The sequence below is a fragment of the Citrobacter sp. Cpo091 genome, from assembly GCF_030332645.1.
GTDB lineage: Bacteria > Pseudomonadota > Gammaproteobacteria > Enterobacterales > Enterobacteriaceae > Citrobacter > Citrobacter portucalensis.
Genome location: NZ_JAOWHL010000039.1, coordinates 29,004 through 86,674, shown reverse-complemented (window position 1 = coordinate 86,674; position 57,671 = coordinate 29,004). Strand labels below are relative to the sequence as shown.

Annotated in this window: 56 protein-coding genes (1 of these 56 only partly in view); 39 read left to right on the top strand and 17 right to left on the bottom strand. The window is 52.4% G+C overall.

Features of this window, described 5'->3' with window-relative positions:
• Window positions 1–103, top strand: the final stretch of a protein-coding gene (gene fhuD / locus OGY04_RS16875; RefSeq protein ID WP_286585676.1) for a Fe(3+)-hydroxamate ABC transporter substrate-binding protein FhuD. The gene continues 788 nt to the left of window position 1, outside the view; 103 of the gene's 891 nt are visible here — the last part of the coding sequence; the start codon falls outside the window, past its left edge; the stop codon is at window positions 101–103.
• A gap of 14 nt (window positions 104–117) precedes the next feature.
• Window positions 118–2,157 (top strand): Fe(3+)-hydroxamate ABC transporter permease FhuB, encoded by a 2,040-nt coding sequence (fhuB, locus tag OGY04_RS16870; protein ID WP_286585830.1) that lies wholly within the window; start codon window positions 118–120, stop codon window positions 2,155–2,157.
• A 64-nt stretch (window positions 2,158–2,221) separates the two neighbouring features.
• Here the strand turns inward: fhuB and OGY04_RS16865 are convergent, their stop codons facing one another.
• Window positions 2,222–2,389, bottom strand: coding sequence for a hypothetical protein (locus OGY04_RS16865; RefSeq protein WP_219987447.1), 168 nt, complete (start codon window positions 2,387–2,389; stop codon window positions 2,222–2,224).
• 639 nt (window positions 2,390–3,028) lie between these two features.
• Here OGY04_RS16865 and stfA point away from each other — a divergent pair.
• From stfA to stfH, 7 genes are all read left to right on the top strand, one after another.
• Window positions 3,029–3,589, top strand: a complete 561-nt coding sequence (gene stfA / locus OGY04_RS16860) for a fimbrial major subunit StfA (RefSeq protein WP_186413712.1) — start codon at window positions 3,029–3,031, stop codon at window positions 3,587–3,589.
• 83 nt (window positions 3,590–3,672) lie between these two features.
• The gene (locus tag OGY04_RS16855; RefSeq protein WP_286585674.1) at window positions 3,673–6,330 is read left to right on the top strand and encodes an outer membrane usher protein; all 2,658 of its coding nucleotides are present in this window, start codon (window positions 3,673–3,675) and stop codon (window positions 6,328–6,330) included.
• 17 nt (window positions 6,331–6,347) lie between these two features.
• Window positions 6,348–7,100 (top strand): fimbrial chaperone StfD, encoded by a 753-nt coding sequence (gene stfD / locus OGY04_RS16850; protein WP_208744682.1) that lies wholly within the window; start codon window positions 6,348–6,350, stop codon window positions 7,098–7,100.
• An 18-nt stretch (window positions 7,101–7,118) separates the two neighbouring features.
• On the top strand, window positions 7,119–7,631 hold the full coding sequence (locus tag OGY04_RS16845) for a fimbrial protein (protein ID WP_208744681.1): 513 nt from the start codon (window positions 7,119–7,121) through the stop codon (window positions 7,629–7,631).
• Window positions 7,628–8,104 carry a fimbrial minor subunit StfF gene (gene stfF / locus OGY04_RS16840; protein WP_186413708.1) on the top strand — a complete coding sequence of 159 codons (477 nt, stop codon included), beginning with the start codon at window positions 7,628–7,630 and terminating at the stop codon, window positions 8,102–8,104. Before OGY04_RS16845 ends, stfF begins: the two co-directional genes overlap by 4 nt.
• Window positions 8,104–8,634: a fimbrial protein gene (locus tag OGY04_RS16835; protein WP_208744680.1), complete on the top strand. Its 531-nt coding sequence runs from the start codon at window positions 8,104–8,106 to the stop codon at window positions 8,632–8,634. Before stfF ends, OGY04_RS16835 begins: the two co-directional genes overlap by 1 nt.
• Window positions 8,634–9,479, top strand: coding sequence for a fimbrial adhesin StfH (gene stfH, locus OGY04_RS16830; RefSeq protein ID WP_071446638.1), 846 nt, complete (start codon window positions 8,634–8,636; stop codon window positions 9,477–9,479). The genes OGY04_RS16835 and stfH overlap by 1 nt, the downstream gene beginning before the upstream one ends.
• 96 nt (window positions 9,480–9,575) lie before the next feature.
• Here stfH and hemL read toward each other — a convergent pair whose 3' ends face one another.
• Window positions 9,576–10,856 carry a glutamate-1-semialdehyde 2,1-aminomutase gene (gene hemL / locus OGY04_RS16825; RefSeq protein WP_286585671.1) on the bottom strand — a complete coding sequence of 427 codons (1,281 nt, stop codon included), beginning with the start codon at window positions 10,854–10,856 and terminating at the stop codon, window positions 9,576–9,578.
• Window positions 10,857–11,024: 168 nt separating this feature from the next.
• Between hemL and clcA the strand changes: the two genes are divergently transcribed.
• From clcA to erpA, 3 genes are read left to right on the top strand one after another with little or no spacing between them, the layout of a single operon-like run.
• Entirely contained in the window at window positions 11,025–12,446 is a 1,422-nt protein-coding gene (gene clcA, locus OGY04_RS16820) for a H(+)/Cl(-) exchange transporter ClcA (RefSeq protein ID WP_008786259.1), read from the top strand.
• 23 nt (window positions 12,447–12,469) lie between these two features.
• Window positions 12,470–12,535, top strand: a complete 66-nt coding sequence (yadW, locus tag OGY04_RS16815) for a small protein YadW (protein WP_122973801.1) — start codon at window positions 12,470–12,472, stop codon at window positions 12,533–12,535.
• Entirely contained in the window at window positions 12,528–12,872 is a 345-nt protein-coding gene (gene erpA / locus OGY04_RS16810; RefSeq protein WP_008786260.1) for an iron-sulfur cluster insertion protein ErpA, read from the top strand. Before yadW ends, erpA begins: the two co-directional genes overlap by 8 nt.
• Before the next feature lie 119 nt (window positions 12,873–12,991).
• Here erpA and OGY04_RS16805 read toward each other — a convergent pair whose 3' ends face one another.
• Genes OGY04_RS16805 through mtnN form a run of 3 tightly spaced genes read right to left on the bottom strand, consistent with a single transcriptional unit; the run spans window position 12,992 to window position 15,144 of the window.
• A complete protein-coding gene (locus OGY04_RS16805) occupies window positions 12,992–13,615 on the bottom strand; it encodes a TRIC cation channel family protein (RefSeq protein WP_003829199.1) in 624 nt (207 codons plus the stop codon).
• Window positions 13,616–13,652: 37 nt separating this feature from the next.
• Window positions 13,653–14,453, bottom strand: a complete 801-nt coding sequence (btuF, locus tag OGY04_RS16800; RefSeq protein WP_003829197.1) for a vitamin B12 ABC transporter substrate-binding protein BtuF — start codon at window positions 14,451–14,453, stop codon at window positions 13,653–13,655.
• Entirely contained in the window at window positions 14,446–15,144 is a 699-nt protein-coding gene (mtnN, locus tag OGY04_RS16795; RefSeq protein ID WP_079934974.1) for a 5'-methylthioadenosine/S-adenosylhomocysteine nucleosidase, read from the bottom strand. Before mtnN ends, btuF begins: the two co-directional genes overlap by 8 nt.
• An 83-nt stretch (window positions 15,145–15,227) precedes the next feature.
• Between mtnN and dgt the strand changes: the two genes are divergently transcribed.
• The 3 genes from dgt (at window position 15,228) to cdaR (ending at window position 19,614) form a co-directional block, all read left to right on the top strand.
• Complete coding sequence (dgt, locus tag OGY04_RS16790; protein WP_060682723.1) at window positions 15,228–16,745, top strand: dGTPase; 1,518 nt, start codon at window positions 15,228–15,230, stop codon at window positions 16,743–16,745.
• Window positions 16,746–16,874: 129 nt separating this feature from the next.
• Window positions 16,875–18,308 carry a serine endoprotease DegP gene (gene degP, locus OGY04_RS16785; RefSeq protein WP_003829191.1) on the top strand — a complete coding sequence of 478 codons (1,434 nt, stop codon included), beginning with the start codon at window positions 16,875–16,877 and terminating at the stop codon, window positions 18,306–18,308.
• A gap of 148 nt (window positions 18,309–18,456) precedes the next feature.
• The gene (cdaR, locus tag OGY04_RS16780) at window positions 18,457–19,614 is read left to right on the top strand and encodes a DNA-binding transcriptional regulator CdaR (protein ID WP_003018564.1); all 1,158 of its coding nucleotides are present in this window, start codon (window positions 18,457–18,459) and stop codon (window positions 19,612–19,614) included.
• 87 nt (window positions 19,615–19,701) lie between these two features.
• Here cdaR and OGY04_RS16775 read toward each other — a convergent pair whose 3' ends face one another.
• The 4 genes from OGY04_RS16775 to map all read right to left on the bottom strand — a co-directional run bounded on the left by OGY04_RS16775 (window position 19,702) and on the right by map (window position 24,634).
• Window positions 19,702–20,088, bottom strand: a complete 387-nt coding sequence (locus OGY04_RS16775; RefSeq protein ID WP_005132126.1) for a DUF3461 family protein — start codon at window positions 20,086–20,088, stop codon at window positions 19,702–19,704.
• A 109-nt stretch (window positions 20,089–20,197) separates the two neighbouring features.
• Complete coding sequence (dapD, locus tag OGY04_RS16770) at window positions 20,198–21,022, bottom strand: 2,3,4,5-tetrahydropyridine-2,6-dicarboxylate N-succinyltransferase (protein WP_003829186.1); 825 nt, start codon at window positions 21,020–21,022, stop codon at window positions 20,198–20,200.
• A 31-nt stretch (window positions 21,023–21,053) separates the two neighbouring features.
• Entirely contained in the window at window positions 21,054–23,726 is a 2,673-nt protein-coding gene (gene glnD, locus OGY04_RS16765; protein WP_003829184.1) for a bifunctional uridylyltransferase/uridylyl-removing protein GlnD, read from the bottom strand.
• Between the two features lie 113 nt (window positions 23,727–23,839).
• Complete coding sequence (gene map, locus OGY04_RS16760; protein WP_003829182.1) at window positions 23,840–24,634, bottom strand: type I methionyl aminopeptidase; 795 nt, start codon at window positions 24,632–24,634, stop codon at window positions 23,840–23,842.
• 449 nt (window positions 24,635–25,083) lie between these two features.
• Between map and rpsB the strand changes: the two genes are divergently transcribed.
• The 20 genes from rpsB to tilS all read left to right on the top strand — a co-directional run bounded on the left by rpsB (window position 25,084) and on the right by tilS (window position 48,759).
• The gene (gene rpsB / locus OGY04_RS16755) at window positions 25,084–25,809 is read left to right on the top strand and encodes a 30S ribosomal protein S2 (RefSeq protein ID WP_003018553.1); all 726 of its coding nucleotides are present in this window, start codon (window positions 25,084–25,086) and stop codon (window positions 25,807–25,809) included.
• A gap of 264 nt (window positions 25,810–26,073) precedes the next feature.
• Window positions 26,074–26,925 (top strand): translation elongation factor Ts, encoded by an 852-nt coding sequence (gene tsf / locus OGY04_RS16750; RefSeq protein ID WP_003018551.1) that lies wholly within the window; start codon window positions 26,074–26,076, stop codon window positions 26,923–26,925.
• A gap of 145 nt (window positions 26,926–27,070) precedes the next feature.
• Window positions 27,071–27,796 (top strand): UMP kinase, encoded by a 726-nt coding sequence (pyrH, locus tag OGY04_RS16745; RefSeq protein ID WP_003018549.1) that lies wholly within the window; start codon window positions 27,071–27,073, stop codon window positions 27,794–27,796.
• 139 nt (window positions 27,797–27,935) lie between these two features.
• Window positions 27,936–28,493, top strand: a complete 558-nt coding sequence (gene frr, locus OGY04_RS16740; protein WP_003018547.1) for a ribosome recycling factor — start codon at window positions 27,936–27,938, stop codon at window positions 28,491–28,493.
• 183 nt (window positions 28,494–28,676) lie between these two features.
• The gene (gene ispC / locus OGY04_RS16735; RefSeq protein ID WP_003829176.1) at window positions 28,677–29,873 is read left to right on the top strand and encodes a 1-deoxy-D-xylulose-5-phosphate reductoisomerase; all 1,197 of its coding nucleotides are present in this window, start codon (window positions 28,677–28,679) and stop codon (window positions 29,871–29,873) included.
• Between the two features lie 187 nt (window positions 29,874–30,060).
• Complete coding sequence (ispU, locus tag OGY04_RS16730) at window positions 30,061–30,819, top strand: (2E,6E)-farnesyl-diphosphate-specific ditrans,polycis-undecaprenyl-diphosphate synthase (protein ID WP_008786266.1); 759 nt, start codon at window positions 30,061–30,063, stop codon at window positions 30,817–30,819.
• 12 nt (window positions 30,820–30,831) lie between these two features.
• Window positions 30,832–31,689 (top strand): phosphatidate cytidylyltransferase, encoded by an 858-nt coding sequence (cdsA, locus tag OGY04_RS16725; protein WP_111466091.1) that lies wholly within the window; start codon window positions 30,832–30,834, stop codon window positions 31,687–31,689.
• A gap of 11 nt (window positions 31,690–31,700) precedes the next feature.
• Complete coding sequence (gene rseP, locus OGY04_RS16720) at window positions 31,701–33,053, top strand: sigma E protease regulator RseP (protein WP_003829173.1); 1,353 nt, start codon at window positions 31,701–31,703, stop codon at window positions 33,051–33,053.
• Window positions 33,054–33,082: 29 nt separating this feature from the next.
• Entirely contained in the window at window positions 33,083–35,500 is a 2,418-nt protein-coding gene (gene bamA, locus OGY04_RS16715; protein WP_111466090.1) for an outer membrane protein assembly factor BamA, read from the top strand.
• 122 nt (window positions 35,501–35,622) lie between these two features.
• On the top strand, window positions 35,623–36,108 hold the full coding sequence (gene skp, locus OGY04_RS16710; protein ID WP_016151765.1) for a molecular chaperone Skp: 486 nt from the start codon (window positions 35,623–35,625) through the stop codon (window positions 36,106–36,108).
• Window positions 36,109–36,111: 3 nt separating this feature from the next.
• Window positions 36,112–37,137: a UDP-3-O-(3-hydroxymyristoyl)glucosamine N-acyltransferase gene (gene lpxD / locus OGY04_RS16705; RefSeq protein WP_003018531.1), complete on the top strand. Its 1,026-nt coding sequence runs from the start codon at window positions 36,112–36,114 to the stop codon at window positions 37,135–37,137.
• A gap of 103 nt (window positions 37,138–37,240) precedes the next feature.
• Entirely contained in the window at window positions 37,241–37,696 is a 456-nt protein-coding gene (gene fabZ, locus OGY04_RS16700; RefSeq protein ID WP_003018528.1) for a 3-hydroxyacyl-ACP dehydratase FabZ, read from the top strand.
• 3 nt (window positions 37,697–37,699) lie between these two features.
• Window positions 37,700–38,488, top strand: coding sequence for an acyl-ACP--UDP-N-acetylglucosamine O-acyltransferase (gene lpxA, locus OGY04_RS16695; protein WP_003018525.1), 789 nt, complete (start codon window positions 37,700–37,702; stop codon window positions 38,486–38,488).
• Window positions 38,488–39,636, top strand: coding sequence for a lipid-A-disaccharide synthase (gene lpxB / locus OGY04_RS16690; protein ID WP_003829168.1), 1,149 nt, complete (start codon window positions 38,488–38,490; stop codon window positions 39,634–39,636). The genes lpxA and lpxB overlap by 1 nt, the downstream gene beginning before the upstream one ends.
• Window positions 39,633–40,229, top strand: a complete 597-nt coding sequence (gene rnhB / locus OGY04_RS16685) for a ribonuclease HII (protein WP_003018518.1) — start codon at window positions 39,633–39,635, stop codon at window positions 40,227–40,229. The genes lpxB and rnhB overlap by 4 nt, the downstream gene beginning before the upstream one ends.
• 24 nt (window positions 40,230–40,253) lie before the next feature.
• Window positions 40,254–43,736, top strand: a complete 3,483-nt coding sequence (dnaE, locus tag OGY04_RS16680) for a DNA polymerase III subunit alpha (protein ID WP_008786271.1) — start codon at window positions 40,254–40,256, stop codon at window positions 43,734–43,736.
• 12 nt (window positions 43,737–43,748) lie between these two features.
• Window positions 43,749–44,708, top strand: coding sequence for an acetyl-CoA carboxylase carboxyl transferase subunit alpha (gene accA / locus OGY04_RS16675; protein WP_003829164.1), 960 nt, complete (start codon window positions 43,749–43,751; stop codon window positions 44,706–44,708).
• A gap of 99 nt (window positions 44,709–44,807) precedes the next feature.
• Window positions 44,808–46,946 (top strand): lysine decarboxylase LdcC, encoded by a 2,139-nt coding sequence (gene ldcC, locus OGY04_RS16670; protein ID WP_048236098.1) that lies wholly within the window; start codon window positions 44,808–44,810, stop codon window positions 46,944–46,946.
• 66 nt (window positions 46,947–47,012) lie between these two features.
• On the top strand, window positions 47,013–47,402 hold the full coding sequence (locus OGY04_RS16665; protein WP_003829160.1) for a VOC family protein: 390 nt from the start codon (window positions 47,013–47,015) through the stop codon (window positions 47,400–47,402).
• 61 nt (window positions 47,403–47,463) lie between these two features.
• A complete protein-coding gene (gene tilS, locus OGY04_RS16660) occupies window positions 47,464–48,759 on the top strand; it encodes a tRNA lysidine(34) synthetase TilS (RefSeq protein ID WP_032942411.1) in 1,296 nt (431 codons plus the stop codon).
• A gap of 42 nt (window positions 48,760–48,801) precedes the next feature.
• Here the strand turns inward: tilS and rof are convergent, their stop codons facing one another.
• Both rof and OGY04_RS16650 read right to left on the bottom strand, forming a co-directional pair.
• Window positions 48,802–49,062 (bottom strand): Rho-binding antiterminator, encoded by a 261-nt coding sequence (gene rof / locus OGY04_RS16655; protein WP_003018503.1) that lies wholly within the window; start codon window positions 49,060–49,062, stop codon window positions 48,802–48,804.
• A complete protein-coding gene (locus OGY04_RS16650; RefSeq protein WP_003018499.1) occupies window positions 49,049–49,249 on the bottom strand; it encodes a YaeP family protein in 201 nt (66 codons plus the stop codon). Before OGY04_RS16650 ends, rof begins: the two co-directional genes overlap by 14 nt.
• Window positions 49,250–49,437: 188 nt before the next feature.
• Here OGY04_RS16650 and OGY04_RS16645 point away from each other — a divergent pair, with 188 nt between their 5' ends.
• Genes OGY04_RS16645 through nlpE form a run of 3 tightly spaced genes read left to right on the top strand, consistent with a single transcriptional unit; the run spans window position 49,438 to window position 51,131 of the window.
• Window positions 49,438–49,983 (top strand): YaeQ family protein, encoded by a 546-nt coding sequence (locus OGY04_RS16645; RefSeq protein WP_071446635.1) that lies wholly within the window; start codon window positions 49,438–49,440, stop codon window positions 49,981–49,983.
• On the top strand, window positions 49,980–50,402 hold the full coding sequence (arfB, locus tag OGY04_RS16640; RefSeq protein WP_032942412.1) for an alternative ribosome rescue aminoacyl-tRNA hydrolase ArfB: 423 nt from the start codon (window positions 49,980–49,982) through the stop codon (window positions 50,400–50,402). The genes OGY04_RS16645 and arfB overlap by 4 nt, the downstream gene beginning before the upstream one ends.
• Before the next feature lie 30 nt (window positions 50,403–50,432).
• The gene (gene nlpE / locus OGY04_RS16635) at window positions 50,433–51,131 is read left to right on the top strand and encodes an envelope stress response activation lipoprotein NlpE (RefSeq protein WP_085951559.1); all 699 of its coding nucleotides are present in this window, start codon (window positions 50,433–50,435) and stop codon (window positions 51,129–51,131) included.
• A 44-nt stretch (window positions 51,132–51,175) separates the two neighbouring features.
• Here nlpE and proS read toward each other — a convergent pair whose 3' ends face one another.
• The 6 genes from proS to metN all read right to left on the bottom strand — a co-directional run bounded on the left by proS (window position 51,176) and on the right by metN (window position 56,770).
• Window positions 51,176–52,894 (bottom strand): proline--tRNA ligase, encoded by a 1,719-nt coding sequence (gene proS / locus OGY04_RS16630; RefSeq protein ID WP_003829149.1) that lies wholly within the window; start codon window positions 52,892–52,894, stop codon window positions 51,176–51,178.
• A gap of 113 nt (window positions 52,895–53,007) precedes the next feature.
• Entirely contained in the window at window positions 53,008–53,715 is a 708-nt protein-coding gene (gene tsaA, locus OGY04_RS16625) for a tRNA (N6-threonylcarbamoyladenosine(37)-N6)-methyltransferase TrmO (RefSeq protein WP_275383505.1), read from the bottom strand.
• Window positions 53,712–54,116 carry an envelope stress sensor lipoprotein RcsF gene (gene rcsF / locus OGY04_RS16620; RefSeq protein ID WP_003018477.1) on the bottom strand — a complete coding sequence of 135 codons (405 nt, stop codon included), beginning with the start codon at window positions 54,114–54,116 and terminating at the stop codon, window positions 53,712–53,714. The genes tsaA and rcsF overlap by 4 nt, the downstream gene beginning before the upstream one ends.
• A gap of 116 nt (window positions 54,117–54,232) precedes the next feature.
• Window positions 54,233–55,048, bottom strand: a complete 816-nt coding sequence (metQ, locus tag OGY04_RS16615; RefSeq protein WP_003829145.1) for a methionine ABC transporter substrate-binding lipoprotein MetQ — start codon at window positions 55,046–55,048, stop codon at window positions 54,233–54,235.
• A 44-nt stretch (window positions 55,049–55,092) separates the two neighbouring features.
• Entirely contained in the window at window positions 55,093–55,746 is a 654-nt protein-coding gene (locus OGY04_RS16610; protein ID WP_003018471.1) for a methionine ABC transporter permease MetI, read from the bottom strand.
• Window positions 55,739–56,770: a methionine ABC transporter ATP-binding protein MetN gene (gene metN / locus OGY04_RS16605; RefSeq protein ID WP_003829140.1), complete on the bottom strand. Its 1,032-nt coding sequence runs from the start codon at window positions 56,768–56,770 to the stop codon at window positions 55,739–55,741. The genes OGY04_RS16610 and metN overlap by 8 nt, the downstream gene beginning before the upstream one ends.
• A 189-nt stretch (window positions 56,771–56,959) precedes the next feature.
• Here metN and gmhB point away from each other — a divergent pair, with 189 nt between their 5' ends.
• Window positions 56,960–57,526, top strand: a complete 567-nt coding sequence (gene gmhB / locus OGY04_RS16600; RefSeq protein WP_003829138.1) for a D-glycero-beta-D-manno-heptose 1,7-bisphosphate 7-phosphatase — start codon at window positions 56,960–56,962, stop codon at window positions 57,524–57,526.
• Window positions 57,527–57,671 lie beyond the last annotated feature (145 nt).

Sequence of the window (57,671 nt, the reverse complement as noted above, 5' to 3'; positions counted from 1 at the left end):
CGGACGTTTTCAACGTGTGCCTGCCGTTTGGTTTTATGGCGCAACGCTATCGGCCATGCATTTTGCCCGTATTCTGGATAATGCGTTGGGAGGCAAAGCGTGAGCAGGAAACTTGAAATGCCGGATGGCGGTGCGAAAAACGCCTTATCCGACTTACGGTTTGGGCGCTTTGTCGGCCGGATAAGGCGAAGCCGCCATCCGGCGTTGCTGTTGTTGGTGCTGTTTGTTGCTGCCTGCTGGCTGACATGGGTTAACTTCTCCGTTGCGCTACCGCGCAGTCAGTGGCAACAGGCTATCTGGTCACCGGATATCGACGTCATTGAGCAGATGGTTTTTCACTATAGCCTGCTGCCGAGGCTGGCGATTTCGCTATTGGTCGGCGCCGGGCTGGGTCTGGTCGGCGTGTTGTTTCAGCAGGTGTTGCGTAACCCGCTGGCGGAGCCAACCACGCTGGGCGTTGCGACCGGTGCGCAGTTGGGCATTACGGTTACCACGCTGTGGGCTATTCCTGGTGCGCTGACCACGCAATTTGCGGCGCTGGCGGGAGCATGTGTCGTTGGGGTGCTGGTGTTTGGCGTTGCCTGGGGCAAGCGTCTTTCTCCGGTGACGTTAATCCTTGCCGGGCTGGTGGTCAGCCTGTACTGCGGGGCGATTAACCAGTTGATGGTTATCTTCCATCACGATCAGCTGCAAAGCATGTTTTTATGGAGCAGCGGCACGTTAACGCAAACCGACTGGAGCGGCGTACAGCGTCTGTGGCCGCAGCTGTTGGGCGGTGTGATGCTGACTCTGTTGTTATTACGCCCAATGACGCTGATGGGACTGGATGACGGCGTGGCGCGCAACCTCGGTCTGGCGCTGTCGCTGGCACGTCTGGCGGCGTTATCGCTGGCCATTGTCATCAGCGCCTTACTGGTTAACGCGGTTGGGATTATCGGCTTTATTGGCCTGTTTGCACCGCTGCTGGCGAAAATGCTCGGTGCGCGTCGTTTGCTGGCACGTCTGGTACTGGCCCCGCTGATTGGTGCGTTGATCCTCTGGCTCTCCGACCAAATCATTCTGTGGCTGACCCGCGTATGGATGGAAGTCTCCACCGGTTCAGTGACGGCGTTGATTGGCGCACCGTTGCTACTGTGGTTGTTGCCGCGCTTGAGGAGTATGAGCGCCCCGGATATGAACGCCAGTAATCGCATCGCCGCTGAGCGTCAGAATGTGCTGATGTTTGCGCTGGCAGGTGGCGTTATCTTGCTGCTAACCCTCGTGGTGGCGCTGTCGTTTGGCCGCGACGCACATGGCTGGACATGGGCCAGCGGCGCGATGCTGGATGAGCTGATGCCCTGGCGCTGGCCTCGCATTCTGGCGGCCCTGATTGCCGGGGTGATGCTGGCGGTAGCGGGCTGTATTATTCAACGTCTGACGGGCAACCCGATGGCCAGCCCGGAAGTGCTGGGCATTAGCTCCGGTGCGGCATTTGGCGTGGTGCTCATGCTGTTTTTGGTCCCCGGAAATGCTTTTGGCTGGCTGCTGCCTGCCGGAAGCCTCGGGGCCGCGGCTACTCTGCTTATCATTATGATTGCCGCCGGGCGCGGTGGTTTTTCACCGCATCGTATGCTGTTGGCCGGCATGGCGCTCAGTACGGCCTTTACTATGCTGCTGATGATGCTGCAGGCCAGCGGCGATCCGCGCATGGCGGGCGTGTTGACCTGGATTTCCGGCTCAACCTATAACGCGAGCGGAGAGCAGGTACTGCGTACCGGGATTGTGATGGTGATTCTGCTGGCGATGACGCCGCTGTGCCGCCGTTGGCTAACAATTTTACCGCTCGGCGGCGATACGGCGCGGGCTGTAGGTATGGCTATCACGCCATCACGCGTGGGGTTACTGCTGCTGGCGGCAGGGCTGACGGCGACAGCCACCATGACTATTGGACCGTTGAGCTTTGTCGGGCTGATGGCTCCGCATATTGCCCGTATGATGGGTTTTCGTCGGGCGATGCCGCATATGCTGATTTCGGCGCTGGCGGGTGGCGTGTTGCTGGTCTTTGCTGACTGGTGCGGCAGGATGGTGCTGTTTCCGTATCAGATCCCGGCGGGATTATTGTCGACGTTTATTGGTGCCCCGTACTTTATCTATCTGCTGAGAAAGCAGAGCCGCTGAGGCTGACCCCTTTCATGTAGGCCGGATAAGACGCTTTGCGTCGACATCCGGCAATAAAAAAGGTTCATCGCATTTTACCGGGGAACGCTGCTTTGATTTTCAGGAAGAAGCAGGTGTTATCTCTGTATCGATAAGTCATTGCTATTTCAGTAGCGCGCCGCTGCTGCCCCCTGAACAGGGTGACTAATTTCAGCATATCCAGGCTCGAAACGTTGATGATAAATTGCGACATGAACTATCCAATAATAAAAATTATCGGATTCGGGCATTATGCTTTTTAAATATTAAGGTGTAGATGTCGCATTTTTGATACTTCTCGTAAATCAATTTTTATTTAATAATAAGTTTTCATTATAGAATTTTGATAATAAAATATTATTTTTTCTATTAAAGTAATAAAAACAATTCTATTAAAATAAATTAATTGCCACGAGTAAACAAAAAAAATGTAACTTAGCATTTTTTGTTTTTTTTTATGGAATTTATACCCAAAATAAATGTTATGCGTCATTAATATACATTCAGTACTGTGATTCAGATCTTTTTTTATTCATTTTGACATGTTTATTGTTTTTTTGCTCTTCCATTCTGCTTGCTTTGTTTGTTTTTTGAACAGTAAAAAAATAATTGTTATTTAATTCTGATAATCCTTTAAATAAAAAACACTTGTCTTTGGGCTTTTAATGGAAAATACTTCGCTGAGCTTAATTGATGTTATTTATTAACGTGTTGTTTGCTTCTTTTGAATGTTGCGTCGGAAATTTTATAACTCGTCATATAATATATATCTACTAATATAAACATGGGGTGTTGAGTATAACTTCATGTGAATAGCGTAAAAATACTCACCAACTTTTAATAAGGATGAAAAATGAATACAGCTGTAAAAGCTGCGGTTACTGCCGCACTGGTTATGGGGGTTTCCAGCTTTGCCAATGCTGCGGGCAGTAATACTGGTACGGTTACTTTTACCGGTACGATTGAAGATTCTCCGTGTTCAATCGTTGTCGGTGATGAACACCAGACCGTCAACCTGGGTCATATCGGTACCGGTTCTCTGATGGGCGGTAAAGAATCTTCAAAAGTCGATTTCCATATTGGTCTGGAAAACTGCGCGTTCACCACTGAGAAAGAAGCATCTACCGTTTTCTCTGCGATCGGTAACGAATCCAGCGCTAATCCGGGCAACGTTGCGTTGATGCGTATCGGCGGCGGCGAAATGGCGGGTTCCAGCATTGTCATCGGTAACCACCTGGGTTCCGCGATCAAACTGGGCGACGCTTACAGCGAAAACTTGACGATGAATGGCAGCGTAGCCGCAGCGAAACAGACTTTGAACTTCAAAGCCTGGGTGAAAGGCGATTCAGCGGCACCTTCTATTGAGACCGGCGAATTTAGCAGTACTGTAAACTTCACGATCAGCTATCTGTAAGTGAAATGCCATCCTGCGGCAATCTGCCGCAGGATAATGATTAAAATAAAAATGGATTATATTTTTCAGGGATAGATTGTCTGATGGCTCACTATAAAAAATTTCGTCTGAGCACGCTTGCGTCTGTGGTGGGTATTATTCTGGCTGTTGGCCCGGATAATAGTTATGCGGAAGCGCCCATTCAATTTAATACCCGGTTTCTTGATGTTAAAGATGACGCTAGTTTGGATCTTTCCCGTTTTTCCCGTAAGGGCTACATTATGCCGGGGAGTTATAATCTCCAGGTGCTGGTCAATCAGAGTCAAATTGCCCAGGATAATATTATTACGTATTCCGTTGATAATGGCGATCCTGACAATACTTATCCCTGTTTATCACCTGAACTGGTGTCGCTGCTGGGGTTAAAACCCGAAATAGCGGAAAAAATGAGTTGGATAAATGCTGGGCAGTGTTTGCAAATGGGACAACTGGAAGGGATGGAAACCCAAACTGATTTAAGCCAGTCAACGCTGACGGTGATTATTCCGCAGGCGTATCTGGAATACAGCGATGAAGAGTGGGACCCGCCTTCCCGCTGGGACGAGGGGATACCCGGCGTGTTATTTGACTACAATATTAACAGCCAGTGGCGACATGCTGAACATGATGACGGCGATGAATATGACATCAGCGGCAATGGTACGGTGGGTGCCAACCTCGGCGCGTGGCGTCTGCGCGCGGACTGGCAGTCTAATTACCGTCACGAAAATGACAGCGAAGATGAAGACAACTTTGGCTCTAGCTCAGAACAGAATTGGGACTGGAACCGTTATTACGCCTACAGGGCTATCCCGCAACTTCAGGCGCAGCTAACGCTGGGCGAAGGATCGCTGGAATCCGATATTTTCGACGGCTTTAACTATGTTGGCGGTAGCCTTATTACCGACGATCAGATGTTACCGCCTAATCTGCGCGGCTACGCCCCGGATATATCCGGCGTGGCGCGCACCAACGCCAAAGTCACCGTGACTCAGCGCGGGCGGGTGATTTATGAGTCGCAGGTCCCGGCGGGGCCGTTTCGCATTCAGGATATTAATGAAACGGTATCCGGCGATCTACACGTCAAAATTGAAGAACAAAGCGGTCAGGTGCAGGAATATGATGTCAGCACCGCCTCCATTCCGTTTCTGACCCGCCCCGGCCAGGTGCGCTACAAGTTGGCAGCCGGGCGACCGCAGGACTGGGATCACAATATGGAAGGCGGCTTTTTCACTTCAGCCGAAACCTCCTGGGGGATCGCTAATGGCTGGTCGCTGTACGGCGGTGCCATTGGTGAGCAGGATTATCAGGCGCTGGCGCTAGGACTGGGGCGCGATCTGGCGCTGCTGGGCGCGTTTTCCGTCGATGTCACCCATTCCCGTGCGACTCTGCCAGAGGGTAGCGCCTACGGCGACGGCACCATTCAGGGTAACTCGTTCCGTGCCAGCTACGCTAAAGATTTTGATGATATAGACAGCCGTCTGACGTTTGCTGGCTATCGCTTTTCCGAAGAAAACTACATGACGATGGACGAGTTTATCGATACGCATAATGACGATAACGATCGTCAGCGTACCGGCCATGATAAAGAGATGTATACCCTGACGTACAGCCAGAACTTTTCGGCAATAAACGTCAACGCCTATATCAACTACACCCATCGAACCTACTGGAATCAACCCAACCAGGACAGCTATAACATGACGCTGTCGCACTATTTCTATGTCGGTGAGGTGCGCGGGATCAGTCTGTCGGTGAACGGTTTTCGCAATGAATATGATGATGAGCGAGATGACGGCGTGTACGTCTCGCTAAGTATTCCGTGGGGCAACAACCGCACACTGAGCTACAACGGCTCTTTTAGCGATGACAACAACATTAATCAGGTCGGCTATTACGAGCGCATTGACGATCGCAATAACTACCAGATCAACGCTGGCCGCGCGGATAACGGCGCGACTCTCGACGGCTACTACCGTCATCAAGCGAGCTATGCCGACATTGACGTCAGTGCGAACTATCAGGAAGGCGACTATACCTCCGGCGGGCTGAACATCCAGGGCGGCGCGACGCTGACTGCTAAAGGCGGGGCACTGCACCGCACCAGCGTCAACGGCGGCTCGCGGCTGATGGTGGATGTCGGCGATGAAGCGAACGTACCCATCTCCGGCTACAGCACGCCGGTATATACCAACGCGTTTGGTAAAGCCGTCATTGTCGACGTCAACGACTACTACCGCAATCAGGTGAAAATCGACATTACCCAGTTGCCGGAAGACGCGGAAGCAACCCTCTCCATTGCTCAGGCGACCCTGACGGAAGGGGCGATCGGTTATCGCCGCATGGAGGTGCTCAGCGGTAAAAAAGCCATGGCCAGTATCCGCTTGCGCGATGGCGGCACGCCGCCCTTCGGCGCGGAGGTTTACAACAGTCGCCAGCAACAGTTAGGGATCGTAGGTGAAGACGGCAGCGTTTATCTGATCGGCATTAACCCCAGCGAGCGGTTGCAGGTGACATGGGAAGGTAAAACGCAGTGTGAAGCGGCGTTGCCCGATCCTCTGCCGGGCGATCTGTTTAGCGGCCTGCTGCTGCCGTGCATCGGCGACGCTTCATCACCTATGGCAACGCAGCCCGAAGAGAAACCATTACTCCAGCTTCATACGCAGCGGCTGACGTCTCCAACGCAACCCGAAGCGCTCTCTTCTCGTTATCCAACACATTGATTCAGGAAATCGCATTCATGATGCCATTAAAACGTTATAACCTGGCCGCTGTTTTGCTGCTTTTGCTGGGCGGCTACGGTAGCGCTCAGGCCGCCATCGCGCCCGATCGCACCCGCTTGGTGTTTCGCGGCGAAGATAAATCGATAAGCGTCGATCTGAAAAACGCCAACAGCAAACTGCCCTATCTGGCGCAGTCCTGGGTGGAAGATGAGAAGGGCGCCAAAATCACATCGCCTTTAATCGTCGTCCCGCCGGTCCAGCGCATTGAGCCGTCGGGAATCGGACAGGTCAAAATTCAGGGGATGCCGGCACTGGCGTCGCTCCCCCAGGATCGGGAGACCCTTTTTTATTACAACGTGCGTGAAATTCCGCCGCAAAGCGACAAGCCCAATACGCTGCAAATTGCCCTGCAAACGCGCATCAAAGTTTTTTACCGCCCGCAGGCGCTATCGAAAATCGATATGCAGCATCCCTGGCAATACAAGATCACCCTTCAGCGTCAGGGCAATGGCTATCAGGTGAGCAATCCGACCGGTTACTACGTGGTGTTAAGCAACGCCAGCAGCCGCATGGACGGCGCACCGGCCAGAGGTTTTAGCCCAATGGTGATTGCACCAAAAAGCAACGTGACGCTGGGAGGGGAAGCCAGTGAATTAGGTCGCTCGCCTGTGCTGACTTACGTCAACGATTATGGCGCGCGGTTACCGCTGATTTTTAACTGTACTGACAACAGTTGTGCGGTAGATGAAGCAAAAAGCAGAAAGTCGTAACCGACAAGGAGACGCAAGATGAGGCAATGGCGGTTACGGCTGGGCACGGTAACGTGTGCGGCCATGCTGAGTGCGGTCAGTATGCCGCTGGCAGCGGAAAGTAAGACGGTCAACATGACGTTGACGATACTCGTTAATGCCGCACCGCCCTGTACTGTGACCGGCGGTGAGGTGGAATTTGGCAATGTGTTGACGACGAAAGTGGATGGGGTGAATTACCGGCAGGCGGTGGGTTATCGCCTGAGCTGTAACGGCAGAGTGAGCGATTACCTGAAGTTACAGATTCAGGGAAATGCTGTGGCTATCAATGGCGAGTCGGTGTTGCAAACCGATGTTGATGGATTGGGAATCCGTCTGCAAACCGCCACGGATGGCGCGCTGATTTCACCCGGCAATACGCAATGGTTGTCATTTCAATATAGCGGTGGCAGCGGTCCGGCCATTGAGGCAATTCCCGTCAAAAATAATGGCGTAACGTTAACAGGTGGCGCGTTTAACGCAGGCGCTACGCTGGTGGTGGATTACCAATGAAAAAAATGGCTTTGATAGTGTTAATAAGCAGCAGTTTTGCCGCGCAGTCGGCTGAGAACCTTAAGTTTCACGGTACGTTAATATCACCGCCGAATTGTACGATTAACAATGATCAGACGATCGATGTTGAGTTCGGTAACATGCTGATTAATAAAATAGATGGTACGCGTTATGCGCAGAATGTTCCGTATGAGATCACCTGTGATTCAACGGTGCGCGATGAGGCGATGGCGATGACCCTGACGCTAAGCGGTTCCGTGAGTGATTTTAATCAGGCGGCGGTAAACACCAGCGTGGCGGGACTGGGGATTGAACTCAGGCAGAACGACCAACCCTTTACGTTGGGGTCCACCATTAAGGTGAATGAACAATCGATACCTGTTCTGAAAGCCATACCGGTTAAAAAGAGCGGTGCTTCGCTGACAGAAGGCGGCTTCGATGCGACGGCAACATTACAGGTGGATTATCAGTAATGGCTAAAAGACAGGCGTTATTACACGGCGCGGCCTGCATTCTCTGTGGGGCGCTGATATTGCCGGTCTCAGCGGCAGATAACCTGCATTTTTCCGGTAGCCTGCTGGCCAGTCCTTGCACGCTCACGATGCAGGGGACGGGGATTGCCGAAGTTGATTTTTCGTCGCTTGACAGTTCTGATTTCACTCCCGATGGCCAGTCTGCTCGTAAGCCTTTAGTGTTTGAACTCACGGATTGCGATTCGGCGCTGAGTAACGGGGTGCAGGTGAATTTCACTGGAACCGAAGCGACCGGAATGCGCGGTATCCTGGCCATCGATAGCCATTCAGGCGCTTCCGGGATCGGGATTGGTATTGAAACGCTATCCGGCGTTCCCGTGGGCATGAACGATGAAGAGGGGGCGATATTCATGCTGGTGCCGGGGAATAACTCGCTAAGCCTGAATGCCTGGGTACAGCACCTTCCTGGCGAAGATCTGGTTCCGGGAACGTTCTTCGCAAGTGCACTGGTTACATTTGAGTATTTATGATGAAAATAATACGGACTTTATTTTTGCTGCTGATTGCCGTTTATGGCAGTTCGGTAGTGGCCAAACCCATGCTGAAAGCGACGTTTTCAAGTACCACGCTCTATTACGGCATAGGTCCTAGTTTAGCAGATAGATCGATTATACTGAATAGCACAGTGACCACGTCAGATGGTGTGTACTATGGTTCCTGGAAGTTCAGAGCATCAAGGAAAGGAGATACTGCGATCTTAATCTCATGGTCCGGACCAGAGCCCGCGCCAACAATAGTTATGCGGGATTTTGATAACACCGTTTCTCGCTCCCTTTGTAAAAATCTTCCTGCGGATTGGTATGGTTGTGGCTCTTTTATTGTGGATATTACGGTACAAAATGATAATTATAGTTGCCCGTGGCTGGCTGCCACTCATACAACTGCGACGGATCTTATTTATCCTGGCGTAACCTATAGTCCACCGGATACGCGCAGCTCAGTTTGCCCGAAAGTTCCCGTTGATACTTTTGATATCTCCTGGGATGCGAACGTTTCGAAACAGAAAACAACCCTCATGCTTGATGCCACCGGTGGTACGGTGAATCGCACGTTACATACCTATTTGATGGAGGGGGGGAAACTTTGCGATGGCAGCAAATTTGACGACCGTGGCGCTTATTGCCGTTTTGTCTCATCGGGGATTACGCTCAATGTGCTGGGCTGCGACCAGTCGAGCGTCACGACCAGCGCCGTTGATCATCCGATAACCGATGTTGAACTTCATGACATTAATGTGGCGGTGAACACCAGCAACATTGGCTCCGGGCAGTTCACGTCGACATGTAGCTTCCAGTATATTATTGATGAGCTTTAGGGTGTTTGGTGCGGTTCAGGCTAACCTGCGATGAACCAAAAAAAGCCGGGTGGCGGCTTCGCCTTACCCGGCCTACATTTCTGCACGTTCTCTTTTTTACAACTTCGCAAACACCCGGCGCGCAGCGTCGATGGTGTTATTGATATCGTCTTCACTGTGCGCCACGGACATAAAGCCCGCTTCGAAAGCAGACGGCGCCAGATAAATTCCTTCATCCAGCATCATGTGGAAGAAGCGCTTGAAGCGTTCGACGTCGCATGCCATCACATCCTGATAGCAGGTTACGGTTTCTGCATCGGTGAAGAAAATCCCGAACATCCCGCCCACATGGTTAACCACCAGCGGAATATTCGCTTCTTCGGCAGCTTCCAACAGACCTTCCGCCAGACGCGTCGTCAGTTCGTTCAGCGTTTCATGAATACCCGGTTGGGCGACTTCGGTCAGACAGGCATAACCTGCCGCCATCGCGATCGGGTTACCGGAAAGCGTCCCCGCCTGGTAAACCGGACCGGTCGGCGCCAGTGCGTCCATCACATCGCGGCGACCGCCGAATGCGCCAACGGGCATTCCGCCACCGATAATTTTACCGAGGCAGGTCAGATCCGGCACGACGCCGTAATAATCCTGTGCTCCGGCCAGCGCTACGCGGAAACCGGTCATCACTTCATCGATGATCAACAGTGCGCCAAACTCATCGCACAGCGCACGCAGGCCCGGCAGGAATTCCGGCATCGGTGGGATGCAGTTCATGTTGCCGGCAACCGGCTCAACGATGATGCACGCAATCTCCTGCGGATACTGTTCAAATGCCGCACGTACTGAAGCGAGATCGTTGTAGGTGCAGGTCAGGGTGTGTTTCGCGAAATCGGCCGGAACGCCTGGGGAGTTCGGCTGGCCCAGCGTTAATGCGCCGGAACCGGCCTTAACCAGCAGGCAGTCGGCATGGCCGTGATAGCAGCCTTCAAATTTGATGATTTTATCGCGACCGGTGAAACCGCGCGCCAGACGGATTGCGCTCATTGTCGCTTCCGTACCGGAGTTCACCATGCGCACCATGTCCATGGTCGGCACTAATTCGGTGACCAGCTCCGCCATTTTCACTTCCATCTCGGTCGGTGCACCGAAGCTTAAACCGCGCTCCGCAGCTTCAATCACCGCATTACGGATTGCCGGGTGGTTGTGACCCAGTACCATCGGTCCCCAGGAACCGACGTAATCGACATAGGCTTTACCATCGACATCGTACAGATACGCGCCGTCCGCTTTTTCGATAAACAGCGGAGTACCACCCACGCCAGTAAAGGCGCGAACGGGGGAGTTAACGCCGCCTGGGATAAGTTCGCGTGCTGCGCTGTAGAGATTTTCAGACTTACTCATGGATGGGGTCCTGGTTCGTAGAAAAAGTAAATGCCCGCTATTCTAGTTATTCAGAGAAGGTTATGAAAGTTTTACGCATTTGAAACAATGCGATTTGCAGGGGATTTTCGCGAAATGTGCGAGTAGAATGCCGATTCCGTATTTGTATTACCAATTAATGATCATCTGATGAAGACAGACACTCCCTCTTTTGAAGCACAGCAAATTGTGCGTTTACGCCGCAGGGATCAAATTCGTCGTCTCCTGGAACGAGACAAAACGCCGTTGGCGATCCTGTTGATGGCTGCAGTAGTGGGTACTGTGACAGGGCTTGTTGGCGTGGCATTTGAGAAAGCGGTGACCTGGGTGCAGAATCAGCGCATTGGCACGCTGGCTCAGGTTGCGGACCATGACATTCTGCTGTGGCCGCTGGCGTTTATTCTCTCGGCGTTGCTGGCGATGGTCGGCTATTTCCTGGTGCGTAAATTTGCGCCGGAAGCCGGTGGTTCGGGGATCCCAGAGATTGAAGGTGCGCTGGAAGAGCTGCGACCTGTGCGTTGGTGGCGTGTCCTGCCGGTGAAATTTATCGGCGGCATGGGCACGCTGGGTGCTGGCATGGTGCTTGGGCGTGAAGGTCCGACCGTGCAGATTGGCGGTAACCTCGGGCGCATGGTGCTGGATATTTTCCGCATGCGTAGCGCCGAAGCGCGGCATACCTTATTGGCTACCGGTGCGGCTGCGGGCCTTTCGGCGGCGTTTAACGCTCCGCTGGCGGGGATCCTGTTCATTATTGAAGAGATGCGCCCGCAGTTTCGCTATAACCTTGTGTCGATCAAAGCCGTGTTTACCGGCGTTATTATGTCGAGCATTGTGTTTCGTGTTTTCAACGGTGAAGCCCCGATAATTGAAGTCGGGAAACTGTCTAATGCGCCGGTGAATACGCTGTGGCTGTATCTCGTGCTCGGGCTTATTTTTGGCTGTGTCGGGCCATTGTTCAACACCATGGTGTTGCGCACCCAGGATATGTTCCAGCGCTTTCACGGCGGTGAAATTAAAAAATGGGTGCTGATGGGCGGCGCGATCGGCGGTCTGTGCGGTATCCTGGGATTAATTCAACCTGAAGCGGCAGGCGGTGGCTTTAATCTGATCCCGATTGCCGCAGCAGGCAATTTTAGCGTCGGTCTACTGCTGTTTATATTTATCACCCGGGTCGTCACCACGCTGCTGTGCTTCTCATCCGGCGCGCCCGGTGGGATCTTTGCCCCGATGCTGGCGTTGGGGACGTTGCTTGGTACGGCGTTCGGTATGGCTGCGGCGGCCTCTTTTCCGCAGTATCACCTGGAGGCCGGAACCTTTGCCATTGCCGGAATGGGGGCTTTGTTGGCTGCTTCGGTGCGTGCGCCGCTAACAGGTATTGTACTGGTGCTGGAGATGACCGATAACTATCAGCTCATTTTGCCAATGATTATTACCTGTCTTGGCGCAACACTATTAGCCCAATTTATGGGCGGAAAGCCGCTATACTCGACTATCCTGGCTCGTACGCTGGCAAAACAGGAAGCGGAGCAGGCGGCAAAAAGCCAGGGTACTGCCGCTGGCGAGAATACTTGAACGAAATACCAGGGTATTAGATAATGGCCCAAAATATTGGGTTGAAATTTACCCAATTGCCGATGTCGTTTGGAGCAAAATATGAGTGATGACGTAGCGCTGCCACTGCAATTTACTGAAGCAGCAGCCAATAAAGTTAAAAGCCTGATCGCCGACGAAGATAACCCGAATCTGAAATTACGCGTGTATATCACTGGCGGTGGTTGCAGCGGTTTCCAGTACGGTTTCACCTTTGATGATCAGGTCAATGAAGGTGATATGACCATCGAGAAACAAGGTGTTGGTCTGGTCGTTGATCCGATGAGTCTGCAATATCTGGTGGGCGGCGCGGTTGACTATACCGAAGGTCTGGAAGGTTCCCGCTTCGTTGTGACTAACCCGAATGCGAAAAGCACCTGCGGGTGTGGTTCTTCTTTCAGCATCTGATTGCTGTCTGTAATACTGATGGTCTGATGTTGTAGGCCCGGTAAGCGCAACGCCACCGGGCAATGTGCCGGATGGCGGCGTAAACGCCTTATCCGGCCTACATGTTCTGTATCGTCATATCAACGCCCGTTATCATCCAGCGCAAACGTCGGCAATTTCAGATGCCAGCGAATGGCGGCAAGCCGAATCAGCAGCGTGACAATCATCCCCATCATACTGGCGTTTTCCAGTGAAACATCAAAGGTATAAAACGCTGTCGCATGCACGATCCCGCCGATAATACAGGCTGTGGCGTAGATCTCGGTACGCAAAATCATCGGGACTTCACGAGCTAACACATCGCGAATGATCCCACCACCAACGCCGGTAATCACCCCCATACAAATCGCCACCAGCGGCCCTGTTCCTGCGAGAAATGCCTTGTTGACCCCAATACCTACGAACACAGCCAGACCAACGGCATCCAGCACCGGAAGGATCCATTTCGGTATGCGTCTTGGTTGACGTACCAACAGGATCGTCAGCATGCTGGTGATCATCGCCACCACCAGATCGGTCGGATCCTTAACCCAAAAAACCGGTCCATTATCCAGCGCCATATCGCGGATCGTTCCACCACCAACGGCAGTAACCACGCCGAGTACCAGGACGCCAAACGGATCCATACGTAATTTTCCGGCCAGTAATACGCCAGAGATTGCAAATACCGCGGTGCCGACAATATCAAGCCAATAGACGAGCATTTTTAAATCCTCACAACAGACCTGGTGGGGGCAGGCGCTAATTTATCTGTGAAAGCGCATTACAGAGTTGTTTTGCGGCGAGGATAATACGCGGGCTCGCGCGTTCGAACCAGTCACTATTAAGTGTAATAATGGGTATTTTTAGCTGGTTTCCCCAGTATTGCTCAATTTTCAGAGTTTCACCCGGACCGCCTGTGGCAACAATAGCCTGGGGGGCTCGTGCCAGGACCTGCTCACGGCTAACCTGCGGCCAGGGAACCCGACTACCGGCAAAGATGTTTTCTCCGCCGCATACCTCAAGAACTTCGTGCTGAATAGAACCTTTTCCACTGGTAAACAGAGGATTGGCACCAAACTGGAGAAACACGCGTTTTTTCGGTTTGTTGGCATACTGAGATTTAAGTAAAGCATAGTCATCAAGCATGGTTTGCGCCGCCTGTTTAGCTTGTTCAGGCTTGGGGCTCCATGCCGCTAATTGGCGTAGCGCATCGGCAACCTGCTCAATGGTAACGGCGTCCACCCAGATGACCTTAATACCCAGAGAGGTTAGTTGATTCACCTGCCGCTCAGCATTTCCCCCGCGCCAGGCGACAACCAAATCAGGTTTCAGCGCCACAATACGTTCAAGATTCATCCCTTGCCAGGTTGAGACTTCCTCAATATTTTTGGCTTCTGGCGGGTAGTTTGAATAGCTGCTGACGCCAACGGGGGTAATGCCAGCGGCAAAAGCGAGTTCAGTATTGGCAGGAGAAAGCGTCACAACACGCGGCGCGGCGTAAAGGAACGCCGGGAGAGTGAAAAGCAGGGCGACCAGCGCCCTGGAGAGTAATTTAGCCATGCGCCAGTTTCTGTACCAGCGTTTCGACCATCAGGCTTGACTGCTTCGCGGCAACCACCAGGAATTCGTCAAAGCTGAGATGGGACTGCTGATCGGCAACGTCAGAGATAGCGCGAACCACGACAAATGGCACGTTAAAGTTGTGGCAAACGTGCGCAATTGCGGTCGCTTCCATCTCAACGGCAATCGCCTGCGGGAAGTTGTGCTTAATTTTAGCCAGCCCTACGGATCCATTAATGAAGGCATCGCCGCTGACGATAAGTCCGCGAACGGCATGCAGATTCAGTTCCGCAATGCAGGATTCTGCTGCGGCAACCAGCGCAGGATCGGCTTTAAAACCCGCCGGGCAGCCCGGTAGCTGACCAAATTCATAGCCAAAGGCAGTGACGTCGGCGTCGTGATAGCGCGCTTCGTCAGAAACTACGATATCCCCGACTTTCAGCGTAGAGGCCAGGCCGCCCGCTGAACCGGTATTAATGATGGCGTCCGGCTTGCAGCGTTCAAGCAGCAACGAAGCGCCCAGTGCCGCAGCCACTTTACCGATACCCGATTTCAGCAGCGCAACCTCTGTACCGTTCAGTTGGCCGGTGTAAATTTCACAACCGCCGAGCGCGATGGTCTGACGGTTTTCGATTTTGTCACGCAGCAGCGTAACTTCTTCTTCCATTGCACCAATGATGCCGATTTTCATAGATTTACTCGCGATAAGCCAGATTTGAGGGCATAGTCTATCATGCGCTTAAGGGGTAGCGCATTTCTCAGGCGGGAGAGGACATGGCACAGATCGATTTCCGAAAAAAAATAAACTGGCATCGTCGTTACCGTTCGCCGCAGGGCGTGAAGACTGAGCATGAGATCCTGCGTATTTTCGAAAGCGATCGCGGACGTATTATCAATTCTCCGGCAATTCGCCGACTGCAACAAAAAACGCAGGTCTTTCCGCTGGAGCGTAATGCGGCAGTACGCACGCGCTTGACGCACTCGATGGAAGTTCAGCAGGTTGGGCGCTATATCGCGAAAGAGATCCTCAGCCGACTGAAAGAACTAAAGCTGCTGGAGCAGTATGGCCTGGATGAACTGACAGGGCCATTTGAGAGTATTGTCGAAATGTCCTGCCTGATGCATGACATTGGTAATCCGCCGTTTGGCCATTTTGGGGAGGCGGCAATTAATGACTGGTTTCGCCAGCGACTGTATCCCGCAGACGCAGAAAGTCAGCCCCTAAGTGATGACCGTTGCCAGGTGACGGCATTACGGTTGCGTGAAGGCGAAGAGTCGCTGAATGATATTCGCCGTAAGGTACGCCAGGACCTGTGCCATTTTGAAGGCAATGCGCAGGGTATTCGCCTTGTGCATACGTTGATGCGTATGAACCTTACCTGGGCGCAGGTTGGCGGTATTTTAAAATATACCCGTCCGGCGTGGTGGCGCGGCAGTGCACCCGAGACACATAACTATTTAATGAAGAAGCCGGGTTATTACCTTTCTGAAGAACCGTATATTGAGCGGTTGCGTAAAGAATTATCATTAGCGCCTTACAGTCGCTTTCCATTAACCTGGATTATGGAAGCTGCCGATGATATCTCTTATTGCGTGGCGGATCTGGAAGATGCCGTTGAGAAAAGAATCTTTAGCGTCGAGCAACTTTATCACCATCTGTATGAGGCGTGGGGGCAGCATGAAAAAGGTTCCCTGTTTAGCCAGGTTGTTGAAAACGCCTGGGAGAAGTCACGTTCAAATACATTAAGCCGGAGTACCGAAGATCAGTTCTTTATGTATTTACGCGTCAATACGCTGAATAAACTGGTGCCATATGCGGCCCAGCGGTTTATTGATAATTTGCCGCAGATTTATGAAGGCAGCTTTAATCATGCGCTGCTAGAAGATGCCAGTAGCTTCAGCCAGTTACTGGGTGTTTATAAAAATGTGGCGGTAAAACATGTGTTTAGCCATCCGGATGTTGAACAACTGGAACTACAGGGCTATCGGGTGATCAGCGGGTTGCTGGAGATCTATCAGCCGTTATTAAAAATGTCTCAGTCAGATTTTTCTGAACTGGTCGACAATGAAAGAGTAAAACGTTTTCCTATCGAGTCCCGTTTATTTCAGAAGTTGTCTACCCGCCATCGTCTTGCGTATGTTGAGGCGGTTAGTAAAATATCGACGGGGTGTGCCGAGTATTCGGTTCTGGAATATTATTATCGCTGCCGGCTGATTCAGGATTATATCAGCGGAATGACAGATTTGTATGCCTGGGATGAATATCGTCGCTTGATGGCCGTAGAACAATAAATACTCATTTGTAAAGACGGACAATAAAATTTTACTTTTTCCTTAAACTTAATTCTGGAACTTAGCGCTATAAAACGACTCTGACGTATACAGCAATTTTGCGTTACCTGTTAATCGAGAACGAAACACATGAAAAAAACCACATTAGCAATGAGTGCACTGGCTCTGAGTTTAGGTTTGGCGTTGTCCCCCCTGTCTGCTACAGCGGCTGAGACGTCGTCTTCAGCAATGACCGCCCAACAGATGCCAAGCCTGGCCCCGATGCTCGAAAAAGTGATGCCATCGGTGGTAAGTATTAACGTCGAGGGGAGCACGACGGTAAATACGCCGCGCATGCCGCGTAATTTCCAGCAGTTCTTCGGTGATAATTCACCGTTCTGCCAGGACGGTTCTCCGTTCCAGAGTTCACCGTTCTGCCAGGGCGGCGCACCGGGCGCTGACAATGGCGGCGGCCAGCAGCAGAAATTTATGGCACTCGGTTCCGGCGTAATTATTGATGCCGCGAAAGGGTATGTCGTGACCAATAACCACGTGGTAGATAACGCCACGGTGATTAAAGTTCAGTTGAGCGATGGTCGTAAATTTGACGCGAAGATCGTGGGTAAAGATCCGCGCTCCGATATCGCGCTGATCCAAATTCAGGATCCGAAAAACCTGACGGCGATTAAGCTGGCAGATTCCGATGCGCTGCGCGTGGGTGATTACACCGTGGCAATTGGTAACCCGTTTGGCCTTGGTGAAACGGTGACTTCCGGTATTGTTTCTGCGCTGGGACGTAGTGGCCTGAACGCGGAGAACTACGAAAACTTTATTCAGACGGATGCTGCGATCAACCGGGGTAACTCCGGTGGTGCGCTGGTCAACCTGAACGGTGAGCTGATCGGTATTAACACCGCGATCCTCGCACCGGACGGCGGTAACATCGGTATCGGTTTTGCGATCCCAAGCAACATGGTGAAAAACCTGACCTCGCAGATGGTTGAGTTTGGCCAGGTTAAACGCGGTGAGCTGGGCATTATGGGTACCGAGCTGAGCTCTGAGCTGGCGAAAGCGATGAAAGTTGACGCTCAGCGTGGCGCATTCGTCAGCCAGGTGATGCCGAACTCATCCGCAGCGAAAGCGGGGATTAAAGCCGGGGATGTGATTACCTCCCTGAACGGCAAACCTATTAGCAGCTTTGCCGCCCTGCGTGCGCAGGTCGGTACGATGCCGGTTGGCAGCAAAATCACCCTGGGTCTGCTGCGTGACGGCAAGCCGGTCACCGTGAACCTGGAATTGCAGCAGAGCAGCCAGACTCAGGTTGACTCCAGCTCTATCTTTAAAGGCATCGAAGGTGCCGATATGAGCAACAAAGGCCAGGACAAAGGTGTCGTGGTAAGCGACGTGAAACCGAATTCTCCGGCTGCACAGATTGGCCTGAAGAAAGGGGATGTGATTATCGGCGCGAACCAGCAGCCGGTGAAAAACATCGCTGAACTGCGCAAAATCCTCGACAGCAAACCGGCTGTACTGGCGCTGAACATTCAGCGCGGTGACAGCTCCATCTATCTGTTGATGCAGTAATCTCCCTCAACCCCTTCCTGCACAGGAAGGGGTTTCTTTTTGTGATACTTCCCACAACTCCATACTTCTCCCTTTCGCTTTGTGCATTTGCACAATGTCGCCGCTTATTATCTTCCCTATGCTTGAGCTCTGCTCACAGGAGGGGTTTATGGCTGGTTGGCATCTTGATACCAAAATGGCGCAGGATATCGTGGCGCGTACCATGCGCATCATTGATACCAATATCAACGTAATGGATGCCCGTGGGCGGATAATCGGCAGCGGCGATCGCGAACGTATTGGTGAATTGCACGAAGGCGCGCTGCTGGTGCTTTCGCAGGGTCGGGTGGTCGATATCGACGATGCGGTGGCACGTCACTTGCACGGTGTACGACAGGGGATAAACCTGCCTCTACGTCTGGAAGGCGAAATCGTTGGCGTTATCGGCCTTACCGGCGAGCCGGAGCATCTGCGCAAATACGGCGAGTTAGTATGTATGACCGCCGAAATGATGCTGGAACAGTCGCGCTTGATGCATCTGTTAGCGCAGGATAGCCGTCTGCGTGAAGAGCTGGTGATGAACCTGATTCAGGCGGAAGAGAATACGCCAGCGCTGATGGAATGGGCCCAGCGTTTAGGCATTGATTTGAACCAGCCACGCGTGGTGGCGGTAGTGGAGGTTGACAGCGGCCAGCTTGGCGTTGACAGTGCGATGGCGGAGTTACAGCAATTGCAGAATGCGTTGACCACACCCGAACGTAATAATCTGATTGCGATTGTTTCCCTGACCGAGATGGTGGTGCTGAAACCGGCGCTCAATCAGTTTGGCCGCTGGGACGCTGAAGATCATCGTAAGCGCGTTGAGCAGCTTATTGCCCGTATGAAAGAGAACGGACAGCTGCGTTTTCGCGTATCGCTGGGCAACTATTTTACCGGGCCCGGTAGCATTGCCCGTTCGTATCGTACGGCGCGCACTACCATGATGGTCGGCAAGCAGCGGATGCCGGAAAGCCGTAGCTATTTCTATCAGGATTTGATGCTGCCAGTACTGCTGGACAGCCTGCGCGGCGGCTGGCAGGCCAATGAGCTGGCGCGTCCGTTGGTGAGGCTGAAAGCGATGGATAACAATGGGTTGCTGCGTCGGACATTGGCGGCATGGTTTCGTCATAACGTCCAGCCGCTGGCCACCTCAAAGGCACTGTTTATTCACCGCAATACGCTGGAATATCGCCTGAATCGTATTTCAGAACTGACCGGACTGGATCTGGGGAATTTTGACGACAGACTGCTGCTGTATGTGGCGTTACAACTGGATGAACAGCATTGATTAATTGCCTGATGGCGCTACGCTTATCAGGCAAAATGCCGGGTGGCGGCTTCGCCTTACCCGGCTTACGAATACATTCACGCGCGGTTATTTACGCGTCAGTTTTTCCAGATCGGCTTCAATTTCGCTGATCTTGTTGGTCACGACGCTTTCGAGATGACGTAAATCATCAAGGATCTTGCGTTTAAGATCGACTTCGCTGCGATCGCGCTGGCAGATCTGATCCAGTTCATCGATCACATAGCGCAGGTTGGGACTGATCTCCTGCACTTCTTTGTAACCCTGGCCGATGCCATCAGCTACCACCGTTTTGCGCTGACGGGGATATTTGAACTTCACGCTCTTGGCAAAAAACTCGCCTTTATCCTTTTGGAAATAGATTTTCAGGATATCGTTGTTGGCTTCTTGCCGCAGGCTGTAACGATCGATCTCTTCAGGATTAGTAATGCCCAGACTTTTCAGATTGTCATACATAGCGGTACCCTTAAGCTCACTATAACCATTGAATAATTAACGAAAAGCCTTGTTTATGCCACTCGCAGATGTAAAAAAAGCGGGCTAAGCCCGCTTTTTCAAATCGCTGTTAGTCGATAGTGCGCAACAGTTCGTTGATTCCCACTTTGCCACGCGTTTTGGCATCGACTTTCTTCACAATCACCGCGCAGTACAGGCTGTATTTACCATCTTTCGACGGCAGGTTGCCGGAGACGACCACGGAGCCTGCCGGAACGCGACCGTAATGCACTTCGCCAGTTTCGCGATCGTAAATACGGGTGCTCTGACCGATGTACACGCCCATGGAGATAACAGAACCTTCTTCGACGATCACGCCTTCAACCACTTCAGAGCGTGCGCCGATGAAGCAGTTGTCTTCGATGATGGTTGGGTTAGCCTGCAACGGCTCCAGTACGCCGCCGATGCCAACGCCGCCGGACAGGTGTACGTTTTTACCGATTTGCGCACAGGAACCGACTGTCGCCCAGGTATCAACCATCGTACCTTCATCAACATAAGCGCCGATGTTTACGTAAGATGGCATCAGCACGGTGTTACGGGCGATAAACGCACCCTGACGCACGGCCGCAGGCGGAACCACGCGGAAACCTTCCTTCTGGAAGCGCGCTTCGTCGTAGTTGGCGAATTTCATCGGTACTTTATCGAAGTAACGGCTTTCCGCACCTTCGATGACCTGATTATCGTTAATACGGAAAGAGAGCAGGACCGCCTTTTTCAGCCACTGATGCGTGACCCACTGACCCTCAATCTTCTCTGCGACGCGCAGTGCACCGGAATCCAGTAAAGAAATAACCTGATTCACCGCTTCGCGGGTTACGGTATCTACATTTGCCGGAGTAATGTCGGCACGGCGCTCGAAAGCGGACTCAATAACGTTCTGTAACTGCTGCATTGTTAAACTCTTTCCATAATAAATAAAAACATCACCCTTTATCGTTTGGATTGAGGGCCTCTGTCAACCGTTGATGCACTTCCTGCTGCAGCTCATTATTAAGGGCGCGCCGGTCGGCGGTGGCGATTATGAATAAATCTTCTACTCGCTCGCCAATGGTTGTAATTCGGGCGCCATGCAGCGAAATTCCCAGATCGGCAAAAATCTGCCCGACCCGCGCCAGCAGGCCGGGCTGGTCGAGAGCGATAAGCTCCAGGAATGATTTTCGGTCGGTATGGGTCGGCAAAAAGGTGACCTCAGTATCGACGGTAAAGTGGCGTAATTTTGCCGGCTGGCGACGCGGTTGCGGTGGCTGCCAACTGCGCTGCGTGATGGCCTGTTCCAGTCCAAAACGGATCGCTTCATGTCGGTCTGAAGACAGCGGGCTGCCGTCCGGTTCCAGCACGATGAACGTATCCATCGCCATCCCATCGCGGGTAGTGAAAATCTGCGCATCGTGGACGCTAAGATTACGCCTGTCCAGTTCGGCGCAGACGGCGGCAAACAGGTAAGGGCGGTCAGGGCTCCAGATGAAAATTTCTGTCCCGCCGCGCGTGGCCTGTGGGCTGAGCAGGATCAGCGGCTTGCTGAGATCGTGTTGCAGCAGATGGCGCGCATGCCAGGCCAGCTGATTTGGGCTGTGACGCACGAAGTAGTTGGCGCGACAGCGTGACCAGATGTGGTGCAACGCTTCTTCATCAATGTTGTCCATTCGCAGTAGCGCCAGCGCCTGAAGCTGATGATGGCGTACACGCTCACGCATATCCGGCGTATTTTGCATGCCACGACGGAGTTGTTTTTCCGTTGCGAAGTACAGCTCGCGTAGCAGGCTTTGCTTCCAGCTATTCCACAGCGTTTCGTTGGTGGCGCAAATATCCGCGACGGTCAGACACACCAAAAAGCGCAGACGGTGTTCCGTTTGTACCTCTTCGGCGAATTGCTTAATTACTTCGGGATCCTGAATATCGCGGCGCTGAGCGGTCACCGACATCAGCAAATGCTGGCGCACCAGCCACACGATCAGCTGCGTTTCGCGGGAATTCAGGCCGTGCAGTTCGGCGAACTTGAGCACATCCTGAGCGCCGAGTACCGAGTGATCGCCGCCGCGACCTTTGGCGATATCGTGGAACAGCGCGGCAATCAGAATCAACTCCGGCTGTCGCAGACGCGGCCATAGATCCACACACAGCGGATGGCGCTGACGGGTCTCTTCGTTAGCAAAACTTTCCAGCTTGAGCATTACGCGGATGGTGTGTTCATCCACCGTATAGGCATGAAACAGGTCAAACTGCATTTGGCCGACAATATGCGACCATTGCGGCATATAGGCCCATAACACGCTGTGGCGATGCATCGGCAGCAGACCGCGGCTCACCGCGCCCGGATGGCGTAACATGCTGAGAAACAGCGATCGCGCTTCCGGGATGTAGCACAGCGGCTGCGTTAAATGACGGCGGGCATGACGCAAATGGCGCAGCGTGGTGGAGTAAATCCCGCTGATCGCGCTGTTACGCACCATGATGTAAAACATCCGCAGTATCGCTTCTGGTTTGCGGATAAACAGATCGTCGTTGCGCAGATCGATCAACGTGCCGCGCAGTTGGAAGTCGTCATCAATCGGGCGCGGTTTTTCATCGGCGGGCATGGCGAGGATCGCCTCGTCGAACAGTTGCAACAGCATGTGATTCAGTTCGCTGACCCGTCGGGTGACGCGGAAATAGTCTTTCATCATCCGCTCGATAGGCTCGTTGCCTTCGCCGCCGTAGTTTAGCCTTTGCGCCACGCTGAGCTGGCGGTCAAACAGCAGGCGGTTGTCGTAACGACTAACGACCAGATGCAGGGCGAAGCGAATCCGCCACAGGATATGCAAACATTCATTCAGCTCGGCGCGTTCAGCCAGTGTCAAAAAGCCGAAGCCGACCATTTCGTCCAGTGAGGTGGCGCCAAAATGGCGACGCGCCACCCATTGCAGGGTATGGATATCGCGCAGGCCGCCGGGACTGCTTTTGATGTCCGGCTCCAGGTTGTAGCTGGTGCCGTGATAGCGCTGGTGGCGCTGATTCTGCTCTTCCACTTTAGCGGCGTAAAACTTGTCGGAAGGCCAGAAACCTTCGCTAAAAATATGCTTTTGCAGCTCCAGAAACAGCGCCACATCGCCGATCAGCAGGCGTGTTTCAATCAGGTTGGTGGCGACGGTTAAATCTGATAATCCTTCCAGCAGACACTCTTCCAGCGTACGCACGCTATGCCCAACCTCCAGCCTCACGTCCCATAGCAGCGTTAACAGCTCACCGACTTTCTCGGCCTGCGCATCAGGCAGCTTTTTACGACTCAGGATCAGCAGGTCAATATCGGAAAGCGGGTGCAGTTCGCCTCGCCCGTAGCCGCCAACGGCAACCAGCGCCAGATCGGCTATTTGCCCGAACCCAGCTTCTATCCACAAACGCTGTAGCAGTTGGTCAATAAATTCGGTGCGGGCCTCAATGAGCTGTTCTGCGGAAATTCCACTGTCAAACGCTTCGCCTAACCAGTTCTGGAAGGTGTCGATATGCGCTTTAATGCCGGAGCAGTTGAGATCTTGCTGTGGCCATGTCCCTGGGTTTTGCGGTTGGCCAGGCAGGGTGGGGAGGGCAGTATTTGCGTGCTGTTCAGGAAGAGTATTCATTATGCGCCACCCATTAAAAAGCCGGATGATGGCGTGAACGCCTTATCCGGCCTACTAAGTAGTACAATTTGTAGGCCTGATAAGATGCGAATGCATCGCCATCAGGCAAAACATTATTCGCCGTGTGTGATGATCGCCGGGATGGTGTCATCCTTGCGTAACGTCAGAATTTCACAGCCGTTTTCCGTCACTACAATAGTATGCTCGTACTGTGCAGACAAGCTCCGGTCTTTGGTTTTCACCGTCCAGCCGTCTTTCATGGTGCGGATGCGGTAATCACCGGCATTCAGCATCGGTTCTATGGTGAACGTCATGCCCGGCTGCAGTACCACACCACCGTCGTCTGCATCGTAGTGCAGAACCTGTGGCTCTTCATGGAAGCCGCGACCGATACCGTGACCGCAGTATTCACGAACAACAGAGAAACCTTCGCCTTCCGCGTATTTCTGAATCGCAGCGCCCAGCGTGCGCAGGCGAATGCCCGGTTTTACCATTCGCAGCGCCAGATACAGGCTTTCCTGTGTGACGCGGCACAGACGCTCGCCCAGAATAGTAGGTTTGCCGACGATAAACATCTTGGAGGTATCGCCGTGGTACTCGTCTTTAATTACGGTGACGTCGATGTTAACGATATCGCCGTCTTTCAGAAGCTTGGCGTCGTCCGGGATCCCGTGGCACACTACCTCATTAATAGAGATGCACACGGATTTCGGATAACCGTGATAGCCCAGGCAGGCGGAAATGGCCTGCTGCTCATTCACGATATAGTCATTACAGAGGCGATCCAGCTCGCCGGTGCTGACGCCCGGTTTAACAAACGGCGCGATCATTTCCAGTACATCAGCGGCCAGGCGGCCAGCGACGCGCATTTTTTCGATTTCTTCAGGGGTCTTGATTGAGATAGCCATAAATTCTGTCCATCAGTGCCGATGATATCGGCAATAATTGTTTAAGTGCTGCCAATGGTATCAGTCTGGGGTGTACCCTGCCAAATTGAGAATCATTCTGAACTTCGCCTTTCGTGCCACAGATGCGTTGGCTACATTTTTTCACCCCAGTCACTTACTGGTTGTAAGCTCCCGGGGATTCAAAAATTTGCCGCCTTCCTGTAACACGAAATTCATCGTTCATTCAGCACAGACCGCCAACAATTATTGGTGTCGGTGGCGTATTTGTGGTATAAAGCGCGCCGGACTTCCGATCCATTCGAAGACTACACACGATGGACGGGAGCGACAAATCTCACTTTGTGTAACAACACACACGTATCGGCACATATTCCGGGGTGCCCTTTGGGGTCGGTAATATGGGATGCGTGGAGGCTTAACCCCAACTTTTATATATAGAGGTTTTAATCATGGCAACTGTTTCCATGCGCGACATGCTCAAGGCTGGTGTTCACTTCGGTCACCAGACCCGTTACTGGAACCCGAAAATGAAGCCGTTCATCTTCGGTGCGCGTAACAAAGTTCACATCATCAACCTTGAGAAAACTGTACCGATGTTCAACGAAGCTCTGGCTGAACTGAACAAGATCTCTGCTCGTAAAGGTAAAATCCTTTTCGTTGGTACTAAACGCGCTGCAAGCGAAGCGGTGAAAGAAGCTGCTAACAGCTGCGACCAGTTCTTCGTGAACCATCGCTGGCTGGGCGGTATGCTGACTAACTGGAAAACCGTTCGTCAGTCCATCAAACGTCTGAAAGATCTGGAAACTCAGTCTCAGGACGGTACTTTCGAAAAGCTGACCAAGAAAGAAGCGCTGATGCGTACTCGTGAGCTTGAGAAACTGGAAAACAGCCTGGGCGGTATCAAAGACATGGGCGGTCTGCCGGACGCTCTGTTCGTAATCGATGCTGACCACGAGCACATTGCTATCAAAGAAGCAAACAACCTGGGTATCCCAGTATTTGCTATCGTTGATACCAACTCTGATCCGGACGGTGTTGACTTCGTTATCCCGGGTAACGACGACGCAATCCGTGCTGTGACCCTGTACCTGGGCGCTGTAGCTACTACCGTTCGTGAAGGCCGTTCTCAGGATCTGGCTTCCCAGGCGGAAGAAAGCTTCGTAGAAGCTGAATAATAAGGCACGCTCGTTAGAGCGACCCCTTATATATCCAAGATAATTCGAGTTGCAGGAAGGCGTTGACGCAACGAATCCCCCGGAGCTTACATAAGTAAGTGACTGGGGTGAGTAAGGAAAACAACGCACCTGCAGCTGGAAGAATGACGGATATAGGCCAGGTAGTATCACGTTTGGTTAGGGGGCCTGTATATGGCCCCCTTTTTCACTTTTAAATCTGTGCGGTTTCATGCCGGGCAGATCAAATCTTCCGAGGATTTTAGAATGGCTGAAATTACCGCATCCCTGGTAAAAGAGCTGCGTGAGCGTACTGGCGCAGGCATGATGGATTGCAAAAAAGCACTGACTGAAGCTAATGGCGACATCGAGCTGGCAATCGAAAACATGCGTAAGTCCGGTGCAATCAAAGCGGCGAAAAAAGCAGGCAACGTTGCTGCTGACGGCGTAATCAAAACCAAAATCGACGGCAACATCGCTTTCATTCTGGAAGTTAACTGCCAGACTGACTTCGTTGCTAAAGATGCTGGTTTCCAGGCATTTGCTGACAAAGTACTGGACGCTGCCGTTGCTGGCAAAATCACTGACGTTGAAGTTCTGAAAGCACAGTTCGAAGAAGAACGTGTTGCTCTGGTTGCTAAAATCGGTGAGAACATCAACATCCGTCGCGTTGCTTCCCTGGAAGGCGAAGTTCTGGGTAACTACCAGCACGGTGCTCGTATCGGTGTTCTGGTTGCTGCAACTGGCGCTGACGAAGAACTGGTTAAACAGCTGGCAATGCACGTTGCTGCAAGCAAACCAGAATTCGTTAAACCGGAAGACGTTTCCGCTGAAGTGGTAGAAAAAGAATACCAGGTTCAGCTGGACATCGCTATGCAGTCTGGCAAGCCGAAAGAAATCGCAGAGAAAATGGTTGAAGGCCGCATGAAGAAATTCACCGGCGAAGTTTCTCTGACCGGTCAGCCTTTCGTCATGGAACCGAGCAAATCTGTTGGTCAGCTGCTGAAAGAGCATAACGCTGACGTAACTGGTTTCATCCGCTTTGAAGTGGGTGAAGGCATCGAGAAAGTTGAGACTGACTTTGCAGCAGAAGTTGCTGCGATGTCCAAGCAGTCTTAATTTTTAAAGGAGCCGCCTGAGGGCGGCTTCTTTTTGTGTCTGGCTTGTAAATTCAGCGAACCGCTATAGTGGTCATGCTGAAAAGCGACATACAATGTCGCCGGAATTAACTCATCTCATTCGTTGACAGTCTCAGGAAAGAAACATGGCTACCAATGCAAAACCCGTCTACAAACGTATTCTGCTTAAGTTAAGTGGCGAAGCTCTGCAAGGTTCAGAAGGCTTCGGTATTGATGCAAGCATCCTCGACCGCATGGCTCAGGAAATCAAAGAGCTGGTTGAGCTGGGTATTCAGGTTGGCGTAGTGATTGGTGGTGGTAACCTGTTCCGTGGCGCTGGTCTGGCGAAAGCGGGGATGAACCGCGTTGTGGGCGACCACATGGGCATGTTAGCCACCGTAATGAACGGTCTGGCGATGCGCGATGCGCTTCACCGCGCCTATGTGAACGCTCGCTTGATGTCCGCTATTCCTCTGAACGGCGTGTGTGATAACTACAGCTGGGCCGAAGCTATCAGCCTGCTGCGTAACAACCGCGTTGTTATTTTGTCTGCGGGTACCGGCAATCCGTTCTTCACCACCGATTCTGCAGCCTGCCTGCGCGGTATTGAAATTGAAGCGGATGTGGTTCTGAAAGCCACCAAAGTCGATGGCGTATTTACTGCCGACCCGGCTAAAGATCCAACGGCGACCATGTACGAACAGTTGACCTACACTGAAGTACTGGATAAAGAGCTGAAAGTAATGGATCTTGCCGCGTTCACGCTGGCTCGTGACCACAAATTACCGATTCGTGTCTTTAACATGAACAAACCAGGTGCACTGCGCCGTGTTGTTATGGGTGAAAAAGAAGGCACGTTAATCACGGAATAATTCCCGTTGCGGCTAAATGCAGGTAATATTCCGCTTTAATGTCGCGGGATACGTCCCTCAAAATTAATCAAGACTATACTTGTCACATCTTGCGTGGCGGGTATGGTCTGACTGAAACAAGCTTTCAAGGATTCGTAACGTGATCAACGATATCAGAAAAGATGCTGAAGTACGCATGGACAAATGCGTCGAAGCGTTCAAAAACCAAATCAGCAAAATTCGCACGGGTCGTGCTTCTCCTAGCCTGCTGGATGGTATTGTCGTGGAATATTACGGCACGCCGACTCCGCTGCGCCAGCTGGCAAGCGTAACGGTTGAAGATTCCCGTACCCTGAAAATCAACGTATTTGACCGTTCTATGGGTCCAGCCGTTGAGAAAGCAATCATGGCTTCCGACCTCGGTCTGAATCCAAGCTCTGCGGGCTCTGACATCCGCGTTCCGCTGCCGCCGCTGACCGAAGAACGTCGTAAAGATCTGACCAAGATCGTACGTGGTGAAGCTGAAGGCGCGCGTGTTGCGGTACGTAACGTACGCCGTGATGCAAACGACAAAGTGAAAGCGTTGTTGAAAGAAAAAGAGATCAGCGAAGATGACGATCGCCGTTCTCAGGACGACGTACAGAAACTGACTGACGCAGCAATCAAAAAAGTTGATGCGGCGCTGGCAGAGAAAGAAGCAGAACTGATGCAGTTCTGATTCGCCTGTACGCTAAAAACGCCGCTTAGAAGGCCTGAGAAGGCTGGATGGCGGCGTTTTGCTTTTTTCTGTCTACATACTCTAAATAATTCAAGTTGCAGGAAGGCGGTGACGCCAAAGGCCGAGTAAAGCCAACGTACATGCAACTTGAAGTATGGCGAGTAAAATTCTTCTGGATGTCCGATGAAGCAATTAACCATCCTGGGATCAACCGGTTCCATTGGTTGCAGTACGCTGGATGTAGTACGCCATAACCCGGAAAAATTTCGTGTTGCTGCGTTGGTGGCGGGTAAAAATGTTGCCCGTATGGTAGAGCAATGCCTGGAGTTTGCGCCTCGCTATGCGGTCATGGATGATGAAAAAAGCGCGGCACAGGTAAAAGCTGCTCTTTTGGCACAGGGTAGCCGTACCGAGGTGATGAGCGGGCAGCAGGCTGCCTGTGATATGGCTGCGCTGGATGATGTTGATCAGGTCATGGCGGCGATTGTCGGTGCAGCGGGTTTGCTGCCGACGCTGGCGGCAATACGTGCGAGCAAAAGCATTTTGCTGGCGAATAAAGAATCCCTGGTGACCTGCGGTCGTCTGTTTATGGACGATGTGAAACGCCACAAAGCGCAGCTTTTGCCGGTAGATAGCGAGCATAACGCGATTTTTCAGAGTTTACCGCAACCTATCCAACACAATCTGGGATACGCTGACCTTGAGCAAAACGGCGTCATGTCAGTTCTGCTTACCGGGTCTGGTGGCCCATTCCGTGAAACACCATTGCGCGATCTGGTCTCTATGACCCCCGATCAGGCATGCCGTCATCCGAATTGGTCGATGGGACGAAAAATCTCTGTCGATTCCGCCACCATGATGAACAAAGGTCTGGAATACATTGAAGCGCGTTGGTTATTTAATGCCAGTGCAAGCCAGATGGAAGTGCTGATTCACCCGCAGTCGGTTATTCATTCGATGGTCCGTTATCAGGATGGTAGTGTTCTGGCGCAGTTGGGTGAACCTGATATGCGTACACCTATTGCCCATACGATGGCATGGCCAGAACGTGTGACGTCCGGTGTTAAGCCTGTCGACTTTTGCAAACTCAGTGCGTTGACGTTTTCCGCACCTGATTACCAGCGTTATCCGTGCCTGAAACTGGCGATGGACGCGTTTGAGCAAGGTCAGGCGGCGACGACCGCACTCAATGCCGCGAATGAAATTACCGTTGCCGCATTCCTGGCGCAGCAGATCCGATTTACCGATATTGCCGATCTCAATTTATCTGTACTGGATAAGATGGATTTGCAGGAACCGCAGAGCGTTGACGACGTGTTGAAGGTCGATGCCATCGCGCGGGAAGTCGCCAGAAAAGAAGTGATGCGACTCTCAAGCTGATGATAATCCCTCTACGGAGAATCGTGCTATTTGTTAGCGTTGGGCTTCAGTGATATAGTCTGCGCCACCCGATCGCGGGTATTTGCTTTTTTTCGGTCGGGTAAGCCGTGGTTTGACACGGCTTTTTTGTGGATAGGCTTCAGTATTCCTGAGTACCGTAAATCCTTTCAGGGACTAATAACGCGTTATGTTGTCTGCAACTAAACCATTAAGCGAAAATTTGCCAGCACATGGTTGTCGCCATGTCGCAATTATCATGGATGGCAATGGCCGCTGGGCGAAAAAGCAAGGGAAGATTCGCGCCTTTGGGCATAAGGCTGGAGCTAAATCCGTCCGCCGGGCTGTCTCTTTTGCTGCAAATAACGGTATTGATGCGTTAACGCTGTATGCCTTTAGCAGTGAGAACTGGAACCGACCTGCGCAGGAAGTGAGCGCGTTAATGGAACTGTTTGTGTGGGCACTTGATAGCGAAGTGAAAAACCTACATCGCCATAACGTACGCCTGCGTATTATCGGGGATATCAGTCGATTTAACTCACGTTTGCAAGAACGGATTCGCAAATCAGAAGCGATTACCGCCCAGAATACCGGGTTGACGCTGAATATTGCAGCGAATTACGGTGGTCGGTGGGATATTGTCCAGGGAGTCAGGCAACTGGCACAACAGGTGCAGGACGGTGTGCTGCATCCTGAGCAAATCGATGAAGAGATGCTTGGGCAGCAAATTTGTATGCATGAGCTGGCTCCTGTGGATTTAGTGATAAGGACTGGGGGAGAGCACCGAATTAGTAATTTTCTGTTGTGGCAAATTGCCTACGCCGAACTTTACTTTACCGATGTTCTCTGGCCCGATTTCGATGAACAAGACTTTGAAGGTGCGCTGCATGCCTTTGCTAATCGTGAGCGTCGTTTCGGCGGCACCGAACCCGGTGATGAAAAAGCCTGATGGGGGTCGCTTTTGCTGAAGTATCGCCTGATTTCTGCTTTTGTTTTAATACCCGTTGTCATCGCGGCGCTGTTTTTGCTGCCGCCGGTGGGGTTCGCCATTGTTACGTTGGTCGTCTGTATGTTGGCCGCCTGGGAATGGGGACAGTTAAGCGGTTTTACCACGCGTACGCAGCGAGTCTGGCTGGCGGTTTTGTGCGGGCTATTGCTGGCACTGATGCTATTTTTGCTGCCAGAGTACCATCGCGATATCCATCAACCGCTGGTTGAAGTATCGCTGTGGGCGTCGCTGGGCTGGTGGGTCGTAGCACTGTTACTGGTATTGTTTTACCCAGAGTCTGCGTCGGTCTGGCGTAATTCCAAAACATTACGCATAATTTTCGGCGTGTTAACCATTGTCCCATTCTTTTGGGGAATGCTGGCGCTACGTGCATGGCACTATGATGAGAATCATTATAGTGGCGCGCTATGGCTGCTGTATGTCATGATCCTCGTCTGGGGAGCGGACTCTGGTGCGTATATGTTTGGTAAGCTATTTGGCAAACATAAGCTGGCGCCGAAGGTTTCTCCTGGAAAAACCTGGCAGGGTTTTTTTGGCGGACTCGCCACTGCGGCCGTAATCTCATGGGGTTATGGCATGTGGGCGAATCTTGAAGTTGCGCCTGTCACCTTGCTCATTTGCTCCATCGTTGCAGCCCTGGCCTCCGTGCTGGGTGACCTGACCGAGAGTATGTTTAAGCGTGAAGCAGGTATTAAGGACAGTGGTCACTTAATTCCAGGACACGGCGGTATTCTGGATCGTATTGATAGCCTGACGGCTGCGGTACCGGTCTTTGCCTGCCTGTTGTTACTGGTGTTCAGGACGCTCTAACGGATGGTCTTATGCTGAGTATTCTCTGGAATTTGGCTGCATTCATCATTGCACTTGGTGTGCTTATCACCGTGCATGAATTTGGTCATTTCTGGGTTGCACGGCGCTGCGGAGTCCGCGTCGAACGCTTTTCCATTGGCTTTGGAAAAGCGCTTTGGCGGCGTACCGATAAATCAGGTACGGAATACGTCATCGCCATGATTCCCCTCGGCGGTTACGTCAAAATGCTGGATGAGCGCGCTGAACCGGTCGCACCGGAATTGCGCCATTACGCCTTCAACAATAAAACGGTTGGACAACGTGCTGCCATTATCGCCGCGGGTCCGATTGCAAACTTTCTTTTTGCTATTTTTGCTTATTGGCTGGTGTTTATCATTGGTGTCCCTGGCGTTCGTCCGGTTGTTGGTGAAATAACACCCAACTCGATTGCTGCACAGGCGCAAATTCAGCCGGGTACGGAACTAAAAGCGGTTGATGGCATCGAAACCCCTGATTGGGATGCCGTGCGATTGCAACTGGTATCCAAAATTGGCGATGAGCATACGACCCTCAGCGTGGCGCAATTTGGCAGTAACCAGCGACAGGACAAAACGCTGGATTTACGCCATTGGGCATTTGAGCCAGACAAAGAGGATCCTGTCTCTAGTTTGGGCATGCGTCCGCGTGGTCCGCAGATTGAACCGGTACTGTCAGAAGTGCAGGTTAACTCCGCTGCAAGTAAGGCAGGTTTGCAAGCTGGCGACAGGATCGTTAAAGTCAATGGTCAGTCGCTGACGCAATGGATGACGTTCGTGACGCTGGTGCGCGATAATCCGGATACGCCGTTAGCGCTAGATATTGAAAGACAAGGAAGTTCCTTGTCTTTAACGTTAACCCCAGATTCAAAACAGGTTAACGGTAAGGCAGAAGGGTTTGCGGGCGTGGTGCCTAAAGTTATTCCTCTGCCTGATGAGTATAAGACTGTACGCCAGTATGGGCCATTCAGCGCCATCCTCGAAGCCTCGGATAAAACGTGGCAGTTGATGAAGCTGACGGTCAGTATGCTGGGAAAATTGATTACCGGTGATGTAAAACTGAACAACCTCAGTGGGCCGATTTCTATCGCCCAGGGGGCTGGGATGTCAGCGGAGTTCGGGATTATTTATTACCTGATGTTCCTTGCGCTTATCAGCGTGAACTTAGGGATAATCAACCTGTTTCCGTTGCCCGTTCTTGACGGGGGGCATCTGCTGTTCCTGGCGATTGAAAAGCTGAAGGGCGGTCCGGTATCCGAGCGGGTTCAAGACTTTAGTTATCGCATTGGCTCTATCTTGCTGGTGTTGTTAATGGGGCTTGCACTTTTCAATGATTTCTCTCGGTTGTAAGAGAGTGTTAGGAAGAACGCATAATAACGATGGCGATGAAAAAGTTGCTCATAGCGTCGCTGCTGTTTAGCAGCGCCACCGTATACGGTGCTGAAGGGTTCGTAGTGAAGGACATTCATTTCGAAGGCCTACAGCGAGTCGCCGTTGGTGCGGCTCTCCTCAGTATGCCGGTGCGCACAGGCGACACGGTTAATGATGAAGACATCAGTAATACCATTCGTGCTCTGTTCGCCACCGGAAACTTTGAGGATGTCCGCGTCCTGCGCGATGGTGATACCCTTCTGGTTCAGGTAAAAGAACGTCCGACGATTGCCAGCATCACTTTCTCCGGTAACAAATCGGTGAAAGATGACATGCTGAAGCAAAACCTCGAGGCGTCTGGCGTGCGTGTTGGCGAGTCTCTGGATCGCACAACGCTTGCCGATATCGAAAAGGGCCTGGAAGATTTCTACTATAGCGTCGGTAAGTACAGCGCCAGTGTGAAAGCGGTGGTGACGCCGTTGCCGCGTAACCGCGTTGACCTCAAGCTGGTCTTCCAGGAAGGTGTTTCGGCGAAGATCCAACAGATCAATATCGTCGGCAACCATGCCTTCTCGACTGACGAACTTATCTCTCACTTCCAGTTGCGTGACGAAGTGCCGTGGTGGAACGTGGTGGGCGATCGTAAATACCAGAAACAGAAGCTGGCGGGCGACCTTGAAACCCTGCGTAGCTACTATCTGGATCGCGGTTATGCTCGCTTCAATATTGATTCCACTCAGGTAAGCCTGACGCCGGATAAAAAAGGCATCTACATCACCGTTAACATCACTGAAGGCGAGCAGTACAAGCTTTCTGGGGTTCAGGTGAGCGGTAACCTGGCCGGGCACTCCGCCGAAATTGAGACCCTGACGAAGATCGAGCCAGGTGAACTCTATAACGGCACCAAAGTGACCAAAATGGAAGATGACATCAAGAAGCTTCTGGGTCGCTATGGCTATGCCTATCCGCGCGTTCAGTCGCAGCCTGAAATCAACGACGCCGACAAAACCGTTAAATTACGTGTAAACGTGGATGCGGGTAACCGTTTCTATGTGCGTAAGATCCGTTTTGAAGGTAACGACACTTCTAAAGACTCCGTTCTGCGTCGCGAAATGCGTCAGATGGAAGGCGCATGGTTGGGCAGCGATCTGGTCGACCAGGGTAAAGAGCGTCTGAACCGTCTGGGTTACTTTGAAACCGTTGATACCGATACTCAGCGTGTTCCGGGCAGCCCGGATCAGGTTGATGTGGTCTACAAGGTCAAAGAGCGTAACACCGGTAGCTTTAACTTCGGCGTCGGTTACGGTACCGAGAGCGGCGTGAGCTTCCAGGCTGGCGTTCAGCAAGATAACTGGTTAGGTACCGGTTATTCTGTCGGGATTAACGGCACCAAAAACGACTACCAGACCTATACTGAGTTGTCTGTCACTAACCCGTACTTCACCGTTGATGGTGTGAGCCTTGGTGGCCGCGTCTTCTATAACGACTTTGAAGCGGATGATGCAGACCTGTCCGACTATACCAACAAAAGTTATGGTACAGACGTGACGCTGGGCTTCCCGGTCAACGAATACAACACGTTGCGTGCGGGCCTGGGTTATGTACATAACAAACTGTCCAATATGCAGCCGCAGGTTGCGATGGATCGTTATCTTGAGTCAATGGGTGAGACCAATACCAACAGCTTTGCTGCGGATGACTTCACCTTTAACTATGGTTGGACATATAACAAGCTTGACCGCGGCTACTTCCCAACGGAAGGTACGCGCGTCAACCTGAACGGCAAAGTCACCATTCCGGGTTCTGACAACGAATACTATAAAGCGACGTTGGATACCGCGACCTATGTGCCGATCGATGACGATCATAAATGGGTCGTCCTGGGTCGTACCAAGGTAGGTTATGGAGACGGTATAGGCAGCAAAGAGTTGCCGTTCTACGAGAACTTCTATGCGGGTGGCTCCAGCACCGTGCGTGGTTTCCAGTCTAATACCATCGGTCCGAAAGCGGTCTATAAACCTGGGGCTTACGCCGGCGATACTGACAGCTACGAAGAGTGTACCAATAAAGACGGTTCGTACTGTAAATCAGACGATGCGGTCGGTGGTAACGCCATGGCCGTAGCCAGCCTGGAATTTATTACCCCGACGCCGTTTATCAGCGATAAGTATGCTAACTCGGTCCGTACCTCCTTCTTCTGGGATATGGGTACCGTTTGGGATACTAACTGGCAGGATAGCGATCAAACTCGCGCTATTGGGGTTCCAGATTACGGTGATCCGAGCAATATCCGTATGTCTGCAGGTATCGCGTTACAATGGATGTCCCCATTGGGGCCGTTGGTTTTCTCCTACGCCCAGCCGTTCAAGAAGTACGATGGAGACAAAGCGGAACAGTTCCAGTTTAACATTGGTAAAACCTGGTAACTGTTCTTCGCAAAGGAATGTAGTGGTAGTGTAGCGATGACTTTAGGCGATCTTGCATGGGATCGCCTGGCCACGCAAAGAACTGCACCTTCGGGTGCAAATGGGATGGTAAGGAGTTAATTGTGAAAAAGTGGTTATTAGCTGCAGGTCTCGGTTTAGCGATGGCAACGTCCGCACAGGCTGCTGACAAAATTGCAATCGTCAATATGGGTAGCCTGTTCCAACAGGTTGCACAGAAGACGGGTGTTTCTGCTACGCTGGAAAACGAGTTCAAAGGCCGTGCCAGCGAACTGCAGCGTATGGAATCCGATCTGCAATCTAAAATGCAGCGTCTGCAATCAATGAAAGCAGGTAGCGATCGTACCAAGCTGGAAAAAGACGTCATGGCTCAGCGCCAGACTTTCTCTCAGAAAGCTCAGGCTTTCGAGCAGGATCGTGCACGTCGTTCCAACGAAGAACGTGGCAAACTGGTTACTCGTATCCAGACAGCTGTGAAATCTGTTGCTAACAGCCAGAGCATCGATCTGGTTGTTGACGCAAACACCGTTGCATACAACAGCAGCGATGTAAAAGACATCACCGCTGACGTACTGAAACAGGTTAAATAAGTAATGCCTTCAATTCGACTGGCTGATTTAGCAGAGCAGTTGGATGCAGAATTACACGGTGATGGCGATATCGTCATCACCGGCGTAGCGTCCATGCAATCTGCGCAAACTGGCAATATCACGTTCATGGTGAATCCTAAATACCGTGAACATTTAGGCGTATGCCAGGCGTCTGCCGTTGTGATGACGCAGGACGATCTTCCTTTTGCTAAGAGTGCGGCGCTGGTAGTGAAGAATCCCTACCTGACCTATGCACGTATGGCGCAAATTTTAGATACCACGCCTCAGCCTGCACAGAACATTGCACCCAGTGCAGTGATCGATGCAACGGCGAAGCTGGGTAATAATGTCTCTGTGGGCGCAAATGCGGTCATTGAGTCTGGCGTAGAACTGGGCGATAACGTGGTTATCGGTGCAGGTTGCTTCGTCGGAAAAAATACCAAAATCGGTGCAGGTTCACGCTTGTGGGCGAATGTGACGATTTACCACGACATCCAGATCGGTGAAAATTGCCTGATCCAGTCCAGCACTGTCGTTGGATCTGATGGATTTGGTTACGCGAACGATCGTGGTAACTGGGTGAAGATCCCCCAGCTTGGTCGCGTGATTATCGGCGATCGCGTCGAGATCGGCGCTTGTACCACCATTGACCGTGGTGCTCTGGACGATACTGTGATCGGTAATGGTGTTATCATTGATAACCAGTGCCAGATTGCGCATAACGTTGTGATTGGCGACAATACGGCGGTAGCCGGTGGCGTCATTATGGCGGGTAGCCTGAAGATTGGCCGTTATTGCATGATTGGCGGTGCCAGCGTGATCAATGGGCATATGGAAATATGCGACAAAGTTACGGTAACTGGCATGGGTATGGTGATGCGTCCTATCACTGAACCTGGCGTCTACTCCTCAGGCATTCCGCTACAACCCAACAAGGTATGGCGTAAAACAGCTGCACTGGTGATGAATATTGATGATATGAGCAAGCGCCTCAAAGCGATTGAGCGCAAGGTTAATCAACAAGACTAAAGCACCGTTTTTGCATGTCTGACTTTTCGGCCTGTCCCATTCATACGATTGCGACAGGCCGTGTTATTATTGCCTTTTAGTATATTTTGACAGGAAGAGTATTTTGACTACTAACACTCATACTCTGCATATTGAAGAGATTTTAGAACTTCTGCCGCACCGTTTTCCGTTTCTGCTGGTTGACCGCGTGCTGGATTTTGAAGAAGGTCGTTTTCTGCGCGCAGTGAAAAATGTATCCGTTAACGAGCCTTTCTTTCAGGGCCACTTCCCGGGTAAACCTATTTTCCCTGGCGTATTGATTCTGGAAGCGATGGCACAGGCTACCGGTATCCTCGCGTTTAAAAGCGTAGGAAAACTGGAACCAGGCGAACTGTATTATTTCGCGGGTATTGATGAAGCACGCTTTAAGCGTCCTGTCGTGCCTGGCGATCAGATGATCATGGAAGTGACTTTCGAGAAAACGCGCCGTGGCCTGACCCGTTTTAAAGGGGTTGCGCTGGTCGACGGTAAAGTTGTGTGCGAAGCAACGATGATGTGTGCCCGTAGCCGGGAGGCCTGATACGTGATTGATAAATCCGCCTTTATTCACCCGACCGCCATTGTAGAAGAGGGCGCCAGCATTGGTGCCAATGCTCACATTGGCCCATTTTGTATTGTTGGACCCCATGTTGAAATTGGTGAGGGTACCGTACTGAAGTCTCACGTTGTCGTGAATGGCCATACAAAAATTGGTCGCGATAACGAGATCTATCAGTTTGCCTCCATCGGTGAAGTTAACCAGGATCTTAAATATGCTGGCGAACCGACCCGTGTGGAAATTGGCGATCGCAACCGCATCCGCGAAAGCGTCACCATTCATCGTGGCACAGTGCAGGGCGGTGGAGTGACGAAGGTGGGCAGCGATAACTTACTGATGATTAATGCGCACGTCGCGCATGATTGTACGGTAGGCAACCGCTGTATTCTGGCGAATAACGCCACGCTTGCCGGACATGTTTCGCTTGATGATTTTGTTATCATCGGCGGCATGACTGCGGTGCATCAGTTCTGCATCATCGGTGCTCATGTGATGGTTGGCGGCTGTTCTGGTGTAGCCCAGGACGTGCCTCCGTACGTTATCGCCCAGGGCAACCACGCGACGCCGTTTGGCGTCAATATCGAAGGTCTGAAGCGTCGTGGATTCACCCGCGAAGCGATTACCGCGATTCGTAACGCCTACAAAGCGTTGTACCGTAGCGGTAAAACGCTGGAAGAAGTGAAACCAGAAATCGCGGAACTGGCGAAACAGTACCCTGAAGTTCAGGCTTTCAGCGACTTCTTTGAACGCTCAACGCGTGGCCTGATTCGTTAATGACTGAACAGCGTCCTTTAACGATTGCCCTCGTCGCCGGAGAAACCTCCGGCGATATTCTTGGTGCAGGGTTAATCCGTGCACTCAAGGCTCGCGTTCCCAATGCGCGCTTTGTTGGCGTGGCGGGTCCGCTGATGCAGGCCGAAGGCTGTGAAGCCTGGTACGAAATGGAAGAGCTGGCGGTCATGGGCATTGTTGAAGTGCTCGGACGCCTGCGCCGTTTACTGCATATTCGTGCCGACCTCACTCGCCGATTCACCGACTTAAAGCCGGATGTTTTCGTCGGCATTGATGCGCCTGATTTCAATATTACCCTCGAAGGGAACTTGAAAAAACAGGGCATTAAAACCATTCATTATGTCAGTCCGTCCGTCTGGGCGTGGCGACAGAAACGCGTTTTCAAAATAGGCAGATCCACCAACATGGTGCTGGCCTTTCTGCCTTTCGAAAAGGCGTTTTATGACAAATTTAACGTCCCGTGCCGCTTTATCGGTCATACCATGGCAGATGCCATGCCGTTGGACCCGGATAAAAATGCGGCCCGTGATGTTCTGGGTATTCCTCATGACGCTCACTGCCTGGCGCTACTGCCAGGAAGCCGTGGTGCAGAAGTGGAGATGCTCAGCGCCGATTTTCTGAAAACGGCGCAGCTATTACGCCAGCATTATCCGGATCTCGAAGTGGTGGTGCCGTTGGTGAATGCCAAACGTCGCGAGCAGTTTGAACGCATTAAAGCGGAAGTTGCACCGGAGCTTTCTGTACATCTGCTCAATGGGATGGGACGTGAAGCAATGGTGGCCAGCGATGCCGCACTGCTGGCTTCAGGTACCGCCGCGCTGGAATGTATGCTGGCAAAATGCCCGATGGTGGTTGGCTACCGTATGAAACCCTTCACCTTTTGGCTGGCGAAGCGCCTGGTGAAAACGGATTACGTTTCGCTACCTAACCTGCTGGCGGGAAGAGAACTGGTTAAAGAGCTGTTGCAGGAAGAGTGTGAACCGCAGGCGCTGTCGCAAGCGCTGTTGCCGTTGCTGGCAAATGGTAAAACCAGCCATGCGATGCACGACACATTCCGTGAACTGCACCAGCAGATCCGTTGCAATGCTGATGAGCAGGCGGCGGATGCGGTCCTGGAGTTAGCGCAATGATTGAATTTGTGTATCCGCATACGCATTTAGTCGCGGGTGTGGATGAAGTCGGGCGCGGCCCTTTGGTTGGCGCAGTCGTCACTGCTGCCGTCATTCTGGATCCGGCTCGCCCTATTATCGGTCTTAACGACTCAAAAAAACTGTCAGAAAAACGTCGCCTGGCGCTGTTTGATGAAATTAAAGAAAAAGCGTTAAGCTGGAGCCTGGGTCGGGCGGAACCGCATGAAATCGACGAGCTGAACATTTTGCATGCCACCATGCTGGCCATGCAGCGTGCGGTTGCGGGTCTGCATATTGCGCCTGAATACGTGCTGATTGACGGCAATCGTTGCCCGGCATTACCGGTACCGTCGATGGCGGTGGTCAAAGGTGATAGCCGCGTGGCGGAGATTAGCGCCGCATCGATTCTGGCAAAAGTGACCCGTGACGCTGAAATGGCGGCGCTGGATACGGTTTTTCCACAGTATGGTTTTGCACAGCACAAAGGTTATCCAACCGCATTTCATCTGGAAAAATTGGCACTGCATGGTGCGACTGAGCACCATCGCCGCAGCTTTGGCCCCGTCAAACGCGCACTGGGACTCTCGTCCTGATTCTTGTGTCGAAGGAATCTGAAGATGTCTGAACCACGTTTCGTCCACCTACGGGTGCACAGCGACTACTCCATGATCGATGGGCTGGCGAAAACCGGGCCGCTGGTGAAAAAGGCGGCCGCGTTAGGCATGCCTGCGCTGGCGATCACCGATTTTACCAACCTGTGTGGTCTGGTGAAGTTTTACGGAGCGGGCCACGGCGCGGGTATCAAGCCGATAGTTGGCGCAGATTTTCATGTCCGCAGTGAGCTGTTGGGTGATGAACTCACGCAGCTCACCGTGCTGGCCGCAAATAATACCGGCTATCAGAACCTGACGTTGTTGATTTCGAAAGCCTATCAGCGCGGCTATGGCGCAGAAGGACCGGTTATCGACCGGGACTGGTTGGTTGAGCTAAAAGAAGGTTTGATTTTGCTCTCCGGCGGTCGCATGGGCGATGTCGGACGCAGCCTGCTGCGCGGCAATAGCGCACTGGTTGACGAGTGCGTGGCGTTTTACGAAGAACATTTTCCCAATTGCTATTTCCTCGAACTGATTCGCACCGGCAGGCAAGATGAAGAAAATTATCTGCACGCAGCTGTAGCGCTAGCCGAAACGCGTGGTCTACCGGTGGTGGCGACTAACGATGTCCGCTTCCTGGAAACCGGAGATTTCGATGCGCATGAAATCCGCGTAGCGATCCACGACGGGTTCACCCTTGATGACCCGAAACGCCCGCGTAACTATTCGCCGCAGCAGTACATGCGCAGCGAAGATGAGATGTGCGAGCTGTTCTCCGATATTCCGGAAGCACTGCAAAACACCGTCGAGATAGCCAAACGCTGCAACGTGACGGTGCGTCTGGGCGAATACTTCCTGCCGCAGTTCCCGACCGGCGATATGACCACCGAGGATTTCCTCGTGGCGAAATCACGCGAAGGGCTGGAAGAACGTCTCGAATTTTTGTTCCCTGACCCTGAAGTTCGTGCGCAAAAGCGCCCGCCTTACGATGAACGTCTGGAAGTTGAACTTAAAGTTATCAACCAGATGGGATTCCCTGGCTACTTCCTGATCGTTATGGAATTTATCCAGTGGTCGAAAGATAACGGCGTACCGGTAGGCCCGGGACGTGGTTCCGGCGCTGGCTCACTTGTCGCCTATGCGCTGAAAATTACCGATCTCGACCCGCTGGAGTTTGACCTGCTGTTCGAACGTTTCCTTAACCCGGAACGTGTCTCAATGCCCGACTTCGACGTTGACTTCTGTATGGAGAAACGCGACCAGGTTATCGAGCACGTGGCGGAAATGTACGGTCGTGATGCGGTTTCGCAGATTATTACCTTTGGTACGATGGCTGCAAAAGCGGTTATCCGCGACGTGGGCCGCGTGCTGGGGCATCCGTACGGTTTCGTTGACCGTATTTCGAAACTGGTGCCGCCCGACCCGGGCATGACGCTGGCAAAAGCCTTTGAAGCCGAACCCCAACTGCCAGAAATCTATGAGGCAGATGAAGAGGTTAAAGCGCTGATCGATATGGCGCGTAAGCTGGAAGGCGTCACGCGTAACGCTGGTAAGCACGCCGGTGGTGTGGTTATCGCACCGACAAAAATTACTGATTTTGCGCCTCTGTACTGCGATGAGCAGGGGCTGCACCCGGTTACTCAGTTTGATAAGAACGACGTGGAATATGCCGGTCTTGTGAAGTTCGACTTCCTCGGCCTGCGTACGCTCACCATCATCAACTGGGCGCTGGAAATGATCAACGCGCGCCGTGAAAAGAACGGTGAGCCACCGCTGGATATTGCGGCTATCCCGCTGGATGACAAGAAAAGCTTCGATATGCTGCAACGCTCGGAGACCACGGCGGTCTTCCAGCTTGAATCCCGCGGTATGAAAGACCTGATCAAACGTCTGCAGCCTGACTGCTTCGAAGACATGATCGCACTGGTGGCTCTGTTCCGCCCAGGTCCGCTACAGTCGGGGATGGTAGATAACTTTATCGACCGTAAGCATGGTCGCGAAGAGATTTCCTACCCGGACGTACAATGGCAGCATGAGTGTCTGAAACCGGTACTGGAGCCGACCTACGGCATTATCCTGTATCAGGAACAGGTTATGCAGATTGCCCAGGAGTTGTCCGGGTACACCCTTGGCGGCGCGGATATGCTGCGTCGTGCGATGGGTAAGAAAAAGCCGGAAGAGATGGCTAAGCAGCGCGGCACCTTTGAAGAAGGGGCGAAAAAGCGCGGCGTAGACGGCGAACTGGCGATGAAAATCTTTGACCTGGTGGAGAAATTCGCCGGTTACGGATTTAACAAATCGCACTCCGCAGCCTATGCGCTGGTCTCTTACCAGACGCTGTGGCTGAAGGCGCATTATCCTGCTGAGTTTATGGCGGCGGTAATGACCGCCGATATGGATAACACTGAAAAAGTGGTCGGGCTGGTAGATGAATGCTGGCGTATGGGACTCAAAATCCTGCCGCCGGATATCAACTCCGGGCTTTACCATTTTCACGTGAATGATGATGGCGAGATTGTTTATGGCATCGGCGCGATAAAAGGCGTGGGTGAAGGACCAATTGAAGCTATTATTGAGGCGCGTAACGAAGGCGGTTACTTCCGTGAGCTGTTTGATCTCTGCGCGCGCACGGATATCAAAAAACTTAACCGCCGGGTGTTGGAAAAGCTAATTATGTCCGGGGCGTTTGATCGCCTTGGCCCGCATCGGGCGGCGTTGATGAATTCGCTCAACGATGCGCTAAAAGCCGCCGATCAGCATGCAAAAGCCGAAGCTATCGGTCAGGCCGATATGTTTGGCGTGCTGGCGGAAGAACCGGAGCAAATTGAACAATCCTATGCCAGTTGCCAACCGTGGCCGGAGCAGGTGGTATTAGATGGTGAGCGTGAAACGTTGGGGCTTTACCTGACGGGGCACCCCATCAACCAGTATTTAAAAGAAATTGAGCGCTATGTCGGAGGCTACAGGCTGAAAGACATGCATCCGACAGAACGTGGTAAAGTCACCACGGCTGCGGGGCTCGTCATTGCTGCGCGGGTAATGGTCACCAAGCGCGGCAATCGTATCGGCATCTGTACACTGGATGACCGTTCCGGACGTCTGGAAGTTATGTTGTTTACCGATGCTCTGGATAAATACCAGCAATTGCTGGAAAAAGACCGCATACTTATCGTCAGCGGACAGGTCAGCTTTGATGACTTCAGCGGCGGGCTTAAAATGATGGCCCGTGAAGTCATGGATATTGACGAAGCCCGGGAAAAATATGCTCGCGGGCTTGCTATCTCGCTGACGGACAGGCAAATTGATGACCAGCTTTTAAACCGACTCCGTCAGTCTCTGGAACCCCACCGCTCGGGGACAATTCCAGTACATCTCTACTATCAGAGGGCGGATGCACGTGCGCGGTTGCGTTTTGGCGCGACGTGGCGTGTCTCTCCGAGCGATCGTTTGCTAAACGATCTCCGTGGCCTTATTGGTTCGGAGCAGGTGGAACTGGAGTTTGACTAATACAGGAATACTATGAGTCTGAATTTCCTTGATTTTGAACAGCCGATTGCAGAGCTGGAAGCAAAAATCGATTCTTTGACTGCGGTTAGCCGTCAGGATGAGAAACTGGATATTAACATCGATGAAGAAGTGCATCGTCTGCGTGAAAAAAGCGTAGAACTGACGCGTAAAATCTTCGCCGATCTTGGCGCATGGCAGGTAGCCCAACTGGCGCGCCATCCACAGCGTCCGTACACCCTGGATTATGTCCGCCTGGCGTTTGATGAATTTGATGAGCTGGCGGGCGATCGTGCCTATGCGGATGATAAAGCTATTGTCGGCGGTATCGCGCGTCTGGATGGCCGTCCGGTGATGATCATTGGTCATCAGAAAGGCCGTGAGACCAAAGAAAAGATTCGCCGTAATTTCGGCATGCCAGCGCCGGAAGGCTATCGCAAAGCGCTGCGTCTGATGGAAATGGCCGAGCGTTTCAACATGCCGATCATTACCTTCATCGACACCCCAGGGGCTTACCCGGGCGTGGGCGCGGAAGAGCGTGGTCAGTCAGAAGCGATCGCGCGCAACCTGCGTGAAATGTCGCGTCTGAGCGTACCGGTAATCTGCACCGTTATCGGTGAAGGTGGTTCCGGTGGCGCGCTGGCGATCGGTGTAGGCGATAAAGTGAATATGCTGCAATACAGCACCTATTCCGTTATCTCCCCGGAAGGTTGTGCTTCAATTCTGTGGAAAAGCGCCGACAAAGCACCGCTGGCCGCAGAAGCGATGGGAATTGTTGCCCCGCGTCTGAAAGAGCTGAAGCTTATCGACTCTATCATTCCGGAACCGTTAGGCGGCGCACACCGCAATCCGGAAGTGATGGCTGCGTCCCTGAAAGCACAGCTGCTGGCCGATCTCGCCGATCTCGACGTGTTAAGCAAAGACGATCTGAAAAACCGTCGTTACCAGCGTCTGATGAGCTACGGTTACGCGTAAACTGCATTAATTCTGAAAAGGGCCACAACGTTGTGGCCCTTTTTTTTACCTGTGGTTTGGCCAGGCTATGATTAACTAAGGTTTTTCCAGGAGGAACGCATGAATATCATTGCCATCATGGGACCGCATGGCGTCTTTTATAAAGATGAGCCCATCAAGGAACTTGAACGTGCGCTGCAACAGCAGGGATTTCAGATTATCTGGCCGCAGAATAGCGTTGACCTGCTGAAGTTTATCGAACACAACCCGCGAATTTGCGGCGTCATTTTTGACTGGGATGAATATAGCCTGGAGCTGTGCAGTGACATCAACCAGCTCAACGAGTATCTCCCGCTCTACGCCTTTATTAATACCCATTCGACGATGGATGTCAGTGCGCACGACCTGCGCATGGCGCTGTGGTTTTTTGAGTATGCGCTGGGTCAGTCTGAAGACATTGCCACCCGCATTCGCCAGTACACCAGCGAATACCTCGATAACATCACGCCTCCGTTCACCAAGGCGCTGTTTACCTATGTGAAGGAAGGAAAGTATACCTTCTGTACGCCCGGGCACATGGCGGGGACGGCGTACCAGAAAAGCCCGGTCGGCTGCCTGTTCTATGATTTCTTTGGCGGCAATACGCTGAAAGCCGACGTGTCCATTTCCGTAACCGAACTGGGTTCATTGCTTGATCATACCGGTCCGCACCTCGAAGCGGAGGAGTACATCGCGCGTACTTTTGGTGCCGAACAGAGCTATATGGTGACCAACGGCACCTCGACGTCGAACAAGATTGTCGGCATGTATGCTGCGCCTGCAGGCAGTACGTTACTGATTGACCGCAACTGCCATAAGTCGCTGGCGCATTTGCTGATGATGAGCGATGTGGTGCCAATCTGGCTGAAGCCTACGCGTAACGCGTTGGGGATCCTCGGCGGTATACCCCGTCGGGAATTTACCCGTGCAAGTATTGAACGCAAGGTAGAAGAGACGACTCAGGCGCAATGGCCGGTACACGCGGTGATCACCAACTCCACCTATGACGGGCTGCTTTATAACACCAACTGGATCAAGCAAACCCTGGATGTGTCCTCCATCCATTTTGATTCAGCCTGGGTGCCGTATACCCATTTTCATCCGATCTATCAGGGGAAAAGCGGGATGAGCGGCGAACGGGTACCGGGAAAGGTGATATTTGAAACCCAGTCCACCCACAAGATGCTGGCGGCGTTGTCACAGGCTTCGCTGATCCACATTAAGGGTGACTATGATGAAGACACGTTCAACGAAGCCTTTATGATGCACACCTCCACGTCTCCGAGCTATCCGATTGTGGCGTCGATAGAAACGGCGGCGGCAATGCTGCGTGGCAATTCCGGCAAGCGGTTAATCAATCGTTCGGTGGAACGGGCGCTGCATTTCCGTAAAGAAGTGCAGCGTCTGCGCGAAGAGTCGGATGGCTGGTTCTTTGATATCTGGCAGCCTGAAAAGGTCGATGAAGCAGAATGTTGGCCGGTAGCGCCAGGTGAAGACTGGCACGGATTTGTTGATGCTGATGCCGACCACATGTTCCTCGACCCGGTGAAGGTCACGATTCTGACGCCGGGAATGGATGAACAGGGAAATATGAGCGAAGAGGGGATCCCCGCGGCGCTGGTGGCGAAATTCCTTGATGAACGCGGCGTCGTCGTCGAAAAAACGGGACCGTATAACCTGTTGTTCCTGTTCAGTATTGGCATAGATAAGACCCGGGCGATGGGGCTGCTACGTGGCCTGACGGAATTTAAGCGCTCGTACGATCTGAATTTACGCGTGAAAAATATGCTGCCGGATCTGTATGCTGAAGATCCCGATTTCTATCGCAATATGCGTATTCAGGATCTGGCGCAGGGGATCCATAAGCTTATCCGCCAGCACGATCTCTCCGGACTGATGCTGCGGGCATTTGATACCTTGCCGGAAATGAAAATGACACCGCACCAGGCCTGGCAGCGGCAGATCAAAGGTGAGGTGGAAACCGTGGCGCTTGATCAACTGGTAGGACGCGTGTCCGCCAATATGATCCTGCCTTATCCTCCAGGCGTGCCGCTCTTGATGCCCGGGGAAATGATCACTGCCAAAAGCCGGGCTGTCCTCGATTTTCTTCTGATGCTGTGTTCAGTGGGGCAGCGCTACCCGGGATTTGAAACCGATATCCATGGCGCTAAACTGGGCGAGGATGGCGTGTATCGCGTGAGAGTCTTAAAAATGGCATAACGACTTGCCTGACCCTAAGACGTACGAGTAACGTGCTGACAGAAAAATGAAAGAGGCGATGACGCTATGCTGGGATTAAAACAGGTTCACCATATTGCCATTATTGCGACGGACTACGCGGCGAGTAAGGCATTTTACTGCGATGTGCTTGGCTTTACACTGATGAGCGAAGCCTATCGGGAAGAGAGAGACTCGTGGAAAGGCGATCTGGCATTGAACGGCCAGTATGTGATTGAGCTTTTTTCTTTCCCGTTTCCACCTTGCCGTCCGAGCCGACCGGAAGCCTGCGGTTTGCGTCATCTGGCGTTCAGCGTGGAGGATGTGGAAAAGTCGATCGCGCATCTGGAAGCACACCACGTGAAGTGTGAATCCATACGTATCGATCCATTTACCGGTAAACGCTTTACGTTTTTCAACGATCCGGACGGATTGCCCCTCGAACTGTACGAGCTGTAAGGCTTGTCATTGTGGCATTAGCCCGGTAACGTGCCGGGCAATGCCATTGTAAGTAACCATCATGACGACACTCACGCTGAACACTTCACTGCTGAATTCTCAATCGATTTTGGTCGCCTTTAGCGGCGGGCTGGACTCAACCGTACTCCTGCATCAGCTGGTGCAGTGGCGAGCGCAGCATCCTGAGGTCGCTTTACGCGCAATCCATATTCATCACGGATTAAGCCCACATGCAGACAGTTGGGTGCAGCACTGTGAGTCAGTATGTATGCAGTGGCAGGTGCCGCTAGTGGTTGAGCGGGTACACCTTGAGGATGATGGTCTGGGCATCGAAGCTCAGGCACGACGCGCGCGCTATCAGGCATTTGCGCAGACCTTACTACCGGGCGAGGTGCTAATGACCGCCCAGCATCTCGATGACCAGTGTGAAACCTTTCTGCTGGCGCTTAAGCGCGGCAGCGGCCCTGCCGGACTTTCCGCCATGGGGGAATGTTCACCGTTCGCCGGAACTCAGCTGATTCGACCGCTGCTGGCGCAAACGCGTGAGGCGCTTGAAGCATGGGCGCGGCAGCATGAATTATGCTGGATTGAAGATGAAAGCAATCAGGATGATACCTACGATCGCAATTTCCTCAGATTGCGCGTTACCCCATTGCTGCAACAGCGCTGGCCGCACTTCGCGCAAGCCGTAGCCCGCAGCGCCGCGCTGTGTGCTGAGCAGGAGAGTTTACTGGATGAACTGCTGGCCAGCGATTTAGCCGATTGCATCACAGCCCACGGCACACTGCTACTGGTACCGTTAATGATGATGAGCGACGTGCGTCGTGCCGCGCTGCTTCGTCGCTGGCTGGCGGGGTTAAATGCGCCGATGCCTTCTCGTGATGGACTGGAACGTATCTGGCAGGAAGTGGCGCTGGCGCGGGAAGATGCCTCACCCTGTTTTCGCCTCGGGGAGTACGAGGTCCGTCGTTATCAGTCACAGCTGTGGTGGGTGAAGTCAGTCGATGGGCAAAGCGAAACCGTTATCCCATGGTTAGAGTGGAAAACACCGTTGGCGCTGCCTGCCGGATTGGGTTCGGTTCAGTTAATTTCTGCGGGTGAATTGCGCATGCCGCAAGCGGATGAAGCTGTCAGCATTCGTTTCAAAGCACCAGGGTTATTGCATATTGTCGGGCGTAACGGTGGACGGAAATTAAAGAAAATCTGGCAGGAGCAGGGGATCCCGCCCTGGCGACGAGATACCACACCGCTGCTGTTTTACGGCGAAACGTTGATTGCGGCTGCGGGTGTTTTCGTGACGCGTGAGGGAGCGGCGGATGATGAAGAAGGCGTGAGTCTGGTTTGGCGTGGAAAGTAGGCCGGATAAGGTGCTTTGCACCGTCATCCGGCACCAAAATAATCAGGATTCGCTGACCACCACGGTACCGATCTGCGGGTGGCTGAAGCTGGCAATTTTGTCGAGGCGAAGCTCCCGGGTTTCACCTGCGACATCTGCGACCAGATACTCCACGTTTTTGCGTGAAACCAGGTCGTTCGCTTTCGCCTGCAAAACTTCGCCATCTTTTAACGCCAGCGTCAGTAACAAATGGTGCTGGCAGGCGAGTTCAAGATTGTCGTAATCATCGCAGTTGATGGGTTGATACGTTTCATTCATTGACATAATCGCTCACCAGTAAGTTCGCGGCAGCATAGGCCGCTTTTTCCCTGACCGACTCTGGAAGGGCGCTGTCTGCCGCCACTTCATTAAGCACCTTCAATACGCAACCCAGCGCATCCGGGATATACCCTAAGTCTCCGCTGGCGATTTCCGCGTACCGCTTGCGTATTAACTCACAATATTTTTCCACATGCCCTCCTGTCAGCACTCTGACTTAACCGTGGATGCAAGTCTAAGCCTACGAAGATAAACTCTGTTTAGCAAGGTGACTATACCATACTCATTCAAGCAATATCAGCGCCTTGATAGATGAGCAGTTAGCAGCCTTTTGCCGCAGTTTTCGCTACAATGTGCGCCTGATTCGAAAGGAGTTCTCCCATGGCGCTTAAAGCGACAATTTATAAAGCCGTCGTCAACGTAGCGGATCTTGACCGCAACCAGTTTCTTGACGCGGCCTTGACGCTGGCGCGTCACCCCTCTGAAACCCAGGAGCGCATGATGCTGCGCCTGCTGGCCTGGATTAAATATGCCGATGAACGGCTGCAGTTCACGCGTGGCCTGAGCGCGGAAGACGAGCCTGAAGCATGGCTGCGTAACGACCATCTGGGCATCGATCTTTGGATTGAGCTGGGTCTGCCGGATGAGCGCCGTATCAAGAAAGCCTGTACCCAGTCTGGTGAGGTTGCTCTGTTTGCCTACAACAGCCGTGCGGCTCAGATCTGGTGGCAGCAAAACCAGAACAAATGTGTGCAGTTTAAAAATCTCACCGTGTGGTATCTGGATGATGAACAGCTGGCGCAACTGAGTGATTTTGCTGGTCGTACAATGGCGCTGCAGGCGACTATTCAGGACGGCGCTATTTGGCTGTCCGATTCTCAGAACAATCTGGAAATTCATCTGACCGCGTGGCAGCCGCGTTCATGATTGTTCTCTCCCGAAACGTCTCTATCCCTGATAATGAGCTGGAAATCACGGCGATTCGGGCACAAGGCGCGGGTGGTCAGCACGTTAACAAGACCTCGACGGCTATCCATTTGCGCTTTGACATTCGGGCCTCGAGCCTGCCAGAGTATTACAAGGAACGCCTGCTGGCCGCCAGCCATCATCTGATTAGCGGCGATGGCATTATTATCATTAAGGCGCAGGAATACCGTAGCCAGGAGCTCAATCGGGAAGCGGCAATCTCCCGACTGGTGGCGGTGATAAAAGAATTAACCGCGGTGCAAAAAAGCCGACAGGCAACTCGCCCTACGCGCGCCTCGAAAGAGCGCAGGTTGTCATCGAAGGCGCAAAAATCCACAGTGAAAGCACTGCGCGGGAGAGTTCGTCGAACGCAAGACTGACGAGCGGGAATAAAAATTAATAAGGAATTGATAGTGAAAACAGCAATATTGTCCGTGGTCGCTGCATGCACGCTTTTTTCCTTGATCGGCTGTAATAATCGTACTGAAGTTGAAGTACTACAGCCGACGCGGGCGGCAGAATTAAAACCGATGCAGCAAAGCTGGCGTGGCATCTTACCTTGCGCGGACTGCGAAGGGATTGAAACCTCTCTGTTTCTGGAAAAAGACGGTACATGGGTGATGAACGAACGCTATCAGGGCGTGCGGGATGAACCGTCTTCATTTGCCTCTTATGGCACATGGGCGCGTACAGCCGACAAACTGGTGCTGACCGACAGCAAAGGTGAAAAGTCGTACTACCGGGCTAAAGGCGAGGCGCTGGAAATGCTCGATCGTGAAGGTAACCCGATTGAGTCACAGTTTAACTACACGCTCCAGCCGGTTTCCGCCAGCTTACCGGTGACGCCAATGCCGATGCGAGGCATGTATTTCTACATGGCTGACGCGGCAATCTTTACCGACTGCGCAACGGGTAAACGGATGCCGGTGGCGAATAACGCTCAGCTTGAACGCGACTATTTAGCCGCTCGTGCGGAAAACGGACAGTCCGTACTGCTGACGCTTGAGGCGCATTTCACGCTGGAGTCAAACCCGGATACAGGTGAGAAAGTGAAAACGTTGATGGCGGATAAAGACGCGAAATTTATCCCTGGTAAAGCGTGTAATTAATCGATAGAAAAAAGGCCCTGATAATCAGGGCCTTTTTGTTGGTATTAGCCTTTAATGGCTTTGACCAGGAAGTCGACGATGTCGCCGGTTTTAATCAGCTCTTTCTCGCCGTTACGACGGTATTTGTATTCGATATCGTCGTTGTCGAGGTTACGGTCGCCCAGCACGATGGTGTGTGGGATACCGATCAGTTCCATATCGGCAAACATCACGCCCGGACGCTCTTTACGATCGTCCATCAGCACTTCGATACCCTGCGCGCGCAGCTCAGCATACAGCTTTTCAGCCAACTCTTGCACACGGTAGGATTTGTGCATGTTCATCGGCAGAATGGCGACCTGGAACGGGGCAATGGCATCTGGCCATACGATGCCACGATCGTCAAAGTTCTGTTCAATAGCAGCAGCGACTACGCGAGTGACCCCGATACCGTAGCAGCCCATAGTCAGCGTCTGGTTACGGCCATCTTCGCCCTGAACAGCGGCTTTCATCGCTTCAGAGTACTTGGTACCCAACTGGAAGATGTGGCCGACTTCGATACCGCGTTTGATCATCAGCGTACCTTTGCCGTCCGGGCTAGGGTCGCCGGCGACCACGTTACGGATGTCAGCAACTTCCGGGGTGGCCACGTCGCGATCCCAGTTGATACCGAAATAGTGTTTACCGTCGATGTTGGCACCGGCAGCGAAATCGCTCATTACTGCAACGGTACGGTCGATAACCACCGGAATTGGCATATTCACCGGACCGAGCGAGCCAGGACCTGCTTTTACCAGCGCACGAATTTCTTCTTCGGTGGCAAAGGTCAGCGGGCTGGCAACCTGCGGCAGTTTTTCCGCTTTGACTTCGTTCAGCTCGTGATCGCCACGAACCAGCAGGGCGACCAGCGGGTAGCTGCTGCCTTCAACCGCTTTCACCAGCAGGGTTTTCACGGTTTTTTCGATAGGCAGGTTGAACTGCTCAACCAGTTCGGCGATGGTTTTAGCGTTCGGCGTATCTACCAGCGTCATTTCCTGGGTTGCTGCCGCGCGCGGCTCTTTCGGCGCAACGGCTTCGGCAAATTCGATGTTCGCCGCATAGTCAGAGGAGTCGGAGAAGATCACATCGTCTTCGCCGCTCTGCGCCAGCACCTGGAATTCGTGAGAGGCGCTGCCGCCGATAGAACCGGTATCCGCTTGTACTGCACGGAAATCCAGCCCCATACGGCTGAAGATTTTGCTATACGCAGCGTACATCGCGTCGTAGGTTTCCTGCAGGGATTCCTGAGAGGTGTGGAAAGAGTATGCATCTTTCATCAGGAATTCGCGGGAGCGCATCACGCCGAAGCGCGGACGGACTTCGTCACGGAATTTGGTCTGGATCTGATAGAAGTTCAGCGGCAGCTGTTTGTAAGAGCTCAGCTCGTTACGGATCAGGTCGGTGATCACTTCTTCATGCGTTGGGCCGAGGACGAACGAACGATCGCCACGGTCAGCAATACGCAGCAGTTCCGGGCCGTATTGTTCCCAACGGCCGCTCTCTTCCCACAGTTCAGAAGGCTGAACGACCGGCATCAACACCTCGATCGCACCGGCGTTGTTCATCTCTTCACGCACGATGTTTTCGACTTTTTTCAGGACGCGCACGCCGGTCGGCAGCCAGGTATATAACCCGGAGGCCAGCTTGCGGATCATCCCGGCGCGCAGCATCAGCTGGTGGCTGATGACTTCGGCGTCGGCAGGTGTCTCCTTCAGAGTGGAGAGCAGATATTGGCTAGTACGCATGTTGTTACGGTTCCAGTTGAACGATCGAACAGGCTCAAAACGAGCCTGGCACAAAACAAAAGTGGTTTAGTTTACCAGCGAGAAAGGGATGTCAAAAGAGTACGCGACGCAAATTAGCGGGCTTCCAGAGCAAAGACCTCAAATCCTGACGGCGTGACGCGCCAGCGGACGTTAAAGTCCAGCAGCCAGACGGCGTAGGTTTTGCCTTCTTCCTCGTTTTTACGGTAGGCAGGACGCGGATCCTGCGCCAGCACTTCGGCAATAAACTGACGAAGATGCGGGTAACGTTGTTCGAGCTTCGGTAGCTGCTCCGCGAGATCTTCACTGAACGTCACGTCTACGCTGGCCTTGGGGGCATCCTGAGCATAGCTGGCGCGAGCATCGGGTAACGATTCGGCAAACGGCAGATACGGTTTTATATCTACGACTGGCGTGCCATCAACAAGATCCAGCCCACCGAGTTCGAGGATCACGTGCTCTTTATGGCAGCGGATGCCCCGTAGCTCGACCAACGACATGCCAACAGGGTTAGGACGAAACGTTGAACGCGTGGCAAAGACACCCATTCTGGCGTTGCCGCCAAGGCGGGGAGGGCGCACGGTCGGACGCCATCCACCTTCCATTGTCTGGTGAAAAACAAAAATCACCCACAAATGACTGAAGGCTTCCAGGCCGCGAACGGCATCGGCCTGGTTATAAGGTGCGAGCAAATGCAGTTCACCGCTGGCGCTTTTCACCAGACCGGGCTGGCGTGGAACGGCGAACTTTTCTTTATAAGGTGAGCGGATAACGCCTATTTGCTCGAACTGAAAATGGCTCATTTCGCCGAAATGTTCAGTGCAGAACCGATGCAAACCGCCTGACGATAGCAACCCGGCGTTCCGCTGGTCACTTCGCAACTGTGCAGCAATACCGCATTAGCTTTCATTTTTGATGCGTTAATCTGCATGCGTTTGCGTGCGGTTGGAATGCTCGGAGGGGAATCCTGGTTTGAAGCCTGGCAGGATTCACCGCTAACTTCGCCAAGATCGCGGAACGGTTTGCCTACTAAATCTTCAGCGTTAGTAATGATTCTTACCGGCGTAGCGCGCGGTGCTTTCGGTTTTTCCGGCTCCGCTTTCGGCGGGGTTGCGGTGCTTTGAACGGGTTCAACAGGGGATCTGCTTAACATAGAACAGCCGCTCAGCAAGAGTGCTACTAAACAGATCGGTAAAGCACGCATAATATTTCCTCAATGAATGATCTAAACGTCAGATATTGAATCAGGTGCTTGCATAAATGACAAGACGGGCAAGCGCCCGTCCTGATGATATTACAGATTCTGTAAACAGCCTAAAATTACCAGCCCTTAACAGCACCGCCGTTGAAGACTTTGTTTGCTGCTTCGTACACTTCGTCAGACTGGTATGCTTCAACGAATTTCTTCACGTTCTCAGCATCTTTATTGTCTTCACGAGTTACAATCAGGTTTACGTACGGGGAATCTTTATCTTCAACAAAGATACCGTCTTTTGCCGGAGTCAGGCCGATCTGGCTGGCGTAGGTGGTGTTGATGACCGCCAGTGCGATTTGTGCATCGTCCAGGGAACGCGGCAGCTGCGGTGCTTCCAGTTCAACCAGCTTCAGGTTTTTCGGGTTTTCAATCACGTCCAGCGCGGTTGGCAGCAGGCCAACACCGTCTTTCAGTTTGATTAAGCCCACTTTTTGCAGCAGCAGCAAGGAACGGCCAAGGTTAGTCGGGTCGTTTGGAATCGCGACCTGGGAACCGTCCTGCAGCTCATCCAGCGATTTGATTTTTTTGGAGTAGCCCGCAATCGGGTAAACAAAAGTATTGCCTACAGCAACCAGCTTGTAACCACGATCTTTGATCTGCTGGTCCAGGTATGGTTTGTGCTGGAAGGCGTTAGCATCGATATCGCCTTTGCTCAGCGCTTCGTTAGGCAGAACGTAATCGTTAAACGTGACCAGCTCAACGTCCAGACCGTATTTTTCTTTTGCCACTTTCTGCGCGACTTCTGCAACCTGCTGCTCTGCGCCAACAATAACGCCCACTTTGATGTGATTAGGATCTTTTTCATCCTGACCGCAACCCACAAGTGCCAGAGAACCGATCAGGGCTCCAACTGCCGCAAAGGTTTTGAATTTGAACGCCATGCTTATTTCCTTTTCTTAATGAGTTTTTAGTGTTGTGTGCAACGTTATTTGTGCGTGACAGCCCGGACGATGCGATCGCCGGATAACTGAATTAAATAAACCAGAACGACGAGCAATACCAGTACTGTATTCATTACGGTAGCGTTGTAACCAATATAGCCGTACTGATAGCCAATCTGTCCAAGACCACCGGCACCGACGGCACCGCCCATCGCGGAGTAACCAACCAGCGTGATAAGGGTGATGGTGGCCGCATTGACCAGTCCTGGCAGCGCTTCTGGCAGTAATACCTTACGTACAATTTGCAGCGGTGTGGCGCCCATCGCACGAGAGGCTTCTATCAGCCCGGTCGGGATTTCGAGCAGCGCGTTTTCCACCATACGGGCGATAAACGGCGCGGCACCGACAGTCAGCGGAACGATAGCTGCCTGCAGTCCGATAGAGGTGCCTACGATCATGCGGGTGAACGGAATCATCCACACCAGTAAGATGATGAACGGGATGGAACGGAAAATGTTCACCAGCGCAGAGAGCGTACGGTAGAGCTTCGCGTTCTCAATAATTTGCCCCGGACGCGTTACATACAGCAACACGCCGACCGGCAGACCAATCACAAAGCCAAAAAAACCGGACACAAAGGTCATTGCCAGCGTTTCCCATACGCCGCGAACCAGCAGCCACATCATCGGCTCAGACATAACCCAGTACCTCTACTTTTACATGGTGTTCCTGCAACCAGCTAATGGCTGCTTGTGTATCTTCCTGTGTGCCGTGCATTTCAGTCAGCATGATGCCGAACTTTACACCGCCGGCGTAATCCATCTGCGCGCTAATAATGTTGTTATTCACATTAAAGCGACGGGCCGTCTCAGAAAGTAGCGGTGCATCGACCGAATGACCGGTGAATTCCATACGCAGCATCGGCACGCTGTCGGCTTCCGGCTCCGCTTTTAAACGTTCCAGATAATCTTCCGGAATATCCAGGTGCAGCGTGGACTGGATAAATTTCTGTGCCAGCGGCGTTTTCGGGTGTGAGAACACTTCACTAACGGTGTCTTGCTCAATCAGTTCACCATTACTGATGACCGCCACGCAGTCACAAATACGTTTTACAACGTCCATCTCGTGAGTAATCAGCAGAATGGTGAGTCCCAGACGACGATTAATATCTTTCAATAATTCCAGAATCGAGCGTGTCGTTGCCGGATCGAGTGCGCTGGTGGCTTCATCGCACAGCAACACTTTGGGATTACTTGCCAGCGCACGGGCGATCGCCACACGCTGTTTTTGTCCACCGGAAAGGTTGGCCGGGTAGCTATCGTGCTTGTCTCCAAGACCAACCAAATCCAACAGTTCTGTTACGCGGCGTTTGATCTCTTCTTTTGGCGTGTTATCCAGTTCCAGCGGTAGTGCGACGTTACCGAACACCGTACGGGAAGAGAGCAGGTTAAAGTGCTGAAAAATCATGCCGATTTGACGGCGAGCTTTAGTCAGCTCCGACTCAGAAAGCGTGGTCAGCTCCTGACCGCCAACCTGAACACTGCCTTCGGTAGGGCGTTCGAGTAGGTTAACGCAGCGGATGAGCGTACTTTTACCGGCACCGGAGGCGCCAATAACGCCATAAATCTGCCCGGCAGGAACATGCAGGCTGACATTATTTAGCGCCTGAATGGTGCGAGTCCCCTGCTGGAACACTTTGGTGATATTCGAAAGTTTAATCATTGGTTATTTATTATCGTAATTAAGTTAGCCGTGGCATTTTCGTCTGTCAGGTACGGTCGAAGCCGTCAACAAGATGGATGTTAAGGCATCCAGACGTCTAAATCAATCGGGCTTTGCACGATGAGCACTTTCTTGCCCGCTGAAACATGCGATACTAGAGTCACATGCCTTATTCAGGAGCTATAAAAGGTGGCAAAGTCTGTACCCGCAATTTTTCTCGACCGTGACGGTACCATTAATGTGGACCACGGTTATGTACATGAGATCGACGAGTTTGAGTTTATCGACGGCGTTATTGATGCCATGCGTGAACTTAAGAAAATGGGTTACGCGCTTATTATCGTGACGAACCAGTCTGGTATCGCGCGCGGTAAATTTACTGAGGCGCAGTTTGAAACGTTGACCGAATGGATGGACTGGTCGCTGGCCGATCGCGACGTTGAGCTGGATGGTATCTACTACTGCCCGCATCACCCGCAGGGTACTGTAGAAGAGTATCGTCAGGTCTGCGACTGCCGTAAACCGCATCCTGGCATGTTTATCTCCGCCCGAGACTTCTTGCACATCGATATGGCCGCTTCTTATATGGTAGGCGACAAAATTGAAGATATGCAGGCGGCGGCAGCTGCGAATGTTGGCACGAAGGTATTGGTGCGCACAGGCAAACCCGTCACGCCGGAAGCAGAAAATGCGGCAGATTTGGTCATAAATAGTCTGGCAGACCTGCCAATGGCGATAAAAAAGCAGCAAAAGTAAGCGTTGTGGATAAAAGGTGAGCGGTTGAAACAAAAATGCATTTTTCCGCTTGTCTTCCTGAGTCGACTCCCTATAATGCGCCTCCATCGACACGGCGGATGTGAATCACTTCACACAAACAGCCGGTTCGGTTGAAGAGAAAAAC

Bases quoted from the DNA above. Each gene is read 5' to 3' on its own strand.
- proS (WP_003829149.1), bottom strand. From the start codon at position 52,894: ATGCGTACTAGCCAATATCTGCTCTCCACTCTGAAGGAGACACCTGCC.
- hemL (WP_286585671.1), bottom strand. From the start codon at position 10,856: ATGAGTAAGTCTGAAAATCTCTACAGCGCAGCACGCGAACTTATCCCA.
- OGY04_RS16645 (WP_071446635.1), top strand. From the start codon at position 49,438: ATGGCGCTTAAAGCGACAATTTATAAAGCCGTCGTCAACGTAGCGGAT.
- pyrH (WP_003018549.1), top strand. From the start codon at position 27,071: ATGGCTACCAATGCAAAACCCGTCTACAAACGTATTCTGCTTAAGTTA.
- dapD (WP_003829186.1), bottom strand. From the start codon at position 21,022: ATGCAGCAGTTACAGAACGTTATTGAGTCCGCTTTCGAGCGCCGTGCC.
- tsaA (WP_275383505.1), bottom strand. From the start codon at position 53,715: ATGAGCCATTTTCAGTTCGAGCAAATAGGCGTTATCCGCTCACCTTAT.
- erpA (WP_008786260.1), top strand. From the start codon at position 12,528: ATGAGTGATGACGTAGCGCTGCCACTGCAATTTACTGAAGCAGCAGCC.
- metN (WP_003829140.1), bottom strand. From the start codon at position 56,770: ATGATTAAACTTTCGAATATCACCAAAGTGTTCCAGCAGGGGACTCGC.
- cdaR (WP_003018564.1), top strand. From the start codon at position 18,457: ATGGCTGGTTGGCATCTTGATACCAAAATGGCGCAGGATATCGTGGCG.
- ispU (WP_008786266.1), top strand. From the start codon at position 30,061: ATGTTGTCTGCAACTAAACCATTAAGCGAAAATTTGCCAGCACATGGT.
- lpxB (WP_003829168.1), top strand. From the start codon at position 38,488: ATGACTGAACAGCGTCCTTTAACGATTGCCCTCGTCGCCGGAGAAACC.
- fhuB (WP_286585830.1), top strand. From the start codon at position 118: ATGCCGGATGGCGGTGCGAAAAACGCCTTATCCGACTTACGGTTTGGG.
- OGY04_RS16775 (WP_005132126.1), bottom strand. From the start codon at position 20,088: ATGTATGACAATCTGAAAAGTCTGGGCATTACTAATCCTGAAGAGATC.
- rseP (WP_003829173.1), top strand. From the start codon at position 31,701: ATGCTGAGTATTCTCTGGAATTTGGCTGCATTCATCATTGCACTTGGT.
- glnD (WP_003829184.1), bottom strand. From the start codon at position 23,726: ATGAATACTCTTCCTGAACAGCACGCAAATACTGCCCTCCCCACCCTG.
- dnaE (WP_008786271.1), top strand. From the start codon at position 40,254: ATGTCTGAACCACGTTTCGTCCACCTACGGGTGCACAGCGACTACTCC.
- OGY04_RS16805 (WP_003829199.1), bottom strand. From the start codon at position 13,615: ATGCTCGTCTATTGGCTTGATATTGTCGGCACCGCGGTATTTGCAATC.
- lpxD (WP_003018531.1), top strand. From the start codon at position 36,112: ATGCCTTCAATTCGACTGGCTGATTTAGCAGAGCAGTTGGATGCAGAA.
- arfB (WP_032942412.1), top strand. From the start codon at position 49,980: ATGATTGTTCTCTCCCGAAACGTCTCTATCCCTGATAATGAGCTGGAA.
- tilS (WP_032942411.1), top strand. From the start codon at position 47,464: ATGACGACACTCACGCTGAACACTTCACTGCTGAATTCTCAATCGATT.
- OGY04_RS16610 (WP_003018471.1), bottom strand. From the start codon at position 55,746: ATGTCTGAGCCGATGATGTGGCTGCTGGTTCGCGGCGTATGGGAAACG.
- stfD (WP_208744682.1), top strand. From the start codon at position 6,348: ATGATGCCATTAAAACGTTATAACCTGGCCGCTGTTTTGCTGCTTTTG.
- map (WP_003829182.1), bottom strand. From the start codon at position 24,634: ATGGCTATCTCAATCAAGACCCCTGAAGAAATCGAAAAAATGCGCGTC.
- dgt (WP_060682723.1), top strand. From the start codon at position 15,228: ATGGCACAGATCGATTTCCGAAAAAAAATAAACTGGCATCGTCGTTAC.
- stfA (WP_186413712.1), top strand. From the start codon at position 3,029: ATGAATACAGCTGTAAAAGCTGCGGTTACTGCCGCACTGGTTATGGGG.
- clcA (WP_008786259.1), top strand. From the start codon at position 11,025: ATGAAGACAGACACTCCCTCTTTTGAAGCACAGCAAATTGTGCGTTTA.
- rcsF (WP_003018477.1), bottom strand. From the start codon at position 54,116: ATGCGTGCTTTACCGATCTGTTTAGTAGCACTCTTGCTGAGCGGCTGT.
- OGY04_RS16845 (WP_208744681.1), top strand. From the start codon at position 7,119: ATGAGGCAATGGCGGTTACGGCTGGGCACGGTAACGTGTGCGGCCATG.
- OGY04_RS16865 (WP_219987447.1), bottom strand. From the start codon at position 2,389: ATGTCGCAATTTATCATCAACGTTTCGAGCCTGGATATGCTGAAATTA.
- OGY04_RS16665 (WP_003829160.1), top strand. From the start codon at position 47,013: ATGCTGGGATTAAAACAGGTTCACCATATTGCCATTATTGCGACGGAC.
- bamA (WP_111466090.1), top strand. From the start codon at position 33,083: ATGGCGATGAAAAAGTTGCTCATAGCGTCGCTGCTGTTTAGCAGCGCC.
- btuF (WP_003829197.1), bottom strand. From the start codon at position 14,453: ATGGCTAAATTACTCTCCAGGGCGCTGGTCGCCCTGCTTTTCACTCTC.
- rpsB (WP_003018553.1), top strand. From the start codon at position 25,084: ATGGCAACTGTTTCCATGCGCGACATGCTCAAGGCTGGTGTTCACTTC.
- accA (WP_003829164.1), top strand. From the start codon at position 43,749: ATGAGTCTGAATTTCCTTGATTTTGAACAGCCGATTGCAGAGCTGGAA.
- stfH (WP_071446638.1), top strand. From the start codon at position 8,634: ATGAAAATAATACGGACTTTATTTTTGCTGCTGATTGCCGTTTATGGC.
- tsf (WP_003018551.1), top strand. From the start codon at position 26,074: ATGGCTGAAATTACCGCATCCCTGGTAAAAGAGCTGCGTGAGCGTACT.
- metQ (WP_003829145.1), bottom strand. From the start codon at position 55,048: ATGGCGTTCAAATTCAAAACCTTTGCGGCAGTTGGAGCCCTGATCGGT.
- OGY04_RS16835 (WP_208744680.1), top strand. From the start codon at position 8,104: ATGGCTAAAAGACAGGCGTTATTACACGGCGCGGCCTGCATTCTCTGT.
- mtnN (WP_079934974.1), bottom strand. From the start codon at position 15,144: ATGAAAATCGGCATCATTGGTGCAATGGAAGAAGAAGTTACGCTGCTG.
- degP (WP_003829191.1), top strand. From the start codon at position 16,875: ATGAAAAAAACCACATTAGCAATGAGTGCACTGGCTCTGAGTTTAGGT.
- ldcC (WP_048236098.1), top strand. From the start codon at position 44,808: ATGAATATCATTGCCATCATGGGACCGCATGGCGTCTTTTATAAAGAT.
- stfF (WP_186413708.1), top strand. From the start codon at position 7,628: ATGAAAAAAATGGCTTTGATAGTGTTAATAAGCAGCAGTTTTGCCGCG.
- OGY04_RS16855 (WP_286585674.1), top strand. From the start codon at position 3,673: ATGGCTCACTATAAAAAATTTCGTCTGAGCACGCTTGCGTCTGTGGTG.
- ispC (WP_003829176.1), top strand. From the start codon at position 28,677: ATGAAGCAATTAACCATCCTGGGATCAACCGGTTCCATTGGTTGCAGT.
- rnhB (WP_003018518.1), top strand. From the start codon at position 39,633: ATGATTGAATTTGTGTATCCGCATACGCATTTAGTCGCGGGTGTGGAT.
- rof (WP_003018503.1), bottom strand. From the start codon at position 49,062: ATGTCAATGAATGAAACGTATCAACCCATCAACTGCGATGATTACGAC.